Here is a 57,671-nt window from a genome sequence, read left to right on the forward strand (position 1 = left end):
GCCAAACCCATTGGCTCTAGAATTGTCTGCTAAATCTGGTATCGTAGCGGCGAACTGGGGCACATGGTTCCTCGCATTCTTGCCAGTAGGTCTTATCTTGTTCATCATCACTCCATTGTTGACCTATGTATTCTGCAAGCCAGAGGTGAAAGGTTCTCCTGAAATTGCAGCCTGGGCAAAGGATGAGTATAAGAAACTAGGCTCCATGACACGCAGTGAAATCTTCATGGCCTTAATTTCTGTATTGGCTCTTGTGTTGTGGATTGGTGCTTCTACATTCAAAGTAAACCCTACAACAACAGCTTTGATTGTTATTATTTTGATGATTTTCACTAAGATTATGACATGGCAAGACTTCCTTGCTAACAAACCAGCATGGAATGTTTTGACTTGGTTTGCTACACTCGTACCTATGGCTTCTGGCCTTAAAAATGTAGGCTTCTTAGACTGGCTTGCTAAATCTGCTGGTGGTTCTTTGGTTTCTTTAGATCCTACAATGGCAGTTCTTGGTTTGTTATTAGCATTCTGCTTGCTTCGTTACTTCTTTGCTTCTGGCACTGCTTATGTAACAGCTATGGTAGGCTTGTTTGCTACTTTAATTCTTCAAATTCCTGGTGTTGATCCAGCTCAAGTTATGTTGATTCTGTTAGTACCAATGGGTATTATGGGTATCCTTACACCATATGGTACTGGTCATAGCCCAATTTGGTTTGCTAGTGGCTATAACAAAGGTCCTGAATTCTGGAAATTAGGCGCTATCTTTGGGATTATCTACCTCGCAATCTTTATCGTGGTGGGTATTCCATGGATTGAGTTCGTATTGCCACTTTTAGGATAGGCTTTCCGCCGCCATATGTCTCTCTACGCTCCATCCTGACGCAAGTCGCTGGACAGACATATGGCGGCTTTTTCTATCTTAAAATGGCAAAACTCACTTCAGGTGGGCAAGTCGAGCTTACAGAACACTACGAGGGGCTTCCTTTATATCCGAAAATGGCAAAGCTCCACAAAACTCGACAAATCTAAAAAAATAAATATAATAGTAGAGTGATAGTGAATTTCTTGTCTGGTTTCTGATGGAGGTGTTTATTATGTCTGCTTCAGAGCGTGTGGTACAGTCGATTTTGTATGAGGTTGGTTGTATTTTAATCGGTTGTTTGGTGATGTTGTTTGTTCCGCATGATGGACAGCCTTTTGTATTGATGGTTATTTTTTCCTTGCTAGCTATGGTTTGGAATTTTGTGTTTAACTGGATATTTGATAAACTAGTACCAGGTGATCGATTAGAGCGGGGACCTGTAATCCGTACGATTCATGCGGTATTGTTTGAAGGTCTATTTATGTTCGCTACTGTACCGATTATTATGTACATGATGCATATGAGTTTTTGGATGGCTTTTGTGACGGATATAACGATGACATTAGTTATCCTAGGTTATACTTATGTTTATAATTGGGTATATGATCGGGCACGTCTATATTTTGTAGAGGCTTAGTTTTACTATATGAGGTAAGTACCTCTTAAAAATCTATATTGTATAGTAGGAGGTTCTTATGTCTACCAAATCTATTACGGGCACAGGCCTATTGTTGGCCGTAGCCTTATTAGCGCAAAGCTTGCGCCTTATTTTCCCATTTATTCCTAACCAGGTGAGTATGTTCCTTATCGGTTCCATCACGTCTGCTACGTTTGTACTAGCCACATGGCGCTATGGCTGGAAAAATGGTCTCGTTATTGCCTGGATTGCACCAGTAGTGGCACACTTACAAGGCATGTTGCCATTGCCACCGTTTATTTTGATTACGGCCCTTGGCACGACTGCCTATGTATTTGTAGCGCACTGGTTACAACATAAACCTAAGACATTACTTATCGTTGTGGCGGCTTTAGTGAAAGCAGGTGTTCTATTCGGCGGATATTCCTTGTTCTTTTCTCTATTCCAATTTCCACCGAAGATTGTAAATACCATGTTGTTTGTGTCTAGTTGGCCACAGCTGGTAACATCTTCTTTGGGGATTATCTTGGCATTGCTTATTACAAAACGAACAAAAAATTAGGATAACTTAACCTGAGGTTATGGCAAGCCATTCAAAATAGATATGACTTTTTAGGGGCACTCATAGCGTATGAGTGCCCATTTTTGTTGACCTTAGTCATTGTCTACTTTTATAATTAATATATTGTATACAAATATGAGGAGTTGAATGGAATGAAATTTAATACAAAATGCGTTCATGGCAGCGGTAGACCAGATAGCACTGGTGCAATTTCCCCTGCAATTTATATGTCTAGTACATTTTCCCATCCAAAGTTGGGTGATACAACAGGATATCAATATACACGTGAGTCTAATCCAACACGGGATCGTTTGGAACAATTGATTGCAGGTCTTGAAGATGGTAAGGATGCATTGGCATTCTCTTCCGGCATGGCCGCAGTGGACGCTGTATTCCATCTATTCTCCCCTGGGGATCACATCATTTTAGGTGATGATTTGTATGGTGGCTCTATCCGCATGTTCACAAATATTTACGAACAAAACGGCATTGAGTTCACCTATGTTGGTACATCCAATCTTGATGCGGTGAAAGCAGCTTTCAAACCAAATACAAAGGCTGTTTATATTGAGACACCAACAAATCCGATGATGGAGATTACTGATATTCGTGCCTTGTGTACCTTAGCTCATGACCGCAATGCACTAGTCATTATCGACAATACATTCTTGAGCCCTTATTTCCAAAAACCATTGAACTTAGGTGCCGATATTGTCGTTCATAGCGGTACAAAATTCATCGGTGGTCATCATGACGTTATTTCTGGTTTTACCATTGTAAATGATGATGAATTAGCTGCTAAATTGCGCTTAACTTATAAAACGGTAGGTGCTTGCTTATCCGCTATGGATAGCTGGCTCGTTATCCGCGGTGTTAAAACATTGGCACTTCGCATGGAACAACACCAAAAGAATGCCATTGCCCTTGCTGAATGGCTCAAAAAACAACCTAAAGTTACAAAAGTGTTGTTCCCAGGTCTTCCTGAACATCCAGGTTATGAAATCAATAAAGCTCAAACTACAGGCTTTGGTGGTATGTTATCCTTCGAAGTAGATAGCGAAGAAACAGCTAAACAAATCTTAGAAGGTATTAAACTTATTCAATTTGCTGAAAGTCTTGGTGGTACTGAGTCTTTATTGACATATCCTGTAACACAAACTCATCCGGACTTAAAACCGGAAGATGCAGAGCGTAAAGGTATTACACGTCGCTTATTGCGCTTATCTGTAGGTATTGAAGATACAGAAGACTTGATTGCAGACTTGGAACAAGCTTTCAATAAATAAAGGAGTTCCTATGGGACAATATAATTTTGATCAAATTTTAGATAGAACGCACACAAAATCTTTGAAATACGATTTTGCTGTGAAGCGCGGTAAACCAGCGGACGTATTGCCGTTCTGGGTGGCGGACATGGACTTTGAGGTGCCACCTGAGTTGAAGCAAATTTTGCTAGATCGCGTAAACCATGGTGTATTTGGTTATACAGAATCCGATGATGAATACTTTAAAGTATTACAAAACTGGTTTACTACGCGCTTTAACTGGACACCAGAACAAAAATGGCTAGTTAAAACACCTGGTATCGTCTTTGCCTTGGCCATGGCGGTTCGAGCTTTCACCAATGAAGGGGAAGGCGTGCTTATCAATCAACCGGTATACTATCCATTTAGTATGGTTATCGATGATAATGATCGCCGCCTTATCAATGTGCCATTACTCAAAGGCGAAGAGAAGTATACCATTGATTTTGAGGGCATTGAACGGGCCATCGTTGAGGAAAATGTAACATTATTCCTCTTATGTAATCCCCACAATCCAGTAGGCCGCGTGTGGACTGAGGATGAGTTAAAACGACTTGGCGATATTTGTATTAAACATAATGTACTCATCGTAAGTGATGAAATCCACGCTGACTTTGTTTGGAAAGGACATACTCATAAGGTCTTTGCTGACCTAGGTGAAAGCTATGCAGAACATTGCATCGTATGTACTGCACCGAGCAAGACCTTCAATATTGCAGGTTTACAAGTAAGTAATATTTTCATTCCTAATGATTCCTTACGTCGTCGTTTCATTAAAGAAATCGATCGTGCTGGCTATAGCCAGTTAAATACGATGGGCATCGTTGGTTGTGAAGGGGCCTACAAAGTTGGGGCACCTTGGCTTGACGAGTTAAAAGAATATATTCAAGATAATATTCAATTCACCATCGACTATGTAGCAAAGTATATGCCGAAAATTCACGTATATCGTCCGGAAGGGACGTATCTCATGTGGCTAGATTGCTCAAAGCTGCCATTAAGCCCTAAAGAGCGTGATGAATGGATCATTAATGATGCTAAATTATGGCTCGATACAGGCTCTATGTTTGGTGTAGATGGAGAAGACTTTGAACGTATTAATGTCGCTTGCCCTCGCAAGATATTAGAAGAAGGGCTCGAAGCTTGGCGACGTGCTTACGAGGCTAAAGGCTTTTAATTAGATTAGTTAAATTGTTTCGATTAGGTTATCAAATTGTAGAATATATAGAGGTGATAATATGCCTATTAAAGTAATAAAAAATTTACCGGCCATTACGAAATTAGCTCAAGAGAATATTTTCGTTATGGATACTGAACGGGCGGAGAATCAACAAATCCGACCTTTGCAAATATTGCTAGTCAATTTGATGCCTACTAAAGAAGTTACTGAAACTCAAATCTTACGTGCTCTCAGTAATAGTCCATTGCAAGTGAATTTAACATTATTGCATACTGCATCTCGCAAGGCTAAAAATACAGATGAACAATATTTAGAAACGTTTTACCGTACCTTTGATGAAGTGAAAGATGAGTTCTTTGATGGCATGATTATCACTGGAGCTCCTGTAGAATTAATGCCCTTTGAAGAGGTAGACTATTGGTCTGAATTGGTAGAGATTATGGATTGGGGCGAAGAGCATGTATACTCTACGTTCTATATCTGCTGGGGTGCTCAAGCTGGTTTGTATCACCACTTTGGTATAAATAAATCCATTATGGATGAGAAGTTATTCGGCGTGTACGAACATGATATTTACAATGATCGTCCAGTATTATTACGTGGTTTTGATGAGAAATTCTGGATGCCACACTCCCGTCATACAACGGTTTCCTTACAACAAATTAAGGAAAATCGAGATTTGGAATTGTTGGCAGGTTCTGAGGCAACAGGGGCAGCTATTGTTCGCAGCTTAGACAATAAACATATCTTTGTATTTGGTCATGCCGAATACGATTGGGATACACTTAATCGTGAATATGAACGAGATGTTAAAAGAGGGTTGGATATTGCAGTTCCTGAAAATTACTTCCCAGATGATGATCCTAAACAACGTCCTATCGTACGCTGGCGTTCTGTAAGTACATTGTTATTTACAAACTGGTTAAATTACTATGTATACCAAGAGACACCGTACATTATTGAACAAATTCAAAAAATGAAATTTGAACGCGATAAAAACTTAGGTGCCTATATCTAAATTATCGTTACTAGAAAATTCCCCTAATTACTTTTTAAGGTTTCTACAGAGAAATACTCTCGGAAAGTAATTAGGGGCTTTTTTATATATAAGAAAGGGGATAGCTTGATTTGTTGCTCTTTAGAGCTTGATTTAATTCTAGGTTTTGAGGGCGTATAATTGGCTATAGCTTCAAGCTATGGATAACGATATAAATTAATTGTAGACATAAATTTTAAAACATAGTACTATACTAGGTATAAAGAGTGAACTTAATATATAGTTAATATAAAGGAGTTGTCATAATGAGTAAACAATACAGATTTGAAACTTTACAATTACATGCGGGTCATACGGTAGATCCAACAGGTGCGCGTGCAGTACCTATTTACCAAACTACATCTTTCGTATTTAAAGATGCTGAAGAAGCAGCAGGTCGTTTTGCATTGACTAATCCTGGAGGTATTTATTCCCGCCTTAATAATCCTACTACAGATGTATTGGATGCTCGTGTTGCAGAACTTGAAGGTGGTGCTGGTGGTATCGCAGTAGCATCTGGTTCTGCAGCGGTTACATATTCCATTTTGAACGTAGCAAATGCTGGCGATAATATTGTTGCTGCATCTACATTGTATGGTGGTACTTACAACTTATTTACTGCTACATTGCCACGTTTTGGTATTCACACTAAGTTTGTAAACCCTGATAATTTGGAAGAATTTGATGCAGCTATTGATGAAAATACTAAAGCTGTTTATATCGAGTCCATCGGTAACCCTGGTATTAACCTCGTCGATGTACAAGCAGTAGCTGATATTGCACATAAACACAATATCATCTTGATCGTAGATAACACATTTGCATCTCCATACTTGTTCCGTCCATTAGAACATGGTGCTGACGTAGTAGTACACTCTGCTACTAAATACCTTGGTGGTCATGGTACAACATTGGCTGGCGTAGTAGTAGAATCTGGCAAATTCGATTATAAAGGTTCTGGTAAATACCCTGGCTTCTCCGAAGGTGATGAACATTACAATGGTTTAGTGTATGGTGATTTGCCAATTCCATTCACTGTAAAAATTCGTGCTCAATTGCTTCGTGATACTGGCGCGTGCATTACACCACTTGCAGCATGGCAAATCTTGCAAGGCGTTGAAACATTGTCCTTGCGCGTAGAACGTCACGTAGAAAATGCTCGGAAAGTAGTAGATTTCTTGACTAAACATCCTAAAGTAGCATGGGTAAGTTACCCAGAATTAGAAGACAGCAAATACAAAGCTTTAGCTGACAAATACTTCCCTAAAGGTGTTGGTGCTGTATTCACATTCGGCATAAAAGGTGGCAAAGAAGCAGGTATTAAACTTGTTGACTCTTTGGAAATCTTCTCCAACCTTGCTAACGTAGCAGATGCTAAATCCCTTGTTATTCATCCTGCATCTACAACACATGCACAACTTAACGAAGAACAACAAAAATCTGCTGGTGTAACACCAGATATGATCCGTTTGTCCATCGGCCTTGAAAATATCGATGACATCATCGAAGACTTGGCACAAGCTTTAGATAAAGCATAATTTCCCACTCCAAATATGAAAATACTATAGATCAAACTTTCTGAACATAAATTACATTCTTAAGCTCTGACCTCGCTTAAGAAATAGAACACAAACTATCAGACCTATAAAACTTATACAAAAGACCTCCCTTCGTGGGAGGTCTTTTTGTGTTGAAGAATGTATCCTAGTTAATTGTAAATTAGATTGTTGGGTTATGGTAGACATCTATAAATATATAGTAATATCTGGAGGATAGAAGATAGAGGATAGGGAATAGAAAAAAGACCTTGGATTCAACGATCCAAGGTCTTTTTAAGGGAGTATAGTGTGTGTAACGTTCGGTCTGTGGTGTGTGAGCACAGACCTTTTACCTATTGTGTGAGATAGGGTTTTGGGAGAGCCCTTTATGAGTTATAGGGCTCTCTAAGTTTGTGTGTTAGTTTGTGTGTTAGAGAGTGTATCCATTGGGATACTGTGTGTATAGTATGTGTGTTATATGTGTAGTGTGTCATCTTAGTGGGTTAGGATAGGGGTTCACTAGATGAAAAGAGCTTCTTAGTATTTTGTAGTTTTTACTTTAGCACTTAAAACTTTACCGTTCATGCCATCAACTTTTACTTCTGCCTTTTTATCGCCACCAGTTGTCATGTCGAATTTGTATACAGCTCGGCCGTTTTCACGTTCAACAGTCCATTCCATAGTTTGGAAGTCGGAACCAACTTTTTCAAGAGCTTTTGTTTCAGCTACTTCAGGGATGATGATATTTTGAACGTTAATAGTTTTGCTAGCTTTAGCATAGCCTTTAACTTCTTTACCAACGATTTGGCCAGTTGCTTCGTCTACTTTAAGTTCTACTGCACGATTGTTGTAGTAACCTTCTACTTCATAGTAAGGGTTATGTTTAGCATCGTAAGAAATAGATTTTACAGTAGCGCCAGGGAATTGTTGTTGGAATACTGTAACAGCGCCCATGTAATCAACAGAATAGTTAGCTTGAGCGGATGGAGCTACGCTACCAACACCTTTCCAGTTGCTATTGTTGTTGTAAGCATGGTTGCTAGCTGCGCCAACTACGCCTGCTAATAATACTGTACTAACGCCAAATGCACATAATACCTTTGATACTTTCTTAACATTTTTCATGATGAATGCCTCCTAATATAAGGTACTTTTATATACTGTTTTGTGAAAGTAGATTTTACTCAATCTACTTACGTATAATTTAATGTTGTTACATGAATATAAAATGAAATTTAAAGTTTTTTGTATGAAGATGAGTATATCTTTTAGTTATTATGAACGATTGATAATAACTATAATATATGGTCAAAAAAACAAAATACTTGGAATTGCTGTATATATAGTATTAGACTACATAGTTAACTAAAAGTCAACATGCATAGTTGACAATTAAAAATACAAGTGATTTAATTTAGGTAGTTAGTAGTTTGTTGATGTGTTATTAATGGAGGTATACCATGAGTTCAACCGTGTCGAAACAAGGTCGCATCACTACCCGTCAGTTAACGATGACAGCACTTTTTGTCGCATTGATTGCCGTAGGTGCTTTTATACGGGTACCATTACCAAATTGTCCATTTACATTACAAATCTTATTTACTACTCTCGCAGGCATTGTATTAGGCAGTCGATTGGGGGCTGCTAGCGTTGGCATATACATTGTCTTAGGTTTAATTGGGGTACCAATTTTTACATCTGGTGGTGGTCCTGGTTACATTTTACAACCTACCTTTGGCTATTTGATCGGTTTTATGGTAGGTGCTTATGCAGTAGGTCGTATTGCAGAATCTATGGAGAAACTTTCCTTTAAACGATTATTAGTAGGTTCCATATTAAATCTATTTATCGTATATGGCCTTGGTATGATCTATCTATACTTCATTATGAACTTGTATTTAGGTAAACCAATTGGAGTAGAGGCCGTTATTATTACATGCTTCTTGATTCCAGTAGGTCCAGATATCTTCCTTTGTGCCGTTGCGGCATCTCTTGGCAAACGAATTGTTAAAGAATTACATCGATAATATAGTCTCTATATAATACTATTATATGTTTACCAAATATATGTTTATTAAAACCGAGGCATTATGCCTCGGTTTTTGTTTATATATTTATTTAAGCCTGTTTAAGGCTATGGGTTTAAGATTGTTTGTTAAGGATATACATAACCTAAAATAGGTTCTGCTGATTTTATTTTTGTAATTTCTACGTATGGTTGTTGACGACCGTGGAAATCTCGTGTAGATACTTTGCCTTCGATAGAAACCCATTGTTCATTGGCTAAACTATCGCCATCTGGTTTATAGGCGGTCATGCCAATCGGTGCCACGTCAGCAATACAGCAGGACATAGCCATACGAGAGATGGTAAATTCATTAGATTTTAGCGTGTTATCATCGCGGTTTACATAGCCTGTCATATATACTGTGTAGTCTTTGTATTGGTCTACATTAGATCCAACCTTTACGATTGTTTGATAGAAATTATCTGAATTTAACACAATTTCTTTTTTATCTTTAGAAATGCCAGGCTCTTTGCTTTCACTATTAACAGTAATCACCTCGCCGATGGCATCATTTGTAAAGTCGAAGTTGTTTGTATCATCATTGATGCGTGCAGCACCTTGAACACTAGTTGTAGGCACAAGGACAGGGGGAACGATGAGCAATACTACGGGAATAATGATAGGTACGATAGAGCGCCAGTTGTGTTTATAATAGCGCGATGGAGCCCAAATAACCGTAGCCAATCCGCCTAATATGAGAGCTACACTGCTAATGCCTAGCAGTAGTTCATATCGTGGTGCGATATAGTTCAAATAACGACCGGTTACGATTAGGTATACACAGCAGATACCTAAGATGAGGTAAAGTAAGCCTTTCACAATGGAAAAGCGATCTTTAAGTCCTAATTTCATAGAATCATCTCCTTTTATATTCATGAAGAACTGAAATAGTAATGACTAAACATTAGCTTAAAAAGAATTGAAAACCTAATGCGGCTAAATAGGATATAACAACAATTGTTAAGCCTAGACGAAGAATAAATGATGTAGGCATATATTGTTTTAAAATATATACATTTTTAATATCGAGCATAGGTCCTAAGATGAGGAAACCCATGACTGAGCTCATAGGGAACAGAGTGCTCAAGGATTTGCCTATAATAGCATCTGATGTAGAGCAAACAGAGAAGAAGAACGCTAATAATAGCAGAATTGGGATGGCCCACACATCAGGTAATGTGATACCGGCATTGATGAGCCAAGGCTTTCCATACACTTGTACTACGGATAGTACACAAGCTGCAATGGAGAAATAGAATAAGAGCTGGGAGAACTCTTTTTCCATATGAATTAGTAATCTTCTTTTATTGATATGTTTACTTTTCGATGCTTCTAAGACGATTTCTTCATAACTTAGGTTCTGTGCCGTTTTAGCTTTCATCATAGACGTAGATGGTGGTATAAAACGGAATGATAAGGCAACCAATAAAGCTACGCCAAGGCCAAGTACGATACGCCATACAGAAATCATTGGATTATCTGGGAAGGCATACCAGGTAGATAGAATTGTAATAGGATTGATGATTGGGCTGGCGAGCATAAATAGGAGGGCCACAGATAATGGTACACCTCTATCTGTAAGTGCTTTAAATAATGGAATAATAGCACAGTCGCAAACTGGTAAGGCTAAGCCACTAACCATGGCGGCACCATAGCTCTTCCAAGAGTGATCTCCTAATAGTTTTAGCAGTATTCTTTGTGGAACGAAATAGCGAATGACTGTTGAACCAATGGTTCCTAATAATAGGAACGGGATAGCCTCGATAATGAGCCCTGTAATGATGGCAAAGCATTGGTGGATGGAGTAAGGAATATCATGACGGAATGCAGTGACTAATAGTATGTAGGCTGTAATGCCGATAACTAATAGATTTGGTATGAGACCCCACGTAGAATTGCGGCATAATTCTGCTACCTTTTCTGGCGCAGGCGCTGTTACAATCTTGGCGTCACTGTTATAGGTCCGTAATAAGGCGTGATGTGTATCGGTTTCTGTGATGATACAATCGGCACTATATAATTGGCTTGTTACATCATTACCTAAACCAGGCAAAATGGATGCGACGAATTGGTCTGTACAAAGATATAATACCTTTTCGATTTGTAATAGATGGCGCAGCTTATCACTATATAGCAAGGCTTCTAGTTGGTGAAAGCTGATCATACCGTTCCATTCAATCCATATTTCTTTAGGCTTTACCTTGTCGATATAGCTTGCGATTTCATCAGCTATAGAACTGTATGTATCAGGTTTATTAGGCGTAATTGCACTAAGAACATCAGGATTGAGTTGTAATCCTTCTTTGATGAGTGATACAGCACCTTCTTCGGCGCTGATACATGCCGTGCCACCAAGCTTTTTGCGATATTGTAATTGTTTATTTATAAAAGTACTTTTACCAGCACCGATGAATCCGGTAACGATATAAACAGGTATCATGATTGACACACTTCATTATGTACCATTGGCACATTAAAATCAGTACCAATAACGACTAAGCTATAGTCTGTGGACTCACTAGGCGCAAGGGAACAGTAGTGAGTTCCATATTGTAACTCATGAGGCCCTTCAGTGGTTGGTACAATACCTTTAGCACGGAGTACGGTATCTGGCATACCTTCTAAGATAGTCTTCCACTGTACTAAGGTGAGTGTACGCAAGTCTTTGAATGTATGGCTCATAAATAGATGCTCATCATGTAAAGAGTGGTCATCGTGACAGTGATAGAGGCGTTTGATATAGTCTCGTAATGCAATGGTACTCCATGCTTCTTCGTGAATAGGAGTATTTGGTGCTAACTCGTGAATCATCCGTTTTGTTATGCTTGTTTGTTGAATGTCTTCGGTATGGCTCAAGAAGATAGAGTCACTATTTGTGATTTGATCTTTAAAGAAGAGCCCAAAGTTTTTAATAAACATAGGTGCTTGCATGGCATCAACAGTTGTTACTGATGCATGAACATAGGCGGACTTTGCAATCTCTTCATCCTCGCAGGTATGGATGATTTCGCTTAATTTGCTGACACCAGATGGTTCTATATAGATGGTATCTACATCATAATTTTGAAGAATATCAAGGAGTGCTTGTTGGAAGTTTCCTTGTAAGCTACAGCAAATACAGCCAGATGTAACTTCACGAATAGTAGCCCCTGTTTTAGCTAGATTGGCTGCATCGAGGCTGGTTTCACCAAAATCATTTTCTATAATTAAAATTTTATCTGTAGATTTATGTTCTTTTAGTATGTGTTGTAAAAATGTTGTTTTTCCAGACCCTAGAAATCCGGATATGATAACAATAGGGATCATACGTACCTCCTGAGTAATGTAAACACAGTATACACCTATAGGATAACACAGAAAATACACCCTAGGGTATATGCATAGTTATGAAAGTACTATTTTTCTTAAAATTCTCATTAAATATATTGGTTATATACCTTATATGAGTATAGTGACAGATGTATTTAATATTCATAATTGATTGTGAAAAGTATTGTATATATCGATTTACGTATATATGAAGAGATACTCCTCTATGAATAAATATTAATTTCAAATTTTGGGAGAAGAATATAAAAAAATCCCTCCTATAGAAGACTCAGTCGAGGGAGAGTTGACTGAACTCCTTATAGGAGGGTGAGAAGAGAATTCGTTATATAAATCTTTAATTAGATTACCTTTAGTATACCAAATTATACATAAAGTATATAGTCAATATTACTATTTTATGTTTATTGTAACTTAGCTAATAAAGCTTTTAGATATACATATACATTTTCAACAGATGGTAAATGAACGCGTTCCATTGGTGTATGTGGGCTTACGATAGTAGGACCAAAGCTGATCATTTGGGTGTTTGGTAATACACCTTTTAACAAGCCACATTCAAGACCGGCATGAATTGCGTTGACATTAGCTGGTGTATCAAACATTTCGTTATGCAAGGAAATAGCTTGCTCTTCAAGTTTTGAGCCTTTGTCATATTCCCATGCTGGATAGCCACCAGTGCGTTCTGCGGATACGCCAAGCGTTTTCGCAAGAAGAAGCATTTTCTTTGCTAAGAATTCAAGGCTATTACTGTTAGAACTACGAATCGAGATGAGTACTTCAATAGTATGTTCATTTTCGCGTACAATTGCGATGTTGTCAGAAGTTTCTACAAGGTTAGGGATAGACTTGCTTACAGAATGAACACCATCTTGTGCAAGATAGATGTAAGTAATGAGGGCTTCTGTAGTGTCATCTGCATATACTACTTCAGGAGTAGCCACATCATCTACAACGAATTTAAGACCTGGATCTTGGATACCATATTCATGGAGATATTGCTTTTCTTGGTAGGCAATTAATGTTTTAATGGCCGCTACATCTTCAGCGCGTACGGATAATACAGCAACTGCTTTAGAAGGAATGGCATTATGTTTTACGCCACCTTCAAAGGATGCTAAGCATACAGGATATTGTTGTTGAATATCATAGAGTACACGTGATAATACTTGGTTTGCATTCGCACGTTGTTCGCAAATTTCAATGCCGGAGTGACCACCTTTAAGGCCTGTTACGGTAAGGGATAAGCCTGCATCATAGCCAGGTTGGTTGTTTTCACGCAATAAAGGAATGTTTACGTGAACGTGGCAACCGCCAGCACAGCTAACAGTAAAATCGTGTTCTACTTCTGTATCGAGGTTGAGTAAGTAATCACCACTTACTTGGCCTTCTTTAATAGCGAAAGCGCCATCCATACCAGTTTCTTCATTAGTAGTGAACAATAATTGCATAGGGCCGTGTTGTTGGCTATCATCCTCAAGGATAGCAAGCATCATCGCGCCACCCATGCCGTTATCCGCACCTAATGTAGTATGGTCTGCATGCATCCATTCGCCTTCGATGATGTTGGCAATTGGGTCTTTAGTGAAGTCATGGTTAGAGTCGTGATCACGAACACATACCATGTCGATATGACCTTGTAGGATGATAGAAGGTCGATTTTCATAACCTGGGGATGCAGGTTTTTTGATGACTACATTATATTGGTCGTCTTGATGAACCTCTAAACCTAAGTTTTTAGCGAAGTTTACGATATAGTCGCTAATGCCTTTTTCGTTGCCAGATTCACGAGGAATTTGGCTCATTTCTTTAAATATTTCTAATACGCGTTTTGCTTGAACGATTGATTCCATAATGGTTCCTTTCATTCTGATGTAAATAATAGATATATATATTGGTTGATTACACTGAATACGTAGTAATTTTATTAGTATACGAATTAATACTAATAATTGTATTTGTTTCAGTGATAACTTTCATCGACATATATATGGAATATATAAATAATTAGTATATATATAGTTATATCACAAGAATGATTATTAGGATAGTAATGCAAGCATTAGCACATGTAGAGACTAGCTATATAGGAATAATAATGTATAATGAGGTTATACGATTAACGATTTTACAAATCCATTAGATTTTAGAAGGTTGGTGAACCGATGCAACACGACAGTCGCAATATTAGTATGCTTATGGATTTTTATGAGATGACCATGGCACACGGCTATTTTACGCAACATGAAAACACGGATCGCGTCGCGTTTGATGTATTCTTCAGACGCAATCCAGACAAGGGTGGCTTTGCCATTTTTGGTGGTCTTGAACAAATCGTTGAGTACATTTTGAATTTACACTTTGATGAACGTGATATTGATTTTTTACGGGCTCAAGGTATCTTTAGTGAGGAGTTTTTAGCTTATCTAAAAGATTTCTCCTTTACTGGTGATGTATATGCATTCCCAGAGGGTTCTATTATTTATCCCAATGAACCGGTTATTACCATCGTAGCGCCTCTCATAGATGCACAAATCGTAGAAACTGCAGTGCTAACTATGATGAATCATCAGTCCCTTATCGCTACTAAGGCCAATCGTATTGTTCGCGCTGCGGATGGTCGTATTGTAGCTGATTTTGGTGCCCGTAGAGCCCACAATGTAGATGCCGCTGTATACGGTGCAAGAGCAGCCTACATCGGTGGGGTGCAGTCTACGGCAACTGTTTTAGCAGGCCAACAATTTGGCATTTCTGTGAGCGGTACTATGGCTCATAGCTGGGTTATGTATCATGATTCAGAATACGAAGCTTTTAAAGCTTATGCTGAGGTCTATCCAGATGGAGCTGTATTCCTCGTTGATACCTATGACGTTTTGAACTCTGGTGTACCTAATGCGATTAAAGTAGCTAAAGATGTATTAGAACCTATGGGAAAACGTTTAAAAGGGATTCGCCTTGATTCTGGCGATCTTGCGTACTTAGCTAAAAAAGCACGCCGCATGCTTGATAAAGCGGGTTTAGAAGATTGTAAAATTATGGCTTCCAACAGCCTCGATGAATATACGATTACATCTTTGTTAATCCAAGGCGGGCCTATCGATATCTTCGGGGTAGGTGAAAGACTGATTACCTCTAAGAGCGATCCTGTATTTGGTGCAGTTTACAAGATTGCTGGTGTTGAAAAAAATGGCGTATGGGAGCCTCGTATTAAGATTTCCGAATCTGTTGAAAAGATTACGAACCCAGGCTTTAAAAAGGTGTACCGCGTGTACAATGAGAAAGGTCGTGCCATTGCAGACTTATTAACATTGTTAGAAGAGGTACCAGATACAACCGAACCATATCGTTATATTGATCCAGAACAACCGTGGCGTGAATTGTACTTTGAAAACTGTACTTTCAAAGAAATGAAACAACTCATTATTAAGGATGGAAAATTACTAGTAGAATTACCAACTTTAGATGAGCTTCGTCAATATGTTAAAGACCAATTAGAAACTGAAATTTGGCCTGAAGAACAACGTTTTGAAAATCCACATCGTCATTACCTTGATATGAGTCCAGGATACTATCAAATGAAAATGGATTTATTAAATCGTATTTTCCGGAAAAAATAGGAGGGCTTATGTTAGACAATCCACAAGCAACAAAAGAGGCTCTCATTCAATGGATTCGAGATTATTTTAACCAAAATGGACCTAGTTGCAGCGCTGTAGTAGGCATTTCAGGGGGTAAGGACTCCACAATCGTGGCAGCCCTTTGTAAAGAAGCCCTTGGGGCAGAACGCGTAGTGGGAGTGCTCATGCCAAACGGCATTCAATCTGATATCGATGATGCTAAGACCGTTGTCAATCACTTAGGTATTTCTCATATTATTGTTAATATAGGAGCTGCTTACGAAGCTTTAACAAATGCTATTATTCAAGGCGAAGGGTATGAAGTTGTAACGGGTAGAAATGATTTATCTCGAGATGCAGCTATAAATACACCACCGCGCCTTCGCATGGCAACCTTATATGCTGTTGGTCAAAACTTACCAAATGGTGCACGTGTGGCCAATACATGTAACGGCTCTGAAGATTATGTAGGGTACTCTACAAAATATGGCGATAGTGCAGGGGATTTTAGTCCTCTCGCCAATCTTGTTGTAGAAGAGGTGCGTCAAATTGGTCGACTCCTAGATATTCCTAAATATCTTGTAGATAAGACACCTAGTGATGGTCTCAGTGGTCAATCTGATGAAGATAAATTAGGTTTTACCTATGCAGTTCTAGATCGCTATATTAGAACCGGTCAGATTGATGATTTAGAAACAAAAGAACGTATTAATCATTTGAACCGTATTAATAAGCATAAATTAGAATTGATGCCTTCCTTTCAGCCCCAACGTTGATTAACAAATGATTCACTATTTTATGTATTTTATGATGGAGGTAATATGGAGACAAAAATAGCTTTGATTGGTACGGGTGGTACGATTGCTGGACAAGGCGCATCCGATACAGATTTGACTGGCTATACTGCAGGTGTGTTGGGTCTCAATGAAATCCTAGATTCTGTACCTGGCACAGAACCATATGGTCCATATACATATACTCAGTTTAGTAATATTGAAAGTTCCGATATTACTGTCCAGCATTGGTTGGATTTAGCCAAGTTAGTACAAAAATTAGTTGATCAAGAGGATATCGGTGGTGTTGTTATCACTCATGGTACAGATAGTATGGAGGAGACAGCTTATTTCCTTAATCTTACTGTGCATACAGATAAGCCTATCGTTATTACTGGATCTATGCGACCTGCTGGGGCAATCAGTGCAGATGGTCCGATTAATCTATTACAAGCGATTCAAGTGGCGAGAACGCCAGAGTCTGTAGGTAAAGGTGTACTTGTTGTTCTAAATGGCTATATTGATGGCGCACGGGATGTTTCTAAGCGGAATACAACGAATGTAGCAACCTTCGATAGCCCATTAGTAGGTCATCTTGGCATTGTACAAGATGGAGTAGCTCATTATTATAAAGCCTCTACTCGTCGTCATACGAAAGAATCTGTCTTTGATGTACATGATTTAAAAGAATTGCCTCGTGTAGTCATTTTGACTTGCTATGGTGGCATGGATGACATGGTACCAATGAGTGTAGTGGCGACTAACCCTGATGGGCTCATTTTGACAGGGTTAGGGCATGGTACAATTCCTCAAAATGTACGCCAAATAACACAAAATACAGCCTTTCCAACTGTACGCGCCTCTCGTACAGGCAGTGGCATGGTGTCTGCCGTACCACAAGATGCACTAGCAGGCTATCTTGTAAGTGATACATTGAGTCCACAAAAAGCTCGTATTTTATTGATGCTTGGCCTTACTAAAACTAAAAACCTTAAAAAGTTACAACAGTTCTTCTATGAGTATTAATTAGAAAATAAAAAAAGATTTGAGAAAAACTCTCAAATCTTAATTTGATATTCATTTTCAAATATTATACTGTGTGTAACAGTTTTATATGCAATGAACCGCACATCCCGATCGCCTAGGATGTGCGGTTTTTATTTCGCCTAGGATGTGTGTGTTTATTCGGCGCCAATAGCATTTTCTAAGGCTCGTTGTATGCCTATATAAACAGCCTTAGCTAATGTATCCCCGAATAGGGAGAAGGAGCCTGCATCTGTTAACACATCACCATTGGTATCGATAGTGAGAACTACACCATCTGTAGAGGTACCGGTGGCAGAAGTCTTGCGCTCTTTTGTTATTGCATCAGGAATATCTTCGTTAATAAATGGATAGAGTCGTACACTTTCAACACCCCAATCTTGAAGGGCTGCTGTTTTAGCCTCTGTAATTGTCATGATGGCTTTCACCATAGCACTATCTGTTAAGGCCTTGTTAGTAAAGACAAGAATGTTAATGGTACCAGGTACTATGAAACTGCCATCTCGCTCTTCGTAGCAATAACCTGTGCCTGCACGATGGGCTGTTTTTTCATAGCCTGCAGTAACGATAGTTTCCACAATCGTATCATGTTCTTCGACCTTAGCGTATGCGTGAAGATTCATTGTGGCAGATGTGAGTAGTGCTGTACTAAAATGAACGGGCGTATCGATATGCTCAAACTCTTGTGCTAAATAATTTGCTACAGAGCCGCCAGGCAAATCTTTTTCTGTTTCAATTTGATACGTCAGTTGCTGATTTCGTACGGCCAAAGTATGGTGATATCCGCCATTGAGTTGACCACTAGATAAGGAATAGTGGATGTCATCAAAGTGTACTGTAACGGAATTTAATTCTTTCGTTACATGGCCTCCGGTAGCAAGCTCTTGCGGTGCTTCATATGGATTATTAAACATATAAGTCTCCCTAGATTTAGATTGTTATATATGTCATATAACGATATAATAACTTTACTATCATTTTATAAATGCATATGTAAAATTATAGCATATATGTATACTGTTACTATATCTTAATAGTACTTATAGCGTATAGAGCTTTGTTTTATAAAAGTTTACCATGGAGGTTTACTATGGGAAATATTTTAAGTACAATATCTGAGCTGCTCTTTAAAGATGCTAATGTTCTTGTTCAGCTGAGAGATTGGTTTTTTGCACAAGCGGGTAATATATTATTGGCCCTTATCATATTTTGCGTAGGTCGCTATGCCATTAAATGGGTGAAAACCTTTGCGGTTCGTATTATGACAAAAGCATCTTATGATACTGCAGCGATGAGCTTTATTACGCAGATCATCAATTATGCATTGCTAGTAGGTTTAATTTTGATTTGTTTAAATCAAGTTGGTGTTCCTACCACATCATTTGTGGCTGCTTTTGGTGCCTTTGGTTTGGGCATTGGCTTGGCCTTGCAGAACAACCTTTCCAACTTGGCATCTGGCTTACTAATTCTTATATTTAAGCCTTTTAGAGCTGGCCATGTTATTCAAGTTGGAGATGTAGTAGGTAGCGTTAAGTCCATTCAATTTATGTATACTGTTATCACTACAAAAGACCAAAAAAATGTGTACATGCCAAATTCCCTTCTTACATCTCAAGCGGTAACTAATATTGCATATACAACTGAGCGTGTGATTCCATTTATGTTTGATATTGGGTATAACAATGATCATCACGAAGCAATCAAAATCTTGAAAAAGATTTTTGCTAATGATAAGAGGGTTCTCAATCCTAAAGATATGGAAATTGGTATTGCTGAATTTGGCGATAACTCTGTGCGCATTGCTGCCTATGCTCGTGTTAAGTCAAAGGATTTCTTAGATGTGCAATATGGTATTATGTCTGATGTGAAAGATGCATTCGATAAATATGGTATCGACATTCCATATCCTCAACGTGTTGTATATCTTCAAAATGTAGATAATTCTACTGGTGAAATTAAGGGGACTAAGAAAAAGGCAAACGCAACGAATGTTGCAATTGATGATAGCCCTGAAAATTAATGTGTAATGTAGAAAGTGAGATAAATGATATCTTTAACAACTAATGTAAATATGATTTTGAAACGACTTATTTTGATGATAGCCTTTATAGGCGCTGTTATTCTCGGTGCCAGTATTTCTCATGCCGCGTATATTGCACCGCCATCTACAGTTGGTGAGGCCGTAGTCCTCATTGATGCGGATACAAAGGAAATTTTATTTGCAAAAAATCCAGATAAATGGATGCATCCTGCGAGTACAACGAAAATGGTTACCTTGTTAACAGCTCTAGAGCTTAAAGGCACACAACTTGATGAACTAGCAACTATCAGCAGCTATGCAACAAGTATGGAGGAGTCCAATCTTGGTGTACGCGTTGGTGATCAAATCACTTTGGAAGGTGTTCTTGAAGGTATGATGGTTGCCAGTGGTAATGATGCGGCTGTTGTAGTAGCGGAAAATGTAAGTGGTTCTGTAGAGAACTTTGCGAAGGATATGAATCGCGTTGCTGCCAAAGCGGGAGCCAAGAATAGTGTATTCTTAAATCCTCATGGTTTGACGCAAATGGGGCATCACTCCACGGCTCGTGACTTGGCGATGATTGCAGCATACGGTATGAAATACCAAATGTTCCGTGATAAGGTCGCTAATGATTATTATAAAGTGCCTTACCAAAACCGTACGCCAGAAACAATCCGTACTACAAACCATTTCATTCGCAATAAATATCCTGGTGCAAATGGTTTGAAAACAGGCTTTACGAATGCGGCAGGGGAATGCTTGATTGCATCGGCTACACGTAATGGTCATACTATGATTGTAGTTATGCTTAACGATGATAACCGTTGGGATGAAGCCGTGCAGTTCCTTGACTATGGCTTTAAACTTCGCGGTGTAATTTAGTTCAGAGGGATATATGAGTTCATTTTTTGCATTTTTAAAACGCATGCGCTTTATCAATCGATGGAGTCTCATGCGTAATACAGAAACAGAAAATATTCAAGAGCATAGCTTAGAAGTAGCCATGGTAGCGCATAACTTAGCAGCTCTAAAGAATGAATACTTTGGTGGCAATGTAGATATTAATAAGGTAGCTGTCATTGCTATGTACCATGAAGTAAGTGAGATTTTTACGGGCGACATGCCAACACCGATTAAATATTTTGATCCAAAACTCCGTGAACTATATGGCGAAGTTGAAACGTTGGCACAAGAGAAAATGCTATCTACCTTGCCAGAACGATTACAAGCTATCTATAAGCCTTTTATTGTAGATGCAGAAGAGAGCCCTGAATGGCCCATCGTTAAGGCTGCAGATACAATTTCAGCGTATATGAAATGTGTGAACGAACTCAAAGCAGGAAACGATGAGTTTAAAGAAGCACATGATTCTATTCTGGTAAAATTAAAATCATTGAATATGCCAGAAGTTGATATGTTCCTTGAAACCTATATGCCTGCACTTGGTAAGAGCCTGGATGAACTAAACTATTACGAAATAAAATAATGATTAAAAAAGAGACGACCAGAGGTCGTCTCTTTTATTCTATAAAAATAGCCATAACATCTTAGTAGACGTCACAGCCATTTTACATCTCAAATACAAATTATAATATCTATTTACGTTCAATAATATTTTGATTTCTTATTAATATTTTTTTCCCGCGCCACGAGAATGCCCGATTACCATACTTAGCTTTGAATTCTTTATTTGTTAGTGTGTCTAATTCAGTAATATCTATGTACGGTTCTACTTGTTGGAATTCAGGTATGGGCGTTGTAGGGATATTTTGATTATGAGGGCAAACCTCTTGGCATACATCGCAGCCAAATACGAGAGGCGTTTTTCCTATGATGGTTTCTTCCTCGTTTGTAAGATCTCCCTTTTTCTGTGTTAGGTAGCTTTTACAGGTATCATATTTAAATTCGTCATGACCTAAACATTGCCCTAAGCAAGCCGTAATACACCGATTGCATCCTATACAGGACTGAGCGAGCGGTGTATTTGGCTCTAATTCTAAGGTAGTTAAAATTGTTCCAATGACTACATAGGAACCCCACTTAGGACTGATGAAACAATTGTTTTTGCCGTAGAAACCAAGGCCTGCTAAGTATGCCATGTAACGATCTGCGAGGGGCGAGGTGTCACAATGTATAGAAAACTGAGCTGAAGTATCCATTTTTTGTAATTTTTCAGTAAGTTTTTCTAAATATTCATTAATGACCAGGTGATAATCTGTAGCCCATGTATAGCGGGAAAGATTAGATGGACCACTACGCTCTACGTAGTATGGGAAGAGGCATACAATAGCGCTTTTAGGCGTAAACTCTGTTGTTCCTAGCAATCGCTCTTCTACGTCGGCTGCTGTAAATGGACAGGGGTTACTTTCATACAAAATAGTTTTTGCATTTTCAGGTAGGGGCCAAGGGGCAATACCAAATTCATAAATATGTAATTCTTTGCAAAATTCTTGTAAATTTATATCTTTCATCGTAGATTTAGTAGCGAATAATTGGTAAAATAAAAGTATAAGAAACGTGAGGAATTCTATAGATTCCTGCTAGGTTTGTAGTTCGGTGATATCTGTATTTTTATGGTTATCATCCAGTACTGTTAGTATTAGTATACCATTGAGAGGACAGATTATGTTAGCATTTATGAAAGTATTACAACCGAAGACGGTGGAAGAGGCTTATGAATTAGCCACAAAAAACAAAACTGCCCCAATGCTAGCTGGCGGCTGCTGGTTGCGTTTAGGTCGACGCACATGGCCTGCAGTGATTGATATGGCTAGTCTTGACTTGCGTTATGTTCGCGAAGCGGATAACGAATTTGCCATTGGTGCTATGGCAACGCAAGGCGATGTGGAACGTTTTGAGCCATTACAACAATTCTGTGGTGGTGCTGTTGTTAAAGGTGTCAAGGAAATTCTTGGCATTCAATTCCGCAACACAGCTACTATGGGTGGATCTGTAGCAAGTAAATTCGGCTTTTCTGATATAATTCCAGCTCTATTGGCAGTACATGCAGACATCGTTACTTTTAAAGGCGGCCGCATGTCCATACAAGATTATATGAAATACAGAGAACGTGATATCCTCGTGGAAATTCGCATCCCTAAAGTAGAAGTACCTGTAGCTGTTGAAGCTCTTCGTATCTCTCGTGGTGACTTCCCAGTGTTGACAGGTGCTATTCGCCGTGATGATAAAGGCGTTGAATTGTACATTGGTACAAGACCTGGCGTGCCTCAATTAGCAGAAAAAGCAAGTGCTTTGCTTTCAGAAAAAGGATTGGCTGCAGCAAAAGAAGCAGGCCAATTAGCATCTGAAGAATTGGTTTATCAATCTAACTCTCATGCGTCCAAAGAATACCGCATGGAAATGGTAAAAGCAATGGTTCAACGCTTGGCTAAGGAGGTGGCACAATAATGGAATTAGTACTTAATATTAATAATAAAAATGTAACTGTTAATGTGCCAACTGATGAAATGTTGTTGGATACATTGCGTAATCTTGGTTACTACAGCGTACGTTGTGGCTGTGACACAACAAACTGTGGGCTTTGCACTGTATGGGTAGATGATGAAATTATCTTGTCTTGTGCGTACCCTACATTCCGTGCACCAGGTCACAAAATTACTACATTAGAAGGCTTACAAGAAGAGGCTGAATTATTGGCGGATTGTATTGCTAGTGAAGGTGCTGACCAATGTGGTTTCTGCACAACTGGCATGATGATGAGTGCTATCAACTTGAAACGTAAAAATCCAAAGGCTAGTGATGATGAAATTCGCGAGTACCTCATCGGTAACTTGTGCCGTTGTACTGGCTATGAATCACAACTTCGAGGGGTTCGTAAATTCTTAGAAGGAGGCCTGAAATAATGAATAAGCACATCGGTAAGTCCTATGACAAAGTCGACTATAAAGGTATCTTGTCTGGTAAACCATCTTATACAGGTGATTTTGTTCCAAAAGATGCGCTCGTTATTAAGGTACTTCGTAGCCCTCATGCACAGGCGCGTATTAAATCTATTGATACATCTAAAGCTAAATTGATTCCAGGCGTTGAAGCAATCTTCACACATGAAGATGTGCCGAATACTCGCTTTACATTGGCAGGTCAAACATATCCAGAACCATCTGCTTATGATGCTCTCATCTTAGATCCTGTAGTTCGCTATGTAGGCGATGAAGTGGCTCTTGTTGTGGCAAAAGATGAAGCTACAGCACTTAAAGCGATGCCTCTCATCAAGGTTGAATACGAAGTACAAAAACCTGTACTCGATATGCATACGGCTATCGACCATGAAACTGTAGTTCACCCTGAAGATGATATTCACAACAATATCCCTGTAGGTCAAGATTACAAACGCAATATTTGCGTATCTTATCATAAACGAGTTGGCGATATTGAAGCTGAACTTGCAAAATGTGATTATGTAGTAGAAGGTACTTACTTTGACCAAGCGACACGCCAAACAGCGATGGAACCGTTCCAAAGCTTTGGTTATATAGATGCATTGGGCCGCGTAGTTATCGTATCTTCCACGCAAATCGTATTCCATGTACGCCGACATATTGCGCGTGCACTTGGTATTCCTGCCACAAAGGTTCGCGTAATCAAACCTCGTATCGGCGGTGGCTTCGGTTCTAAACAAACGGCTTGTACAGAAATCATGACAGCGTTTGTAGCATGGACATTGAAGAAACCTTGCTATCTCTTATACGATCGTACGGAAGCACAAACTTGCTCTACTACACGTCATGCTCGTGAGTGGAAAATCCGCGTAGGTGCTACAAAAGATGGTATTATCAAGGTCATTGATATGGATTCCATTACTGACGCTGGTGCTCATGCAACTCACTGTTTCACTACAACTACAGCTGGTGAGCATAAGTCCATTCCTTTATACAATAAAGCGACAGCAATTCACTATGGTACAGAAGGCGTATACATGAACCATACACCAGGCGGTGCATTCCGTGGTTATGGTGCTACTGAAGCGTTGTGGCCTTTAGAGTGTGCAGTTAATAACTTGGCGGACAAAATGGGTGTAGACCCTGCCGAATTGCGTCAAAAGAACTTGATAGCTCAAGGTGAACAAAGCTTGGTATACGCTCCAGATGAATATCTTGATTCTGGTTTGTTCCAAGACACTGTAAATCGGGTAAAAGAAATGGCTCGTTGGGATGAACGTCCTCATTCTTGGGATATTGATGAACGCTATCGTGGTGGCCTCGGTATGGCGTTGGCATTGCAAGGGTCTGGCGTTGCTAATATTGACGTCGCATCTGTAGAAATTCGCCTTGGTGATGATGGTAACTATACATTGTACACTGGCTCTTCCGATATGGGCATGGGCTCTAATACAGTGTTGACTCAAATGGCTTGCGAAGTAATTGGTTGTCCAATGGAATACATGACTGTTGTCGAATCTGATACAGACATCGTTCCATTTGATCCAGGCTCTTATGCATCTAGTACAACATATGTAACTGGTACGGCTGCTAAGATGGCTGCTGAAGAATTGCGTACTAAGATTATCGCTAAGTTTGCTCAATTCTTTAATACAGATGTAGAGAACATCGACTTTGATGGCGTTGTAGCTACTACAAAAGATGGTTCTCAAACAATGGATATCCATCAATTGGCTCCAAAATTATTGGTAGGCGTTAATGCTGAACAATTGTCTGGTTTTGTTACATGGGGCAGTCATACATCTCCACCTCCATTCATGGCAACTATTGCAGAGGTGAAAGTAGACAAACAAACTGGTAAGGTTATTCCTCTTCATACATATTCCTGTATCGATTGCGGTACTGTTATTAACCCTAAATTGGCTCGCGTTCAAGTTGAAGGTGGCGTGGTACAAGCTATCGGTATGGCACTATATGAAGATGTGCGTTATTCCAATAATGGTCGCTTAGAGACTAATAACCTTATGACTTATAAAATTCCAACCCGTCAAGATATCGGTGAGTTACATGTAGACTTTGTAGAGTCTTATGAACCGACAGGTGGATTTGGTGCTAAATCTATTGGTGAAGTTGTTATTAATACGGCTAGTCCAGCTATTCAACATGCTATTAAAAATGCAGTTGGTGCGGACGTTCGTACATTACCTATGACACCTGAGAAGGTATTTATGGCTATGGACGAGAAATATAAAGTATAGAGGTTTCTATTTACTTTTCCTTTCTAAGGAGGCCTGGTTTTATGACATCACAAACATCCTATTGGAATCGATTGATTCAGCCGGGAGTCGTGGCCCTCGTTGGGGCTGGCGGTAAAACGACTGTGCTTTCAAAATTAGTAGAATATGGACGGCTGAAAGGTCAGCCCATCGTAGTTACGACTACGACTCGACTCTATGAATCGCAAGTGGCTCATTATGAACCGATTTATACTCGAAATATTAATGAAGCCGATGAATATTGTACTGATCGTGTGTTGCGTGGATATTGTGGTGCGTGGTTCTCTGGAATTACGGGAACAAAAGTGGACTCCTTAGATTGTGATCTTATCGATGGTTTAGCAAAGTTACATCCGAATTGGCAAATTGTAGTAGAAGCCGATGGGGCAAAGGAAAAATGGCTTAAGGCGCCTAAGACGACCGAGCCAGTTATCCCATCTCTTACAAAGACCACCATTGGTCTAGTGAATTTGCAAATGTTAGGGGCCCCACTAGATGATGAACATGTGCATAATATCGAGCTCGTTCAAGATATCGTGAAACGCGATATGGGTGCCATTGTAACACCGCGCATGTTGGCCGACCTTGTGCTCCATAAACAAGGCTTATTCCAATATAGTAAGGGTAAAAAAATACTGTTCTGTACTGGTTATGAAACGGTGCAACATCGCATTATTGATGATTTTATTGATCATATTGTAGATAGTGACATTTCCGCTATCATCTTAGCTGATGGATATAAAGCAAGTTGCGAAATCCGTCGCATTATTCAATGTCGGTAGGTACTCATGACTTATGTGAAAGCAAAATCTAATAGCGCTTTCAGTCCCATGAGAGACCCCATAGACCGTCACCCTTTGCATATTGGTATTGTCCTCCTCGTAGGGGGACAATCCAAGCGCATGGGGTGTAATAAGCAGCTTTTACCCTGGCGTGGTAAAACTGTTTTAGATGCGGTCTGTGGGGCTCTTCATTGTGGATGGGAAGATTATGTAAAACCTGCTGAATTCTGTAAACTACCTTTTGTAGCGGTTACTGGTGACGATCATGAAAAATTGGAACCTATTGTTACAAGCTATGGGTTCGAAGTAGTTCGGAATGAACATCCTGAGCGTGGACAGGGTCTGTCCATAGCGATAGGAGTACGTTATTTGGTAGAAAAATCACCGATACCGCTAGATGGTATTCTTTTTTCTGTAGGGGATCAACCACTACTGACTGGGAATGTTGTACATCAGGTTATTAGTGCATTTAGTGATAACTTTCATTCGAAAACTATCGTCGTCCCACATTATGGGGCGAATTATCAGTCGGGAAATCCTGTTCTCTTTGGTTCGCATTGGTTTGAACCTTTACAATATATCCAAGGGGATCAAGGTGGCAAGACCATCATTCGTGGTGATGGTAAAGATCATGTTATCAAACTATGGATTCGTGACGATATTGGATATGATATCGATACACCCGATGATTTTGAGCGTTTAAAAGAACGTGAAAGTGAGGCATAATGAAACCATTAGTGCTTATGCGTGGAGGCGGAGATATCGCTTCCGGCGCTGTATATAGATTAAAACGTGCAGGCTATCCTGTGGTAATTAACGAAATCGCCATTCCTACCATGATTCGCCGTGAAGTATGTTACGGCAATGCTGTGCATCGTGGGGAAATGATTTTGGAACGCTTTGTAGCTCGTCATGTAACCTTTAGCGAAGTAAAGGATACATTGGCACAAGGTGTTATTCCTGTAGTAACTAGCTCCTATGAAGAATTATTAGATACATTGAAGCCAGCCATTGTGGTGGATGCTATCTTAAGCAAAAAAAATCTTGGTACCAAACGTGATGATGCAGATCTCGTCATTGGTGTGGGGCCTGGATTTACTGCAGGGCATGATGTGGATGTTGTTATTGAAACCATGCGTGGTCATTATTTAGGTCGTTGTATCTACGATGGCCCGGCGCAACCTAATACGGGTATTCCTGGTAATGTAGGTGGTTATACTCATGAGCGTGTTATTCACTCTCCAAAGGCTGGTCTATTTACGGCCAAGCGTCATATTGGAGATTCTGTACAAGCCAATGAAGTTATTGGTTATGTAGATGAAGAGCCCGTACGGGCAAAAATTACAGGTATTCTTAGAGGTATTCTTAAGAGCGGGCTTATCGTATCGGACCATTTTAAATTGGCCGATGTAGATGCTCGTTGTGAAGAATCTCATTGTTATAGTATTTCAGATAAATCTCTCGCTGTTGGTGGCGGCGTTTTAGAAGCTGTTACTGCATGGGATTATGAAAGGAATCAAGATGGAAACGATCTATGATGTGATGAAAGACCGTCTTCAGCTTACAGAAACTACATTGATGGTTACTGTATTATCTGGTCCTCGTCAAGGGGATAAAGCAATTTATGCTGAAGATGGTAGTGTTTTGTATGGCACACCAATCGAAGGCTTTATGGTAGATAAAGCAAAGCTCAATTCTTTGTGCATGGTAGGCGAAGTAGAATGTTTCGTACAACCTGTAGAAAATGATCCGTCTGTTCTCGTATTAGGCGCTGGTCATGTGAGCCGTGCTATTACAGATTTATTACTATTCATTGGGTGTCGTGTTACTGTTGTAGATGACCGCCCAGAATATGTAGTTCCTGAATTCTTTGACGAGCGCGTAACTCGTAAATGCTTGCCCTTAGAAAACTTTAAAAATGATTTACCTCTTGATGAATATAATGGTTTTATCATTGTTACACGTGCTCATGAGTATGATAATGTATGCTTAGAACAATTGCGCGATTACTTGCCAACCTATATGGGTGTTATGGGCAGTCAAAAGCGCATTCATTATGCATTTGAAGTGTTGCGTGAACAAGGTTGGACACAAGAAGAATTAGATATGGTATATGCACCAATTGGTCTAGACTTAGGTGCACAAACTCCTGAGGAGATTGCATTATCTATCGTTAGCGAATATTTGGCAGTGGTGCGTGGTAAAAAAGGCGGCTCATTGCGGAAAGGTAGAGTGAGCCATGAATCGTGAGTTTATTGAATATTTAAGTGCTCGTAAAAAGGAAACACTAGCTGTAGCCACAATTTTATTTACCCGTGGTTCTACACCGCGTAAGGCTGGTACTTCAATGGTTGTATTCCCAGATGGATCTATTTTTGGTACCATCGGTGGTGGTCGTGCTGAAAATGAAATTCGCCTAAGTGCTGTTGATGCTTTAAATAAAAAAGAATCCAATCGTCGTATCGAAGTTCTTTTAGATGATGATGCAGCTGTCAAAGAGGGCATGGTATGTGGTGGACAGATGGATGTGTGGATTGAAACACAAAATATCTAATCTTATACACGTTTATAAATTTACAGTGTTTCTAAAATGAGTTAAAATATAAGGTACAGCCAAGTAGTTGGTTGTACCTTATTATTTTGTATAAGGAGCTATTTTTATGCATATTGACGCACTTATACATACCTTTAGGCTTCTTGATATTGCTGATATCCTAATTGTTGCCGTAGGTATTTATTACTTATATAAATTGCTTAAAGATACACGAGCCGTTTCTCTTTTGAAAGGTCTCGTTATGTTAGCAATTCTAAATTTATTGAGTCATTTGCTAAATCTATATGTTATCAATTGGATTTTGCAACAAAGTATGACGGTTCTTCTCTTCGCATTACCTGTAGTATTCCAACCGGAATTGCGCCGTGCTTTAGAACAATTGGGCCGTAGTCGAATTTTCAGTAAGGCACAAAATATTAACGAAGAGGAAATGGATATGGCCATCAATGAAGTGATGGCGGCGGCACGCGTTATGTCCCGTGAACATACGGGGGCACTTATCGTCTTTGAACGCGAAGTAGGTCTTAATGACTTCGTAGATACAGGTATCTTAATGGATGCTGTATTGAGCCGTGAATTAATTAAAAATATCTTCGTACCGAGCACACCGCTTCATGATGGGGCTCTTATTATTCGCGATGGTCGCATTCGTGCAGCTGGATGCTTATTACCGCTTACTGAAGACCGTACGTTGAGTACTGAACTAGGCACGCGTCACCGTGCAGCCATCGGTTTATCTGAGCAAACAGATGCGGTCGTTGTTGTTGTCAGTGAGGAAACGGGGACAATTTCCTATACCTATGGCGGTCATATTTATCGTCATTTACCGGAAGATCAAATTAAAGAAGCGTTACGTACATTTATGGAACGCCCTCGTCAAACCATTACTGGTATGTGGAAATGGGGGGCAAAAAAATGATGATACATTTGAAACGCAATTGGCCTGCTAAATTGGTATCTTTGCTTGCGGCTATCGTCATGTGGTTCTTTATCATGCGAGGTCAGAATCCTGTGATGGAGGTAACCTATACAGTACCTGTTCAAGTCCAAAATCTTGATTCGCATTATATTATAGAAGATGCACCTGATGTAGCCCGTATTGTCCTTTCGGGACCTCGCGATACGATTATGTCTATAAAGGCAGATACCCTTCGGGCATACATTGATGCATCTGGTGTGAAACCAGGTCAAAATAATGTGACCATTGGATTTACACCGCCAGCGGGGATGAGCCTCGTTGAGGTTGAGCCTTATACTATAACGATTAATGTAGACGAATATGCAGAACGAAAGATACCAGTTGAAATTTTTCCAATTGGTAAGTTCTCAGATGATGTTGCGCTCAAGTCATATGCTATTGTACCGAAAGAGGTAACTGTATCTGGGCGTAAACAACTTGTTAACGCTGTAAATAAGGTTGTTATGAAGGTTAACATTGATGGTCAAACCAAGAACTTTAGTGCTGTTAGTACATTAGAAGCTTGGGATGTATCGGGTAATGTATTAGATGTACAGATCAATCCGTATCTAGGTCAGGCACAATATGAATTAAATTTATTGCGTAAAGATAAAGCGGTTCCTATTACAGTACCAACTGTGGGAACGGTAGCTGATGGGTATGAGGTTAAGTCCATATCCGTTACACCGACCCAATTGACTGTAACTGGCCGTGAAGAAATGATTGACTCTGTTTCAGAAATTCAAACAGAGCCAATTGATCTTACTGGTGCGACTAAGGGAATCCAAGGTAATTACAACTTAGTATTACCGAGTGGTGTCAATAGTAATGTTACTACAGTACATGTTAAGGTAGATATACAAAAGAAAACTACCTAGTTTATGAAATTAAAGATGTAATGGCGATTTCCAAAATTGTTATTACTATAAACCTAAATTAAAAATAAGACCCTAATAGAGGATACGATAAAACTCTATTAGGGTCTATTTTAATGCTTTATTGGGATACTCTGTTTATTATGTATTAGCTTTTACAGTAATATTGTATAATAATATTGTATGACCAATTTCTAGTAGGTTAAATTTGAAGGATTTAGGTCAAATAATAAAGAAATTTGCTGATCTAAAAGGGCAGCTTAAATAAGGAAAGATATGATTAGAATAATAAATTTCCGTGTGGCCGTTACGGTCAAGTCGGACATTAAAGAGATTGTAGAAAAGAAGTATCCCCAGCTACGTGGTGCCATTGAAACAATTCACGTTGTGCGACGCGCTGTAGATGCTCGTAAAAAACCTAATATCGTATTTGTGTATACCTTGTTTGTTGAGGTTCATAAGGAAGCTCAAATCATGAAAAAACTGGGTAAACAAAAGGATGTATCTGTATTTACTCCAGAGGATCCAGAACCTATTGTTCATGGTAATGCGCCTTTAGCACATCGTCCTGTAGTGATGGGTTTTGGTCCGGCAGGTATGTTAGCCGCATTCTACCTTGCCCGTGAAGGCTACCGTCCTATCGTCTTTGAGCGTGGTCAAGATGTAGATACGCGTAGCGAAGATGTAGAAACATTCTGGAAAGAGGGTGTCTTTAAACCTGAGTCCAACGTTCAATTCGGTGAAGGTGGTGCAGGTACCTTCTCTGATGGTAAATTAACGACTCGCGTTACCCATCCTAGATTGCACGAAATCTCTAAATACTTTGTTGAATTTGGTGCTCCTGAAGAAATTTTATATAAACATAAACCTCACGTAGGTACCGATAAACTGCGTACCATGGTAAAAGCCATGCGTGAGCGCATCATTGAATGGGGCGGTGAAGTTCGATTCGGTGCAAAGATTACAGATTTATTTATCGAAAATGACCGCATCGTAGGTGTTGAAGTTAATGGTAGTGAGCGTATTGATACTACAGTTGTTTTATCTGGCGTAGGACATAGTGCACGTGATACGTATGAAATGCTACATAAACGAAATGTAGAAATGACGGCAAAACCATTTGCTATCGGTGTTCGTATCGAACATGATCAAGCTTTGATCGATGAGTCCCAATATGGTGTAGAGCCATCTAGCTTGGGACTTGGTGCCGCAGAATACTCCCTTGTGTATCACGATAAAGAAACAGGCCGTACTGCGTATAGCTTCTGTATGTGCCCAGGTGGTCAAGTTGTGGCCTCTGCATCCGAAAATGGCGGCGTTGTTGTGAATGGCATGAGCCTATATGCTCGTGATAGCGGTGTTGCGAACAGTGCTATCGTAGTTAACGTAGGCCCAGAAGATTTCGGTAATCATCCACTGGATGGTGTAGCATTCCAACGTGAATGGGAGCGCAAAGCTTATGAATTAGGTGGCTCTAACTTCCATGCACCAGCACAAACAGTAGGTCAATTTTTAGGGCTTTCACAAGCACCAAGCGTACAAGATAGCACCTATAGCTATGAACCAGGCGTAGTAAATTGCGATTTACATGATTGCTTGCCACCATTCGTAACGTCTGTATTGGAACGGGCTTTGCCATATTGGGGACGACGCATTCATGGATTTGATGATCCTGCAGTATGCATGACGGGCGTTGAAACGCGTACCTCAGCACCACTTCGCATGGGACGCAATGAAGACCGCGTTTCTCCGACTGTAGGTGGATTCTACCCTATGGGTGAAGGCGCTGGCTATGCTGGTGGCATTATGAGTGCAGCTCTTGATGGAGCCGAAACGGCTATCTTATGTATGGCAAAATATGCAAAACCTAACTAGTTAGTAGCAGAATATATTGTAAAAGAAACTACAGTATAGGTTCATATTGATATTGTAAAATAATATATCTGTATAGTATCTATATGTGTAGTGTATATATTGTGATATAATACACAACAGTGAATATATGAGGACTTGTGACTTTCACAATCCCTAGAGGAGGATAATTATGGCTCGTTTATTTGGTACAGATGGTGTACGTGGTGTTGTTAATGAATTTTTAACACCTGAATTAGCCTATCATTTAGGTCGCGCAGCGGCCACGCATTTTGGTAAGGAAAAGGAACATCCTACGTTCTTAATCGGTCGCGATACGCGTATTTCTGGTTCCATGCTTGAAAGTGCATTAGCAGCAGGCATCTGTTCTGTAGGTGGTAATGTAGTTATTGCAGGTGTTGTACCAACTCCAGCAGTAGCATACCTAGTGCGTCAACAAGGTTTTGATGCGGGCGCAGTTATTTCTGCATCTCACAATCCATATCCAGATAATGGCATTAAATTCTTTGATGGCAATGGCTATAAATTGCCAGATGAAGTAGAAGATCAATTGGAAGCGTATGTTCGTCAAAGTGCAGAAAATGAATTGCCACGTCCTACAGGTGATGGCATTGGTACCATTGAGTACAATAGCAACTTGGCTCATTTCTATGCTCACTTTGTACGACACACAATCGATACATCCTTGGAAGGCATGACAATCGTTTATGATGGTGCCAATGGTGCCGCTTCTAGCGTAGGCCCTGAAATTTTAGCTGGCCTTGGCGCTAAAGTTATCAACATTAACGTAAATCCAGATGGTTTGAATATCAATCATCATTGTGGTTCTACCCATATTGAAGGCTTGCAAGTAGCTGTTCAACAACACCATGCTGATTTAGGCATTGCTAATGATGGTGATGCAGATCGTTGCTTGTTAGTAGACGAAAAAGGTCAAGTCCTCGATGGGGACCAAATTATGTTGTTATGTGCTCTTAAATTGAAAGAAGAGGGCAAACTTAAAGACAATACTGTAGTTGGTACTGTTATGAGTAATATCGGCTTCCATAAAGCAGCTAAAGAATTAGGCATGAAAACCTTTGCTACTGCTGTTGGTGACCGTTATGTATTGGAATATATGCGTGAACACAATCTCTCCGTTGGGGGTGAACAATCTGGTCATGTAATCTTCTTGGATCATAATACAACTGGTGACGGTATGTTGACAGCTGTACAAGTAGCGGCGCTTATGAAAGAGAAAAACCAACCACTTTCTGAGTTGGCTGGCATTATGACAAAATATCCTCAAGTTCTTATCAACGTTCGTGTTGCTACAAAAACAGGTTGGGAAGATAATGATCTCATTAAAGCGGCCATCGTAACAGCAGAAGGTGAACTTGGTGTAGAAGGTCGCGTACTTGTACGTGCATCTGGTACAGAACCACTCATCCGCGTTATGGCTGAAGGCCCTAATCAAGAAGAATTACAATCCTTATGCCAAGAAATTGCTGATATTATTGGTAGAGAACAAGGGTTGGCTGAATAAAAGTAGGGTGTGAGGCGGCAGAGGAGCTTGCGACGATGAAGCCCACACATCACTTTGTTCCGAGCGTAAGATTTTGCAAAGTAAAATCCACAGCGAGGAACCATTTTTACTAAGATTAAACCTACTGTTCTTGTGAGAACTAATTCTATTTAACAATTTTTATATTAAAGGTATACCCTCCTATATATGTCCCTTTGCTCCGTCCTACGTAAAGTCGCTGCAGGAACATATATAGGAGGGTATTTATTTTATATTTATTTAGGATGGTTACCGAATGGAACCGTCACTATGGCGCAAATATTTCTGCATTATACCATTTCTACTCATTAAGAGTTATTTCGTATATGGGGAGGAGGATAGCAGAGATGATGTAATTTATCTCTTACATAGTTAAGAGATGGAATGGTGTTTTTGCAAATACGTACATAGGGTATGACTTATGTTATTATAGCTATATAGTTTAAATCGTATTGGTTTAATAGTTAAGGTGTAATATGAAAAATATAAATCAAGGGGAGGCTGAGACTCTCCTTAATGAGTGCCCGAATAGTATTGATTCTGCCTGTGAGCTTGCATATGCTGAATCACAAGCGAGGAGAGAGAAAAATTCACAGCTTATCTTGGAGAAGTTCTTAGAAAAATATAGTGATGAATTGAATGATGTTGAAAAAGCTAAAGTTTATACTAATTTGGCTTTTTATTATAATGATGAGGGCAATATAAAAGAATATGAGTATCTATCTGCAGCTGTAAAGTTAAATTCTCCATATATAGAGACCTACCGAGGGCTGGCTTTGTATCATTTCTCATCTTATGCAGATAAGGGCTCAGTAGAGGAATTGGAGAGAAGCTTACTGACTTATGAAAAGGGACGAAGCATATCATATAATTATGAAATGAACTTTGGCCGTGCCGTATGTTTATTTGAACTCAAAGAATATGAAAAAGCAAAGACCATATTTTTGCAGTTACTTGAAAACTATCCAAATAGAATGCGATTATTTCTTTGTATAGCTTATTGTGATGTGTATTTAGGAAATAAAATCCAATCCCTTGATTATTTGAAGAAAATTAAGATTGGTGGAGATCCTACATATCAGCGAGATGATGAAATTTGGGAGTTTGATATCTTTAACGCCTATTATGTATTAGATGAGTACAAGTTATTCTTAGAAGAATGTGAAAAGGCTAAAAGCACTTGTGACTTAAATTACGGCCCTTATTATTTTGGCCTTTGGACTATGAACCAACATGACCAATTCTATCTAGAAGTGATCAAACAACGAACAGAAATACTAGCATGTATTGAAGATGTAAAAATAGATGATGACTTTGCGAGTGAAGAAGAGAGGCAAGAGTATCTCCAATGTTGGGAAGATGATTTAGAAAGCCTAAATATATTAGAGCATAAGATTAAATATGAAAACTATAAGCCTGTGGTTGAACTAAAACTATGGCCCATATATGACTGCTATTTGATAGACTAACTCTTAGAATAAATTTTGGTATAACCTTAGGCAGCTTTGTATGGTTCTAAATCGGCATAGAAATAAAAGAGGCAACGTCGACGACGTTGCCTCTTTTATTTCTTGGTTTTATTTATCAGCCACAACGAGTTTATATCCATTCAAGTGAATGTTACTGCCTGTTGTGTCTTCGTTAGTTAAGGATTTTACATAGCTGTTGCCTGTGAGTGTCCAGGTAGAGTCTTTGCTGAGTTTCATTGTAATTTCTTTAGCTGTGTTGTCTGTGTTTACAGCGCCTACGAGGCTGGATCCATTAGTCATGTCTAGTGCGACAGTGCTGATGGAGTCGGCTACGATGTTACCGTTAAGTTCTTGGTTGGATGCGCGAAGTGTGAGGTGACCACCGTTTTCACCATCTTTACCCCAGCGGGAGTCTGCTGCGGCTTTCACGAGTGTGGTAGTATTTGGCATTACAATTGCGTTGCCTGTAAGGTCTACTTCGGCTGTGGTGTTGTTTACATAGATGAAAGCGCCTGTACCATGAGTTGTAAGTGTGTTATTTTCTGCTTTTAAACGAGCAATACCGCTTTCAGCATCACCGGAGAAACTTTGGTATAGCATGAAGCCATTATCGTGGTAGCCTGTAACATTAGAGTTCGTAAGGGTAATGGAGTTTTTACCTTCTACGACGCCTATTTCACTCTTGTTAGCTACGCCGTTGATACTGTTTGCTGTAATATTGCCGGTGGAGTAGATAACAGGGCTACCCGCACCAGAGGTTGTAAGCTTAGCTGCCTCCGCAGTAATAGTGCCTTCGCCACGGTCTGTAGCGAGTGTAGCAGAGTGAGCCCCTTCAGTAGTAATGGTTAAATTTTTGCCGTTTACAGTGCCTTTATAGGTTGCATCTAAGCCGCGAGAGGAATCACCTTTTGTGTGAATATTAGTATTCTCTACGTTGATAACAGATCCTTCGCCGGTGGCAAATACTGCATTAGAGCCAATGCTATTAGATGTGATATTACTATTTTTAATGCTAGTTTGACTGCCTTCGATGCCGAGCACTACTGCATTTTGTCCGCGGAAATTACTGTTGTCATCATTTGTGGTGTTACCCTGTTTATCAAATACGCTGCTATCGATGGTGATAGTGGCTTTGTTTTTTCCGATGAAAGCATTTTGATCGCTTGTAGTATTGTCGAACCGTTGGTGTTCTAATGTTTTATTTTCACTAATAACAGATGTGCCTGTGAAAGTACTAGAATCAGTTTCCTTATGAGGCGTTGGTTCGTTAATTTCTCCTGTCTTTACATCATCTGGTCTAGGTACATCATTTTTAGGCATATTAGCGTTAGGTGCATCAGCCTTAGGGGCAGCTATGCTTTGTGGTGGAACATTAGACTGTACTGGTTCTGCACCAAAGGTAGGGGCGAATGCGAGTGCTGCGAGGGCGCCGCCCGCTAAAGCTGGAACGATGAAACGTCTTAAAGTTTTATAATTACGTGAATGTGTCATATATAATAACCTCCAAATATTTATTGCGCGATAAAATCGAATTGTGTAAAATTAAGATTGTAAGAAGTATAGTAATTATCTGTGAAAATAGTATGAATGATACATGGGATTTATAAACAAATATTAACCGTGATGTTTAGATATGTCGATGAGGATATCTTGCTTTCACCATTACTTATCACGTATAATATAGATTGGTATATGATGTATACTATTAAGATCTGCCGTATCTTATAGAAAGGAGTTCCCTAATTCGTAAAGGCGAATAGCGCAAGTACCCACGAAGGCAGTCGTTAGGGTAGACGAGGTGAAGAGTAATCGAATCATCAGCGGATGCTCTTCCGGCATATTCATGTCGTAACAGATACTAAAAAGCCCATCGGTAACGATGGGGACAAAGTGTATCTGAATGAATTGTATTCAAATACTATTTGATACATAATTTGAACATTAACTTAGATTGTTAAGTTAGAATAGTAATTTGTTAGCCTTAGTTGTTGGCTGGGGCTAGAAATACCCCCAGTTATAGGAGGATATACTTATGTGCGGTATCGTAGGATACATTGGCTTTAATCAAGCATCTGATTTCTTGTTGGACGGTATGGCGAAATTAGAATACCGTGGTTATGACTCTGCAGGTATTGCTGTTATCGGCCCTGAAAATGTGATTAAAATTCAAAAGAAGGTTGGCCGCCTTGCTAATCTTGAGGCGATTGTAAAAGCAGATCCTAATGAAGGGACTATAGGTATTGGTCATACTCGTTGGGCTACTCATGGTCGCCCATCTGATATGAACGCCCATCCTCATGCATCTGAAGATGGTAAATTTGCTGTTGTACACAACGGTATTATTGAAAATTACATGCCTTTAAAAGAAGAGCTCATTGAAAAAGGGTACCATTTCAAATCTGAAACTGATACAGAAGTAGTAGCTCATTTATTAGAAGATATGTATGATGGCGATTTCGTAGGCACAGTACGTCGCATGCTAGCTCGTGTTGATGGTGCGTATGCTCTTGAAATCATCTGCGCTGATGAGCCAGACAAAATCATTTGTACTAAAAAAGAAAACCCATTGGTTATCGGTCTTGGCAAAGGCGAAAACTTTGTAGCATCCGATATTCCAGCTATCATTAACTACACACGCGATACATACATTTTGAGCGATGGTGAATTAGCTATTGTAACTCGTGATAATGTATCTGTATTTGACCGTGAAGGCAACCCTGTTGATAAAGAAGTATTCCATGTTAACTGGAATGCGGAAGCAGCAGAAAAAGGCGGTTATGAACACTTTATGTTGAAAGAAATTCATGACCAACCTAAAGCTGTACGCGATACTTTCGGTACACATATCTCTGAAGATGGTAAAACAGCTATCTTTGATGAGTTGAATTGGACTGCTGAAGATGTAGCAGCTTTCAACAAAATCCTCATCGTTGCATGTGGTACAGCATACCATGCTGGTCTTGTAACAAAACAATATATTGAAAACTTGGCGCGCATTCCTGTAAGTGTGGAAATCGCATCCGAGTACCGTTACAGCAATCCATTGACTGATGACAAAACATTATGTATCGTTATCAGCCAATCTGGTGAAACATCTGATACATTGGCTGCTTTGAAAGAGGCTAAACGCCTTGGTGCTAAATCCTTAGCAATTACAAACGTAGTAGGTTCCAGTATCTCTCGTGAAGCAGATAACACTGTGTACACATGGGCAGGTCCTGAAATCTCTGTAGCATCTACAAAAGCTTACACTACTCAATTAGTAGCAGGCTTGTTGTTTGCTGTATACCTTGGTCAATTAAATGGCAAAATGAATCCAGCTTTAGGTGAAGAAATCCTTAGCGGCGTTAAAAACTTGCCTACATTGATTCATGAAATCTTTGAAGTAGACGAAGATATGAAAGCCTTTGCAAAACATTATGGCTTCAAATCTGATGCGTTCTTCTTGGGCCGTGCTATCGACTATGCAGTAGCGATGGAAGGTGCTTTGAAATTGAAAGAAATTTCTTACATTCATGCTGAAGCATATGCTGGTGGCGAATTGAAACATGGTACATTAGCTCTTATTGAAGAAGGCGTACCTGTTATCGCATTGGCTACACAAGAGGATGTATACGATAAGATGATCAGCAACATCCGCGAAGTAAAAGCTCGTGAAGCGGTTGTAATCGGTATCGGCATGAAAGGTGACGAAGAATTATCTAAACACGTAGACCATACGATCTATGTTCCACGTGCGAATAAATTCATCGCTCCAATCCTTGCAGTTGTACCATTACAATTATTAGCGTACTACGCAGCGATTACACGCGGCGCAGATGTAGATAAACCACGTAACTTAGCTAAATCTGTAACCGTAGAATAATATATATAACCAACAGTGCTTCGGCACTGTTGGTTTATTTCAATATAGGGAGACTATTATGGCAGTTATATTTTCCGGCATCCAACCAAGTGGTGAGTTAACACTTGGTAACTATTTGGGGGCTTTACGTAATTTCTTAGACTATCAAGATACTGACGAATGTTATTATTGTATCGTTAACCAACATGCGATTACTGTACCGCAAGATCCAAAAGAGTTATTCCAAAATACTCGTAATTTGGCTGCGTTGTACCTAGCGGTTGGCCTCGATCCTAAAAAGGTAACATTGTTCGTACAATCCGAAGTACCTGAGCATGTTAAACTCGGTTGGGTTATGCAATCTATTAGCTATGTTGGCGAATTAGAGCGCATGACGCAGTACAAAGATAAGTCTCAAAAGCAAGGTGACTCTATTCCTACCGCATTGCTTACGTACCCACCATTGATGGCGGCAGATATCTTGTTATATGGTACAAACTATGTTCCTGTAGGTGAGGACCAAAAGCAACATCTTGAGTTGACTCGTAATTTGGCAGAGCGTTTTAACCGTAGATTCGGTGAAACTTTCGTAGTACCTGATATCAAGGTAGGCGAAGGTGGTGCTCGCGTTATGAGCTTACAAGAGCCAACTAAGAAAATGAGTAAATCTGATGATAACCAAAATGCTACCATTCGCCTTTTGGATGCACCAGATTTGATTGTGAAAAAATTGAAACGCGCTCAAACTGACTCTGATAATGCAGTGCGTTACGATAAAGAAAACAAACCGGGCATTTCTAACTTGATGGGCATTTACCGTGCTATCACAAAAGACAGCTATGAAGCTATCGAAGAAATGTATGCAGGTAAAGGTTATGGCGTATTTAAATCCGATATTGCCGACCTTTTAGTGGCAACTCTTGAGCCAATCCAACAACGTTACAATGAATTGATTACAAGCCCTGAACTTGATGTCATTCTCGATGAAGGTGCTGCTAAGGCTCATGCTAAAGCGAGTCAAATGTACCGTAAAGTTGAGCAAGCTATGGGCTTGTGCCGTAAATAAAATCATATAGTAGACTTTCAATTTGTGAGGTAAGCCATGACGAAACAAGAGGCGATGGAACGCTTTTCATCAGGTGCCGTACAACAGAGCTTAGAAATACATCGTGGAATCCAGTGGACTGGACGCATCGTCGGTCTATTGGTGTGCGTGTTAATTGTGAAATATTTGCCGTCCGATTGGGCTGAGCGTATATTGTATTATCTGTTGTTACTCCTTATATTGTGGACCCTTCATAGATTAGGTGAAAGTCAAGCTTTTATCTGTGAAAAGGGCCTCGTGTTAAAACGTAGGCCTTTTTCTTTTATAGAATACTTTCACAGTCTCTTTCATGGGGATGAATATTTTGTTTTTGTCGATTACGAGCATATTATTGGATTTACTGAAGGTTGGCGTGAATTGCAGGCCATGAATGGTCATGGTGGCATTTATGTAATCCCCTTAGATCTTGCACAGGTAGGGTATAAAGATAAAATGGCCATGATTGAGGCTATTCATAAGCATTCAGAGCTTTAAAGGATAAGTATATACAAAGGCTTTTGAGCTATAAAACATAGTATGTAGCATGGATAATTAAGAAAATCCAAAAATTCATCAAATTAGCTATTTACAACTTTAACGAACTAAAGTATAATACAATCATCGGGTGCAGAGGTGAGTTCTGTACAGCATATAATAGCAAGTAGTTAAAGGTGTAACACACCGTGGAGGATAGTTATGAATTGGAAAAAAATGATGGCCGTTGGCCTTGCAGCAGTATCTATGATGGTATTTGTAACGGGTTGTGGTAGCGATACTAAAACCGCTAATACAGAATTACCTAAAAAAATCGTTATCGGCTTAGATGATAGCTTCCCTCCAATGGGCTTTAAAGATGATAAAGGCGAAATCGTAGGTTTAGATATCGATATGGCTAAAGAAGCAGCTAAACGCGCTGGTATGGAGGTAGAGTTCAAAGCTATCGACTGGTCCAGTAAAGAAGCCGAGTTGAAATCTAAAAAAATCGACGCTTTATGGAATGGCTTAACAGTATCTCCTGAACGTGAGAAAAATATTTTGTTCTCCAATCCATACATGAAGGATAAACAATACATCGTTGTTCGTAATGATGATGACTCCATCAAATCCAAAGCTGATTTAGCAGGTAAAGTAGTAGGTGTTCAACAAGCTAGTACTGGTGAATCTGCATTACAAAATGATCCAAGCGGTAAAACTGTGAAAGAAACAAAATCTTATGCTGACTTCGTAAGTGCTTTCATGGATCTTGGTATTGGTCGTGTTGATGCAGTTATCGCCGATGGTGTTATCGCTCGTTACCTCATGACAAAAGAACCTGGTAAATACAAAATCGTAGACGGTACTGATTACGGTGTTGACAACTTCGCTGTTGGTTTCCGTAAAGATGACACTGCATTACGTGATAATATCAATGGTATCTTAGCGGACATGAAAAAAGATGGTACTGCTGATAAAATCGTTGAAAAATGGTTGGGCTCTAGCGCAGACCTAGATAAGAGCGATGCTAAATAGTACAATTCGTGATATACTAATAGTACTATGGTCAGTATGTACAACAGATAATTAAAGAACGAAATGTACACTAGAGAAGAGGCCAGATGCCTCTTCTCTAGTCGTGTTTTGAAGGAGTATTCCATGTTAGATTATTTATTGCAGATTATCCCAACCATCGCTGATGGTTTAAAGGTAACCGTATCGCTCTTCTGTATTGTATGGATTTTATCCATTCCTGGCGGTATCTTACTTGCTTTGGTACGTCTATCTAAATTTACAGTGCTCGACAAAATTGTTGAAGCTTTCGTATATTTGATGCGCGGCACACCATTAATGCTACAAATTTTATTCGTTTACTATGCATTGCCTATCATTACAGATGGTGCGGTACAAATGGATGATGCTACAGCCGCTGTTCTTACATTCGTATTAAACTACGCCGCTTATTTATGTGAAATTTTCCGCGGTGGTATTCAATCCATTTCTCGTGGTCAGTACGAAGGGGCAAAGGTTCTTGGTTTTACCTATGCTCAAACAATGCGTAAAATCATCTTGCCACAAATGTTTAAACGCGTATTGCCTCCGCTTGCGAACGAAACAATTAACTTGTTGAAAGATACGTCTCTTGTATACGTATTGGCTATGAATGATATCTTGCGTATTACAAAATCTATCGTACAACGTGACTTTGATATCTCTGCTTTCTTGGTGGCAGCTTTGTTCTACTTGATCTTTACCTTTATTTTGACAAATATCTTCAACTACTTAGAAAGAAGATTTGCTGTATATGAAGATTAATCTATTCTGTAGTAGTGTGTCGTAGATATGGACTTAGTTGTTTTAAAGGGCTATAGCCCGTTTGAAATTACAGCTATTTATTTATACGACGATGTAAGAGGTACTTATGACATTTGTAAATATGGAGCGTATTGAAAAACGCTTTAACAATCAAACTGTATTGCGCGATGTATCGCTCAAAATGGATAGAGGGGAAATCGTTTCTATTATCGGCCCATCTGGCTCTGGTAAATCTACATTCTTGCGCTGCTTAGGGCAATTGGAAACCATTGATGGTGGCTCTATTACTGTAGATGGTACAGTTCTAGCTAGTACAGATGCTAATGGCACTGTAAACTATGCTAGCCAAGAAACACAACATGACTTGCTATTACGCATGGGTATGGTGTTCCAATCTTTCAATTTATTCCCTCATATGACGGTGCTTGATAACATTATGATTGCACCGCGTATGGTAAAAGGTATGAAAGATGATGAAATTTTACCGATTGCAGAGCGATTACTTAATAAAGTTGGCTTATGGGAAAAGCGCGATATGTATCCATCCCGTTTGTCTGGCGGGCAACAACAACGTGTGGCCATTGCTCGTGCATTGGCGATGAATCCAGAAATCATGCTCTTTGATGAACCAACATCCGCTCTTGACCCAGAATTAACTGGTGAGGTTCTTAAGACTATTAAACAGCTGGCTGATGATCATATGACGATGATTATCGTAACCCATGAAATGAATTTTGCTCGTGAAGTATCTGATCGTGTCATCTTCATGGCAGATGGTGTTATCCAAGAGGAAGGTACACCAGAACAAATTTTCAACAACCCACAGAACGATAGAACGAAAGCATTCTTGGAGAACATGTTATAGGAGGTCTTATGAAGTTACGTTTTATTGCTGCTACGTTAGCTGTCATGGCTATGAGCACGACCTCTATTATGGCAGAAGGTTTGCAAGGAACACCTGGAACTCCGATGGCAATCGTAGATTCCCAAAAAGACTCTGCCTCTATTTTGCCAGATCAGTATAAATCGTATGCGACTACGATGAATACAGTAGTTAAGGATTATAAAAATGGCTATACCTTTACCATACCATGGCGTGTAGCCGATGGTGTTAAGCTAGATATGGATGTGCGTAGTGAAAGTGAGCATATTCAAGGCTATTCTTTCAACCTAGCAGGTCCAACACAAGATGATTCCTATACTGTGTCTTTCACAAAACGCAATAATACACCGCAAGACGGGGTATCTCAAAAGGAATGGAATACGACTTGGTATGGTGTGCCAATCAAGGGCATGTCTGATGAAGAATACTTGAGCATCTGGCGTCAGCATAGTAATGTCTTTGAAAATAACGATATCGTTGGGGGCTTCTTTAACAAGAAAGGGGCTATATCAGCACGTTGGGATAAGACGACACCAAAGTCTTATGCTGAAATGACATCTACAGAGCCTGTTCAATCCGTATTTGAAGCAGAATTCATCATGGATAAGGATCCAACGCATCGCTATAACTTGGCGAGCACCTATGCTCCTATTCAAGGGGAATTTATGGAACAAGGTTTGATGGAGCATACGATTCCATCCTTTGAATTACTAAATAAGTCTGGTTCTAGTACAATTAAAGGTGTTAAGCAGTTTATCTCTGGCACAAGTGATATCAGTGTAGCTGAAGGCATTAAATTTGCCTATCCAAAAGGTTTTACCCGTCTAAATGAAAAGGGTAAAATTGCTTTTGCTAAGCATAATGTACGCCTCGATATTGAATCCTTTACAATTCCTGTACAAGCGGTTAGCACAGGCATGCCTACAATGATGGGCAAACAAATGCTAGGTGATTATTACCTTAAACAATTGGTTGAGGTGAATAAGGCAACGATCACGCGTTATGAAACGCATATTATCGATGGTAATGTGATGTTCTACTTGGCAGGTCATATGAAGAATCCTAATACAGCTGATACATCTGCAGCTGCACCAGTATCCTTTGCCGCTACTATTATCTTAGGTAATGAAGGCAATGTGGCGGTAGCTCGTATGATTGGTCCAGCAGGCACTAGCCTTAGCACACCAGAGCTTATTGATGTGCTTGATGGATTCAGATTGACTACCACATTGAATACTAACCAATCATCACAAGTTTTATAATATACACATAATATTCTTTTATTTGTATAAATCTGTATGATTTGTGCTATAATAAAAGAAATCCTCTAGAAAAAGAGGAGTTTTCCTTGATGGTCTAGAATATAATAATATAGGCTAAACGATCTTTGATCATATCCCCTTTGAGGGATTAGAAATAGGAGGGGTTATTATGGTTACCTACAAAACTATTGTCGTACCTACTGATGGTTCTGAAAATGCTAAACGTGCGTTGGAACATGCTCTCGCTGTAGCGGACCGCAACCATGCTGAATTGATTGTTGTTCACGTTGCAAACATCGTGTCTGCTATTTCCAATTTCGATCAAACACCAATTTCCGGTGGTTACGTATCTGAACAAATTGCAGAAGATATGGAAGAAACTGGTAAAGAAATTCTTAACGATGTAGTGAAAGAAATTCCTACAGGCGTAAAAGTTAAAAGCGTATTCGAAGTTGGTTCCCCTGGTCCTGCATTGTTAGCAGTAGCTAAAAAATACAATGCTGATCTTATCGTAATGGGTAGCCGTGGCCTTGGCCCATTGAAAGGCTTATTCATGGGTAGCGTAAGTAGCTATGTAACTAGTCACTCCACTTGCCCTGTATTGATCATTAAATAATTCATATCCTGTACAGATATGATACAAAAAGAGACTTTGTTGTAACAAAGTCTCTTTTTTACATCGTAAAAATGATATAATACTTATATGTATGCCTTTCAGGTTTACAAATAAATAAGAATGAACTTAAGTTTTATGAGAACCATATTATAAAATAGCATTAGATAATTATTGGGGGACTATATGAGCGACAAACAAGAAGCATTGCTAAAGCTGGCAGAACTGTTTAAAATCTTGGGTGACCCTACACGCCTAAAAATAGTAGAATTATTATTAGAAAATGAAATGTGTGTAAATCACATTGCTGAAACAATGGGAATGGGTCAATCTGCTATTTCTCATCAATTGCGTGTACTCCGTCAAGCGCGTCTCGTAACTTATCGCAAGGAAGGGAAAACTGCATACTACTCTCTGAACGATGATCATGTAGAAGGTCTCGTAAGAATGGGTATGGAACACGTATCTCATCAATAGTTATATAGCCATATAGCCATATTGCATACTATTTGTCTAACTTGATTAGGGATATACAAAAGTAGTCATGATATACATATCCTTTAAAGAGATATAAAGTTAAAACATAAGAAAAGGAGCCGTTTATACGGCTCCTTTTTGTATAGGTATACTAGTATTAATATAATGGGAAAAGGTAATAGGCTATCGTAATAAATAGTGGCATAGTTACTGCTGATAGTATGGTTGTACCCATTACAATTTGCGTAGCGTATTCTGGATTGTTTTTCATCTCGATAGCAATAAGGGCCATATTGATGGCTGTTGGTACGCTATAGGTGATGACAATCGTTTGCGCTGCAATCGGGTGCATAGGACCATAGAACATTATAAATAATATAGTAATAACTGCAGCAATGAGAGGACTTACGACGAGACGTAAGGATGTAGCGAGCATAACATCCGCCTTAAAGAAGTTTAATGGCGTTCTGTTAATCTGCACCCCTAAAGCGATCATAGCAACGCCTACAAAGGCATTAGCAAAGATTTTAAGAGGGGCAAAGAAGAATAGGCCGTGTAAATCAAATGGTAAGAGCTGGCAAAGTAATGCAAGCGGTATAGCATATACCATAGGCATATGGAAGACTACACTTAACGCATCCTTTGTGCTCAAACGCCCAGCACCAGCTTGGTAGAAACCATAGGTATTACTTGTAATGGTCTGTATAATCATAATGGATACGACGCTGACAAGACCTAAATCAGCATAGGGGGTTGCGCCATCGATGACGTAAGGCACATTGGTAAATACAAAGATGGCAAGGGCGATGCCCATATTGCCGACATTGTTAAACATAACGCAGTTCTTTAATGTGGCGATTTTTGCTACATCATAACCTTGTATTTTGCCGACTACACCTGAAAGGATAGAGTTCAGTATGAGTACAACTAGTGCACAAAATACGATTTCTAACGTACCTGATGTAAATTTAGCTTCATACATAGCCCTAAATACAAAGGTAGGCAATAATATGTAGAAGTTTAGTTTACTCAGCGTATATAAATCTAGTTTAAATTTTCTATCCAATATAAACCCTACGCCTATCAGTATAAAAATAGGAATCATAGAGTTCATAAATATATGTCCTATTAGCTCGAATATATTCATTATCTCACCTAGAGTTTCTTATTAATTTAGTATGGATTTAATGTATAGTATTATCATACCATAGTATGTATTGTTCGGGGCTTAAAAGTTTTATCCATTATGATTTCTTATGATATTCATCAGAAATATATATGCAAAATGTGAGTTTTTACATACATATTAATTAACAAATATATAGTATAATGTGAATATATCGTATATTTAGTTTGTTCTTTGAACGTGTCTCTACGGTGAGTAACCATAGCTTTCACAGTGTGGAGTCCAAAAGGGATGCACAGGAGGAATTATGAAACGAATTCTATTAGTATTAATGAGCGTTTTCATGCTAGCCTTGTTAGTGGGGTGTGGTAGTGACACAAACAAAGCAGCAGATTCTGCTAAACCAAGCACATCTGAAAAGATTACTGTACAGGCGGCAGCGAGCTTGAAAGGGGCCCTTACTGAATTGGCAGAGTCCTACAAAAAGAGTCATAACTTAGCAGACGACCAAATTGCTATTAACTTTGCTGGTTCTGGCACATTGCGCCAACAAATTGAACAAGGTGCACCAGCAAGCTTATTTATCTCTGCCGACGAAAAGAATATGAAAATGTTGCAAGATAAAGACCTTGTAACAGATGTTAAACCATTTGTAACTAATGAATTAGTTCTCGTAGTTCCAAAAGGGCAACCTAAAGTTGAATTAAATCAAATTGCTTCTGTTAAACGTATCGTTTTAGGTAATCCTGAAACTGTACCAGCTGGTAATTATGGTAAACAAGTATTAACAAAATTAGGTGTTTGGGAACAAGTTGAACCAAATGTAGTATATGCTAAAGACGTAAAAGCTGTAACAGCATCCATTAGCCAAGGTGCTGGTGATGCGGGCTTTATCTATAAAACAGATGCTATTGCTGCAGGTGATGCAGTTCAAATTTCTGCTGTAACACCGGCAGATTCCCATGATCCAGTTATTTATCCAATCGGTATCATTAAAAAATATGACAACGCATTGGCAAAAGACTTTTACCAATATGTAATGAGCCCAGAAGGCCAAAAAGTATTAGAAAAATACGGTTTCTCTCCTTCTAAATAAGAGTTAAACGCTAGCTTTCAGGGCTAGCGTTTTCTTATGATACAATATAGATATTATTATGAATATGTTAGACATACATTTTTACATGCTATATGATGCAAATAAGTAAATCATTTTAAAACTAGATGTATTTTTATTATTACTGATTTTAGTCTTATTGATAGAAAGGGGGCGTACCATGAGTCCGTTTTGGCTATCCTTATGGGTGGCGAGCGTTGCGCTTATCATCGTTATTGTTACAGGCTTAGGCGCTTGTTATTGGATGAATCGCTGTAAGTGGGGCGGTATGGCTATTTTAGATGCCCTAATTACATTGCCTCTTGTATTGCCACCAGTAGTTGTTGGTTTTGCTCTTCTCATGGTATTTACTCCAGGATATGCGTTCGGTGCGTGGCTCGAAGCTCATGGTATGAGTGTGGTCTTTGCCGCTTCTGGTGCAGTTGTTGCATCCTCTGTCATTGCATTCCCCCTATTTTATCAAACAGTGCGCTCTGCGTTGCAGTCCGTTGATCATAATATGGAGGATGTAGCGCGTACATTGGGCGCTTCAGAATTGCGTATATTCTTTACCATATCTGTGCCTCTTGCATGGAAAGGTATTTTAACAGGTAGCATCTTGGCGTTCTGCCGCGCCATGGGTGAGTTTGGAGCGACTATCTTGATTGCGGGCAATATTCCAAAGGTAACGCGCACTATGCCACTAGCTATTTACTCTTACGTAGAGGCTGGGCAATATATGGATGCCTTTGAGCTTGTTGTTTATATTTGTGTTCTTACATTGGCATTGTTGAGCGGTATTCACCTCATTACGAAGGGGTCTTTGTTCCGCCATACAGAGAATAACTAGGAGGTTCTATGATTACATTTTCCTTTACTGTAGCTAGACCTTCTGTGACTGTGAAAGCTGATGGGGCACTGACTTCTGGCATTACTGTGCTGACTGGTCAATCTGGCAGTGGTAAAAGTACCTTTATCAAATGCATTGCAGGGCTCGTAAAACCCACCACTGGCAGTATTCAATACGATGAAACGACGTGGGTTGATCGAGATAAAAAGATATGGGTGCCTGCTCAAAAACGTCAAGTAGGCTATATGCCGCAAGGCAATATTGTATTTCCTCACTTGTCGGTAGAACATAATATTACCTATAGTAAACGAGGCACACCTGACATGTGTGATACATTGTTACAACGTTTGGGTTTAGAGAAATATCGTAATACCAAGGCTGGTAGCTTATCTGGTGGTGAGCAACAGCGGGTTGCACTAGGCCGTGCGCTCTACTCAAAACCTACTATTTTACTCCTTGATGAGCCTTTATCTGCACTCGATTGGAACTTACGAAAACAAGTGCGTGAAGACCTCGTTTCCATCATTCGCGAATGGGATGTACCTTGCGTATGGGTAACACATGATGAAAGCGAAGTAGAAGCTGTAGGGGATAGACATTGGATCTGTGAAAACGGACTCATTACAATTTCTGAATAATGGGAACTATTTTAAAATCTTATAGTTTTGATGCAGTGAAAAAAACTATGAAAATTAAATAAGAGATACATAAAAACACCTTCATAATCCTTGATATGTACCCCCTTTACTGGATAACCAGTAAAGGGGGTATTTTCATGAGATATAGTTATCAATTTAAAAGGAAAGCAATTGAATTATTCTATCGAGGTGAATGGCCTAAGACACCTAACGGTGTAACAACAGATACATTTCATAGACTAATAAGAGACTGGGTTAAACTAGAGCAGCATCATGGCCCGGACATTAATAAAAATCGAGGGACTAATAAGTATTGGACTCCAGAAGAGAAATATAGTTTGGTATGCCAAGTCCTCTCTGGACAAGGATTGAGAACAGTAGCTATTGTAGCTGGTATTAATTCTGGGCAGCTGTATCAATGGGTTCATAAATACAAAACTTTGGGATACAATGGTCTTATCAATAAATCTAAAGGGCGACCATTAAAGGATTCCAAAATGAAACTACCAAAGAATACTTCACCTCGAACACTGAATGAGAGTGAATATGAAGAACTCATTCGCTTACGTGCTGAAATTGCGTATATTAAAGCTGAAAATGAAGTCATAAAAAAAGAGATTGCCTTGAGAGAAGAAAAAGAGGCTGCGCGACTCAAGGCGAAAAAGCAGCGATTATCAAAACGCTCCGCCAGCAAGGCTATCAACTAAAACATCTTTTGAAAGCTATGCCAATGTCCAAATCTACCTATTATTTTGAACTTACTAAAGTAGATCTTGTAGATAAAAGAAATACAGAGCTAAAAGATGAAATTCAAAAGATTTTTACAGAACATAAAGGGCGGTATGGTGTACGCCGTGTATATCGGGAGCTTCTTAATCGAGGTTTTGTAGTTAATCATAAACGAGTACAAAGACTTATGCATTGTATGGGACTCGCAGGAAAGCGACCGAAAGAAAAGTATCACTCTTACAAAGGGAAAGTCGGTAAGGTAGCAGAAAATATCGTCAATAGAGATTTTAGTACAACTGCACCATTACAAAAATGGACTACTGATGTGTCTCAATTTAATTTCTCGTGGGGAAAATGCTATTTGTCACCTATTTTAGATATGAATACGAATGAGATTATTGCTTATGACTTAGCATTAAGGCCCAACTTAGAACAAATTTCTCGTATGTTAGAGAAGGCATTTAAGAAGTTTACGAATCTTTCGGGATTAATCTTCCACTCTGATCAAGGCTGGCAATACCAACATAACTATTTTAGACAAGCACTTAAAGAACATGGCATTATTCAGTCTATGTCTAGAAAAGGAAATTGTTATGATAACTCTGTGATGGAAACCTTTTTTGGTAGATTGAAAACAGAAATATATTATGGTTTTGAAACAGAATATTCATCATTTAATGCTTTTGCAGTAGCAATAGAAGAATACATTAACTATTACAACAACAAAAGGATCCAGAAAAAAACAAAATGGATGCTTCCTGTAAAATACAGGGAAGCATCCATGTGTTTAGGCTAGTAAATAATATGTGTCCAGGAAAATGGGTACATATCACCTACTGGTGGATTGTGAAGGTGTTTTCTTTTTAGATAGTTGATAGCAGTGTATTTACCATTATCTTTAATCTTTAGTATTGAATTAGTACGTTTATAATAGATGTTACCTGCTAATGCTACTTAATTTCTGTTGATGCGTGCGCTGTTTTACTTATATATCCAACGATAGCGGTTACTATGAAGGCCATAGCAAAAGATGGTAATGTAGCACCTATTGTGCTTTCACTATGTAACATATAGTGGTATAAACCAACAGATACGGCCCAAATAAGACCTCGTACGAGATAAGCCGATAATGTTTGTACTTGTTGGCGATTGATAAAGTAGTCTGCCAATAAGATGGCAATCATCGGCGTAAATACTGAGCCGATGAGGTATAGGAAGTCTGTAATATCATCCATTGGATATAGAATCGCTGCAATAGTGCCCACGATAGTAACGATGACGGCTACCCCTTTACTAGATGCACCGTTATAGATCGTCGTACTAGATACGCCTGCAGAGTAAGCGTCCATAAAGGTTGTCGTAACGGTAGAGAAGATGATAACAATGAGTCCCGCAAGGCCAAGTCCTGCATTCATCATGATAGTAATGATGGAATCACCACCGCCAAAGATAGCGGCACTAAGACCTAAGGTGTACATAACGATACTTGTTATAGTGTAGACTGTAGCACTTGTAAGGGAGGCGGAGAAAGGTTTTTTGCTTTCACGCGTATAATCACTGATGAGAGGTAGCCAAGATAGTGGCATGGCAATAGATAATTCAAGAGCAGCGATGAAACTCATGTTTCCACTAGATAGAAGGCTAGCGTCACTAGGCCACTGCAATATCATGTGAGCGCCCATGTAAAGGGTGAGTCCTAGCAATAGAACAGATACGATGGCTTGAATATAGCCCGTATTGTGGAGGCCGATGAAAAGCCACAGGATGACAAGCGCTCCGATAGCTATGGTCCAAACCATAGGGGATAGGGGCGCTAGCTCTTGTAGGGCTAGCATAGCGTCGTAGATCATGATGCTAGTCCAGCCGATAAGTTGAAGCATATTTAAAAAGGCAAAGCCTTTAGCCCCTAGTGGGCCAAAGCTAAAGGCAGTAGTATTCATACTGCCTTGCCGTAAACGGCCACCGATAAGGCCAGCTCCAAAGAGTAATATACCACCGATGATATGCCCCAGTATGATGGCATATAGACCTTGGGTGAGCCCTAAGGGGGCCAGATAGGTTCCTGTCATGATTTCCGCTATAGATAGAGCGGCACCAAACCATATCATGGCGAACTGTGATTGTGTAATGTGTGTATCTTTCATACGTCCTCCTTGCCAGAAAGTCATAGAAAAAGCCGAGTTCAATAGGAACTCGGCTATTAATCCTCTATGTTCCCTACGTTGGCATTATCCAAATCAGGTTATGGGTTAAAGCGATAGCTTACTCTCAGCCCACTCTTGTGAGCACCCCGTTATGGCTTCATTATATGCGGATAATAGGAAACCGTCAATTCTTTTGTTGCATAGATTGTATAATAATGTTATAACTAGAGTATAAAAATATATTGCCACTAGGGGTGCTTTTGCTGAGATTGACCATTCAAAACCCTAGACCTGATCTAGATAATACTTGCGTAGGGAAGTGGAGTGAAACATAATACTAAACTATTACGAGACCATTCCATTTGGAGTGGTCTTGTTTTTATATGTTTGGAGGTATTATGAAAAAACTGATTATTGCTAGCATATGTGTGGCCTTAGGTGTAGTATTATCTACTACATCAATTCCTGTTGGGCCGGCTCGTATTTTTCCGTTTCAACATATGATTAATGTTATCTTAGCCGTTGTGGTGGGGGCAAGATTTTCCGTAGGAGCTGCCTTTAGTACATCTTGTTTACGCAATGTATTGGCACTAGGTTCTCCTTTAGCCTTTCCTGGCAGCATGATTGGCGCTTGGTTATCGGCTTATTTATATAAGAAATATAACGCTCTATGGGCGGCGGCTCTAGGCGAAATCATTGGTACCGGCCTTATCGGTGCTCTCGTAAGTTATCCAATAGCCCATTTCCTATTAGGTAAACCTTTGGCATTGTTGACTTTGATTACATCCTTCGCCATGAGCTCTGTGGCAGGTGCTTGCATAGGTTTCATAGTATTACAAATCTTATCTCGTCGTCATCTATTACATAAGGAGGCATAATGAAACTACATACTGCATTGACAATTGCTGGTACTGATCCTAGTGGTGGTGCCGGTATTATGGCCGATTTGAAATCCTTCCAAAGTCGTCACGTATACGGCATGGCTGTTGTTACCTCTGTGGTAGCCCAAAATACGACAGGCGTACATCATGTAGAACATCTGTCGCTAGAGAGTATTGACCGACAATTACACGATGTGTATTCTGACATTGAACCACAAGCTGTTAAGACGGGCATGATTGCCTTGCCGGAGATGATGGATCTTATCTATCCTTATATGAGTAAACCAATTCCTTATGTAATGGATCCCGTTATGATTGCCACTAGCGGTGACCGACTCGTATCAGATGAAGCAGTGAATTTCTTAAAATCCAAACTTATTCCGACGGCTACAGTGATTACACCTAACCGCAGCGAGGCTGAGGTCTTAGCGGACATGTCTATTAATTGTGAAAGCGATATAACAACAGCAGCGAATCGTATCTTACAGGACTTAGGACCTCAAGTAGTTATCATTAAAGGTGGTCACATCGGTGAAGATGCAACGGATTATGCTTTCACTAAAGATGGTAGCGTCCGTACTTGGACAAGCCCTAAATATGATACGGTGCATACTCATGGTACAGGCTGTACCTTCTCCGCCGTGATTACGGCGGAGCTTGCAAAGGGCCGTGATGTAATGGATGCCATTGGTATTGCCAAGGACTATATTGCCCTTGCTATTAAACATAATCCTGGACTGGGAAATGGCTGTGGTCCCGTTAATCATATGGCTTATGGCCTCTTATCTAATGGACCTGAAACGATGGATGAGCTCTTGAAAAATGACGAGAGGAGATAGTGATATGACCCATGAAAATCCATATATGAATGGTCAAATTTGGCCTGAACTCAATATATTAGAAATCTTGCGCCAGAGAAACCCTCTCGTTATTTGTATTACTAATGATGTGGTGAGGACCTTTACAGCTAATGGTTTACTCGCTATTGGCGCATCACCGGTGATGAGTGAGTGTAGTGAAGATTTAAAAGACCTCATCGTCCATGCATCGGCGCTACTCATCAATATTGGAACCCTTACGCCAGACAAAGTTAGTTACTACAAAGATGCTATAGCACTGGCGAAGAAACATGAGGTTCCTATCGTTTTAGATCCAGTAGGTTGTCATGCGGGGGCTTATCGTTTATCTGTGGTGTTAGACTTGATTAAGACTGGTGAGATCTCATTAGTGCGAGGCAATCAAAGTGAAATTAAAGCTATCTACGATGCTTTAAGTCCTAATAATCAGGCAGATACATCCACTACCGGTAAAGGTGTAGATGGAGGACAGATCGAGGATAGTGCTGTTATCGCCTATCGTCTAGCCCGCCTTATTAACTGCCCTGTTGTAGCTACTGGCGAAGAGGATTATGTTTCTGATGGAACTCGGGTATTTGCTGTTCCACACGGACACCCTATTATGACGGCTGTAACGGGTACGGGCTGTCTATTAGGTGCTGTATTGGCGGCTTTCTTTAGTGCTTACTACCCATGTAAAAATAGACTGTCTATCGGTGAGTTTCTCGCTTACGCATTGGCTTACTATGGTTTAGCCGGTGAAAGTGCAGTGCAAGTAAGTGGCGTACAACCTGGTAGTTTTAGTGTAGCCTTTATGGATAGTTTATATACACTCGATGATGCGGTGCTTATATCTGAAAATCGTATACGCCCTGTAGTTGTGCCAGATCAATTACAAGTATATTTCATCAGTGGTACGCAAGATGTGGAACTGAATGAAAATCGTTTACTCTCTATCGTAGAGGATGCTTGTCGAGGCGGTGTGACTTGTTTCCAATTTAGAGAAAAGGGCGTAGGTACTTTAATTGGGCAACAGAAACTAGAGTTAGCCCAACAATTACAACAAATCTGTGCTAAGTACAATGTGCTGTATATTATCAACGATGATGTAGACTTAGCGATGGCTGTAAATGCTGATGGTATACATGTAGGTCAAGAAGATATGCGTCTAGAAGAGGTGCGTAATCTTGTGGGCCATAAGGTGGTTGGTATTTCAATTCACTCTGTGGAGGAACTACATAAGACCGATGTAATTTACGCTGATTGTGTAGGTGTAGGTCCTATGTATGCTACAAGTAGTAAACCTGATGCACAAGCGCCATGTGGACCAAATCGAATTACAGAACTTCAAGCAGAAGGCTTAACATTACCATGTGTAGGAATAGGTGGCATCACTTTAGATAATGCAAAACTTGTACTACAAGCGGGGGCCTATGGTGTAGCTGTAATTTCTGCTATTGCTCATGCAGATAACCCTTATGAGGCGGTACAACAGTTTAAGCATTTAGTGGATAGTACTAAATAGCGAATAGAACACAAAAAAAGACGATGACCTAAGTCATCGTCTTTTTGTTAAGGAAGTTGTTAGTACTTACTGTAAGATTATATTGTACTTACAGGTGTGTTTAATTTAAATCTGTACTTACAGGTTGTTAGTTTAGTTAGTGTCGTACTTACAGATTAGATGGATTCCACGAAACGGTGGAAGAAAGCTTGTGGGTGAGCACATACTGGGCAAACTTTAGGAGCTTCTTCACCAACGTGTACGTAACCACAGTTAGCGCAGATCCAAGCAACTGGTTCATCGTTAGTGAATACTTTGTTACCAGATACTTGAGCTGCTAATGCAAGGTAACGAGCTTCATGACGAGCTTCGATTTTACCAACTTCGCGCATTTGGTAAGCGATTTTTGCAAAGCCTTCTTTTTCAGCTTCGTCAGCGAAATCTTTGTACATTGTAGTGTGTTCGTAGTTTTCACCAGCTGCTGCATCACGAAGGTTAGCTTCGATATCGGAAGATACGTCGCCACCATGAAGAGCTTTGAACCACAATTTAGCATGTGCGGATTCGTTGTGAGCTGTTTCTTCGAAATAATCAGCGATTTCGTTCATGCCAGCTTTACGAGCTGCTGCTGCGTAGAAAGTATATTTTTGAAATGCTTGGGATTCGCCAGCGAATGCTGCTTGAAGATTTTTTTCAGTGTTAGAACCTTTTAATTCTGCCATTTTAATACTCCTTTGTACTTACGATAATTTTCAAATTTGTTACTTAACTTATATATTCATAACCACTTGGTTGTGAAGTCAAACAATAGAATACTTATTCTACAATTTTCGTGGGCGACTTCGCCTTAGTAAGAAAACTTATTCTTGGATTAAATAGACACTTGCCTAACTCTTAAAATAGTACTTACTGATTTTTGTTTTTTCGGCACTTGCCGTCTTAACAGTTTTATATACAATGGTGTATCCGTATACTTAACGAATAATCATTGTTGACTATATTGTAACATACTAAATGAGAAATGCAAGTGTTTTTGTAAAATTTATTTCGAAAATTTTCTAAATGATAAATATTATCAATGTAGTAAAAATGCGGTTTCTTAAAGACTGAATAGTATAGGATTTGTAAAAATAGCCAATTTTGATATTGAGAATGATAACTAAATGAAAAATCATTATTGATTAGATATTGATAACCTTTTCGTTAAATGTACTAATAACTACCC

55 protein-coding genes and 2 riboswitches (1 of these 57 only partly in view) are annotated in these 57,671 nt (G+C 39.5%); of the genes, 44 read left to right on the forward strand and 11 right to left on the reverse strand.

All coding sequences use genetic code 11. From position 1 onward, the window contains the following. The 7 genes from EL171_RS01225 to EL171_RS01255 form a co-directional block, all read left to right on the forward strand. Window positions 1–838, forward strand: partial view of a DASS family sodium-coupled anion symporter gene (locus tag EL171_RS01225; RefSeq protein ID WP_005387710.1) — the 3' portion only. It extends 629 nt beyond the left edge of the window; 838 of the gene's 1,467 nt are visible here — the last part of the coding sequence; the start codon falls outside the window, past its left edge; its stop codon occupies window positions 836–838. 253 nt (window positions 839–1,091) lie between these two features. Next, window positions 1,092–1,496, forward strand: a complete 405-nt coding sequence (locus EL171_RS01230) for a PACE efflux transporter (RefSeq protein ID WP_039969553.1) — start codon at window positions 1,092–1,094, stop codon at window positions 1,494–1,496. A 58-nt stretch (window positions 1,497–1,554) separates the two neighbouring features. Then, the gene (locus EL171_RS01235) at window positions 1,555–2,058 is read left to right on the forward strand and encodes an ECF transporter S component (protein WP_005387712.1); all 504 of its coding nucleotides are present in this window, start codon (window positions 1,555–1,557) and stop codon (window positions 2,056–2,058) included. A gap of 152 nt (window positions 2,059–2,210) precedes the next feature. Beyond that, window positions 2,211–3,344 carry a trans-sulfuration enzyme family protein gene (locus EL171_RS01240; protein WP_005387713.1) on the forward strand — a complete coding sequence of 378 codons (1,134 nt, stop codon included), beginning with the start codon at window positions 2,211–2,213 and terminating at the stop codon, window positions 3,342–3,344. A 10-nt stretch (window positions 3,345–3,354) separates the two neighbouring features. Continuing rightward, window positions 3,355–4,539, forward strand: a complete 1,185-nt coding sequence (locus EL171_RS01245) for a MalY/PatB family protein (protein WP_039969554.1) — start codon at window positions 3,355–3,357, stop codon at window positions 4,537–4,539. A gap of 61 nt (window positions 4,540–4,600) precedes the next feature. Then, complete coding sequence (gene metA, locus EL171_RS01250) at window positions 4,601–5,560, forward strand: homoserine O-acetyltransferase MetA (RefSeq protein WP_005387716.1); 960 nt, start codon at window positions 4,601–4,603, stop codon at window positions 5,558–5,560. Between the two features lie 284 nt (window positions 5,561–5,844). Then, complete coding sequence (locus EL171_RS01255; protein WP_005387719.1) at window positions 5,845–7,116, forward strand: O-acetylhomoserine aminocarboxypropyltransferase/cysteine synthase family protein; 1,272 nt, start codon at window positions 5,845–5,847, stop codon at window positions 7,114–7,116. 537 nt (window positions 7,117–7,653) lie between these two features. Here EL171_RS01255 and EL171_RS01260 read toward each other — a convergent pair. Beyond that, complete coding sequence (locus tag EL171_RS01260; protein ID WP_005387720.1) at window positions 7,654–8,241, reverse strand: PepSY domain-containing protein; 588 nt, start codon at window positions 8,239–8,241, stop codon at window positions 7,654–7,656. Window positions 8,242–8,576: 335 nt separating this feature from the next. Between EL171_RS01260 and EL171_RS01265 the strand changes: the two genes are divergently transcribed. Further along, the gene (locus EL171_RS01265) at window positions 8,577–9,143 is read left to right on the forward strand and encodes a biotin transporter BioY (protein WP_039969556.1); all 567 of its coding nucleotides are present in this window, start codon (window positions 8,577–8,579) and stop codon (window positions 9,141–9,143) included. A 128-nt stretch (window positions 9,144–9,271) separates the two neighbouring features. Here the strand turns inward: EL171_RS01265 and EL171_RS01270 are convergent, their stop codons facing one another. From EL171_RS01270 to EL171_RS01285, 4 genes are all read right to left on the reverse strand, one after another. Then, a complete protein-coding gene (locus EL171_RS01270) occupies window positions 9,272–10,036 on the reverse strand; it encodes a TIGR03943 family putative permease subunit (protein ID WP_039969558.1) in 765 nt (254 codons plus the stop codon). A gap of 52 nt (window positions 10,037–10,088) precedes the next feature. Then, window positions 10,089–11,624 carry a permease gene (locus EL171_RS01275; RefSeq protein ID WP_005387725.1) on the reverse strand — a complete coding sequence of 512 codons (1,536 nt, stop codon included), beginning with the start codon at window positions 11,622–11,624 and terminating at the stop codon, window positions 10,089–10,091. Further along, window positions 11,621–12,490 carry a CobW family GTP-binding protein gene (locus EL171_RS01280; protein WP_005387726.1) on the reverse strand — a complete coding sequence of 290 codons (870 nt, stop codon included), beginning with the start codon at window positions 12,488–12,490 and terminating at the stop codon, window positions 11,621–11,623. Before EL171_RS01280 ends, EL171_RS01275 begins: the two co-directional genes overlap by 4 nt. A gap of 425 nt (window positions 12,491–12,915) precedes the next feature. Further along, entirely contained in the window at window positions 12,916–14,364 is a 1,449-nt protein-coding gene (locus EL171_RS01285; RefSeq protein ID WP_039969560.1) for an aminoacyl-histidine dipeptidase, read from the reverse strand. A 312-nt stretch (window positions 14,365–14,676) separates the two neighbouring features. On the opposite strand from EL171_RS01285, the gene EL171_RS01290 reads away from it, so the two are divergent. Genes EL171_RS01290 through EL171_RS01300 form a run of 3 tightly spaced genes read left to right on the forward strand, consistent with a single transcriptional unit; the run spans window position 14,677 to window position 17,927 of the window. Beyond that, window positions 14,677–16,128 (forward strand): nicotinate phosphoribosyltransferase, encoded by a 1,452-nt coding sequence (locus EL171_RS01290; RefSeq protein WP_039969561.1) that lies wholly within the window; start codon window positions 14,677–14,679, stop codon window positions 16,126–16,128. An 8-nt stretch (window positions 16,129–16,136) separates the two neighbouring features. Beyond that, complete coding sequence (gene nadE, locus EL171_RS01295) at window positions 16,137–16,904, forward strand: NAD(+) synthase (RefSeq protein ID WP_005387729.1); 768 nt, start codon at window positions 16,137–16,139, stop codon at window positions 16,902–16,904. Window positions 16,905–16,949: 45 nt separating this feature from the next. Further along, a complete protein-coding gene (locus EL171_RS01300; RefSeq protein WP_005387730.1) occupies window positions 16,950–17,927 on the forward strand; it encodes an asparaginase in 978 nt (325 codons plus the stop codon). A 155-nt stretch (window positions 17,928–18,082) separates the two neighbouring features. Here the strand turns inward: EL171_RS01300 and EL171_RS01305 are convergent, their stop codons facing one another. Next, window positions 18,083–18,859 carry an adenosylcobinamide amidohydrolase gene (locus EL171_RS01305; RefSeq protein ID WP_005387731.1) on the reverse strand — a complete coding sequence of 259 codons (777 nt, stop codon included), beginning with the start codon at window positions 18,857–18,859 and terminating at the stop codon, window positions 18,083–18,085. A 176-nt stretch (window positions 18,860–19,035) separates the two neighbouring features. On the opposite strand from EL171_RS01305, the gene EL171_RS01310 reads away from it, so the two are divergent. The 3 genes from EL171_RS01310 to yfbR are packed head-to-tail and all read left to right on the forward strand — an operon-like array spanning window position 19,036 to window position 21,451. Further along, window positions 19,036–19,965 carry a mechanosensitive ion channel family protein gene (locus tag EL171_RS01310; protein WP_005387732.1) on the forward strand — a complete coding sequence of 310 codons (930 nt, stop codon included), beginning with the start codon at window positions 19,036–19,038 and terminating at the stop codon, window positions 19,963–19,965. 24 nt (window positions 19,966–19,989) lie between these two features. Then, window positions 19,990–20,847: a D-alanyl-D-alanine carboxypeptidase family protein gene (locus EL171_RS01315; protein ID WP_005387733.1), complete on the forward strand. Its 858-nt coding sequence runs from the start codon at window positions 19,990–19,992 to the stop codon at window positions 20,845–20,847. 13 nt (window positions 20,848–20,860) lie between these two features. Then, entirely contained in the window at window positions 20,861–21,451 is a 591-nt protein-coding gene (gene yfbR, locus EL171_RS01320) for a 5'-deoxynucleotidase (RefSeq protein ID WP_005387734.1), read from the forward strand. A 109-nt stretch (window positions 21,452–21,560) separates the two neighbouring features. On the opposite strand, the gene EL171_RS01325 is transcribed toward yfbR, so the two are convergent. Further along, complete coding sequence (locus tag EL171_RS01325; protein ID WP_005387735.1) at window positions 21,561–22,436, reverse strand: epoxyqueuosine reductase; 876 nt, start codon at window positions 22,434–22,436, stop codon at window positions 21,561–21,563. Between the two features lie 154 nt (window positions 22,437–22,590). Here EL171_RS01325 and EL171_RS01330 point away from each other — a divergent pair, with 154 nt between their 5' ends. From EL171_RS01330 to EL171_RS01390, 13 genes are all read left to right on the forward strand, one after another. Continuing rightward, on the forward strand, window positions 22,591–23,373 hold the full coding sequence (locus EL171_RS01330; protein WP_005387738.1) for an FAD binding domain-containing protein: 783 nt from the start codon (window positions 22,591–22,593) through the stop codon (window positions 23,371–23,373). After that, window positions 23,373–23,828, forward strand: a complete 456-nt coding sequence (locus tag EL171_RS01335; protein WP_005387739.1) for a (2Fe-2S)-binding protein — start codon at window positions 23,373–23,375, stop codon at window positions 23,826–23,828. The genes EL171_RS01330 and EL171_RS01335 overlap by 1 nt, the downstream gene beginning before the upstream one ends. Beyond that, window positions 23,828–26,122 (forward strand): xanthine dehydrogenase family protein molybdopterin-binding subunit, encoded by a 2,295-nt coding sequence (locus tag EL171_RS01340; protein ID WP_005387741.1) that lies wholly within the window; start codon window positions 23,828–23,830, stop codon window positions 26,120–26,122. The genes EL171_RS01335 and EL171_RS01340 overlap by 1 nt, the downstream gene beginning before the upstream one ends. A 41-nt stretch (window positions 26,123–26,163) precedes the next feature. Next, window positions 26,164–26,922 carry a selenium cofactor biosynthesis protein YqeC gene (yqeC, locus tag EL171_RS01345; protein ID WP_005387742.1) on the forward strand — a complete coding sequence of 253 codons (759 nt, stop codon included), beginning with the start codon at window positions 26,164–26,166 and terminating at the stop codon, window positions 26,920–26,922. Window positions 26,923–26,928: 6 nt separating this feature from the next. Beyond that, window positions 26,929–27,648 (forward strand): nucleotidyltransferase family protein, encoded by a 720-nt coding sequence (locus tag EL171_RS01350; RefSeq protein ID WP_005387744.1) that lies wholly within the window; start codon window positions 26,929–26,931, stop codon window positions 27,646–27,648. Next, complete coding sequence (yqeB, locus tag EL171_RS01355) at window positions 27,648–28,460, forward strand: selenium-dependent molybdenum cofactor biosynthesis protein YqeB (RefSeq protein ID WP_005387746.1); 813 nt, start codon at window positions 27,648–27,650, stop codon at window positions 28,458–28,460. The genes EL171_RS01350 and yqeB overlap by 1 nt, the downstream gene beginning before the upstream one ends. Further along, a complete protein-coding gene (locus tag EL171_RS01360; protein ID WP_039969565.1) occupies window positions 28,444–29,172 on the forward strand; it encodes an XdhC family protein in 729 nt (242 codons plus the stop codon). The genes yqeB and EL171_RS01360 overlap by 17 nt, the downstream gene beginning before the upstream one ends. After that, the gene (locus EL171_RS01365) at window positions 29,162–29,476 is read left to right on the forward strand and encodes an XdhC family protein (RefSeq protein WP_005387748.1); all 315 of its coding nucleotides are present in this window, start codon (window positions 29,162–29,164) and stop codon (window positions 29,474–29,476) included. Before EL171_RS01360 ends, EL171_RS01365 begins: the two co-directional genes overlap by 11 nt. A gap of 106 nt (window positions 29,477–29,582) precedes the next feature. Continuing rightward, window positions 29,583–30,395 (forward strand): diadenylate cyclase CdaA, encoded by an 813-nt coding sequence (cdaA, locus tag EL171_RS01370; protein ID WP_005387749.1) that lies wholly within the window; start codon window positions 29,583–29,585, stop codon window positions 30,393–30,395. Then, window positions 30,392–31,312 carry a CdaR family protein gene (locus EL171_RS01375; RefSeq protein WP_039969567.1) on the forward strand — a complete coding sequence of 307 codons (921 nt, stop codon included), beginning with the start codon at window positions 30,392–30,394 and terminating at the stop codon, window positions 31,310–31,312. The genes cdaA and EL171_RS01375 overlap by 4 nt, the downstream gene beginning before the upstream one ends. 273 nt (window positions 31,313–31,585) lie before the next feature. Next, complete coding sequence (locus EL171_RS01380) at window positions 31,586–33,184, forward strand: NAD(P)/FAD-dependent oxidoreductase (protein WP_005387751.1); 1,599 nt, start codon at window positions 31,586–31,588, stop codon at window positions 33,182–33,184. A gap of 169 nt (window positions 33,185–33,353) precedes the next feature. Next, window positions 33,354–34,706, forward strand: a complete 1,353-nt coding sequence (gene glmM, locus EL171_RS01385) for a phosphoglucosamine mutase (protein ID WP_005387752.1) — start codon at window positions 33,354–33,356, stop codon at window positions 34,704–34,706. Between the two features lie 494 nt (window positions 34,707–35,200). Next, on the forward strand, window positions 35,201–36,193 hold the full coding sequence (locus EL171_RS01390; protein WP_005387754.1) for a tetratricopeptide repeat protein: 993 nt from the start codon (window positions 35,201–35,203) through the stop codon (window positions 36,191–36,193). Between the two features lie 108 nt (window positions 36,194–36,301). On the opposite strand, the gene EL171_RS01395 is transcribed toward EL171_RS01390, so the two are convergent. Continuing rightward, window positions 36,302–37,684, reverse strand: coding sequence for a hypothetical protein (locus tag EL171_RS01395; RefSeq protein ID WP_005387755.1), 1,383 nt, complete (start codon window positions 37,682–37,684; stop codon window positions 36,302–36,304). A gap of 541 nt (window positions 37,685–38,225) precedes the next feature. Between EL171_RS01395 and glmS the strand changes: the two genes are divergently transcribed. The 9 genes from glmS to EL171_RS01440 all read left to right on the forward strand — a co-directional run bounded on the left by glmS (window position 38,226) and on the right by EL171_RS01440 (window position 46,645). After that, window positions 38,226–40,058 (forward strand): glutamine--fructose-6-phosphate transaminase (isomerizing), encoded by a 1,833-nt coding sequence (gene glmS, locus EL171_RS01400; protein WP_005387756.1) that lies wholly within the window; start codon window positions 38,226–38,228, stop codon window positions 40,056–40,058. A 58-nt stretch (window positions 40,059–40,116) separates the two neighbouring features. Further along, window positions 40,117–41,103, forward strand: a complete 987-nt coding sequence (trpS, locus tag EL171_RS01405) for a tryptophan--tRNA ligase (protein ID WP_005387758.1) — start codon at window positions 40,117–40,119, stop codon at window positions 41,101–41,103. A gap of 36 nt (window positions 41,104–41,139) precedes the next feature. Beyond that, window positions 41,140–41,616 (forward strand): hypothetical protein, encoded by a 477-nt coding sequence (locus EL171_RS01410; protein ID WP_005387759.1) that lies wholly within the window; start codon window positions 41,140–41,142, stop codon window positions 41,614–41,616. A gap of 201 nt (window positions 41,617–41,817) precedes the next feature. Beyond that, window positions 41,818–42,630, forward strand: a complete 813-nt coding sequence (locus EL171_RS01415; RefSeq protein WP_005387760.1) for an amino acid ABC transporter substrate-binding protein — start codon at window positions 41,818–41,820, stop codon at window positions 42,628–42,630. Window positions 42,631–42,753: 123 nt separating this feature from the next. Beyond that, window positions 42,754–43,410, forward strand: coding sequence for an amino acid ABC transporter permease (locus EL171_RS01420; protein WP_005387763.1), 657 nt, complete (start codon window positions 42,754–42,756; stop codon window positions 43,408–43,410). Between the two features lie 106 nt (window positions 43,411–43,516). Continuing rightward, a complete protein-coding gene (locus EL171_RS01425; protein WP_005387765.1) occupies window positions 43,517–44,275 on the forward strand; it encodes an amino acid ABC transporter ATP-binding protein in 759 nt (252 codons plus the stop codon). 8 nt (window positions 44,276–44,283) lie between these two features. Next, the gene (locus EL171_RS01430) at window positions 44,284–45,555 is read left to right on the forward strand and encodes a hypothetical protein (RefSeq protein ID WP_005387767.1); all 1,272 of its coding nucleotides are present in this window, start codon (window positions 44,284–44,286) and stop codon (window positions 45,553–45,555) included. Between the two features lie 169 nt (window positions 45,556–45,724). Beyond that, on the forward strand, window positions 45,725–46,171 hold the full coding sequence (locus EL171_RS01435) for a universal stress protein (protein ID WP_005387768.1): 447 nt from the start codon (window positions 45,725–45,727) through the stop codon (window positions 46,169–46,171). Window positions 46,172–46,354: 183 nt separating this feature from the next. Then, window positions 46,355–46,645, forward strand: coding sequence for an ArsR/SmtB family transcription factor (locus tag EL171_RS01440; RefSeq protein ID WP_005387769.1), 291 nt, complete (start codon window positions 46,355–46,357; stop codon window positions 46,643–46,645). Between the two features lie 157 nt (window positions 46,646–46,802). On the opposite strand, the gene EL171_RS01445 is transcribed toward EL171_RS01440, so the two are convergent. Continuing rightward, complete coding sequence (locus tag EL171_RS01445) at window positions 46,803–47,792, reverse strand: AEC family transporter (protein WP_005387771.1); 990 nt, start codon at window positions 47,790–47,792, stop codon at window positions 46,803–46,805. 286 nt (window positions 47,793–48,078) lie between these two features. On the opposite strand from EL171_RS01445, the gene modA reads away from it, so the two are divergent. The 5 genes from modA (at window position 48,079) to EL171_RS01470 (ending at window position 51,877) form a co-directional block, all read left to right on the forward strand. Further along, window positions 48,079–48,867: a molybdate ABC transporter substrate-binding protein gene (gene modA, locus EL171_RS01450; RefSeq protein WP_005387772.1), complete on the forward strand. Its 789-nt coding sequence runs from the start codon at window positions 48,079–48,081 to the stop codon at window positions 48,865–48,867. A 178-nt stretch (window positions 48,868–49,045) separates the two neighbouring features. Next, on the forward strand, window positions 49,046–49,714 hold the full coding sequence (modB, locus tag EL171_RS01455) for a molybdate ABC transporter permease subunit (RefSeq protein WP_005387773.1): 669 nt from the start codon (window positions 49,046–49,048) through the stop codon (window positions 49,712–49,714). Window positions 49,715–49,722: 8 nt separating this feature from the next. Beyond that, entirely contained in the window at window positions 49,723–50,352 is a 630-nt protein-coding gene (locus tag EL171_RS01460) for an ATP-binding cassette domain-containing protein (protein ID WP_005387774.1), read from the forward strand. Between the two features lie 137 nt (window positions 50,353–50,489). Continuing rightward, complete coding sequence (locus tag EL171_RS01465) at window positions 50,490–51,059, forward strand: helix-turn-helix domain-containing protein (protein ID WP_039969575.1); 570 nt, start codon at window positions 50,490–50,492, stop codon at window positions 51,057–51,059. Next, the gene (locus EL171_RS01470) at window positions 51,023–51,877 is read left to right on the forward strand and encodes an IS3 family transposase (protein WP_232013657.1); all 855 of its coding nucleotides are present in this window, start codon (window positions 51,023–51,025) and stop codon (window positions 51,875–51,877) included. The genes EL171_RS01465 and EL171_RS01470 overlap by 37 nt, the downstream gene beginning before the upstream one ends. A gap of 154 nt (window positions 51,878–52,031) precedes the next feature. Here the strand turns inward: EL171_RS01470 and cytX are convergent, their stop codons facing one another. Next, window positions 52,032–53,225 carry a putative hydroxymethylpyrimidine transporter CytX gene (cytX, locus tag EL171_RS01475; protein ID WP_039969579.1) on the reverse strand — a complete coding sequence of 398 codons (1,194 nt, stop codon included), beginning with the start codon at window positions 53,223–53,225 and terminating at the stop codon, window positions 52,032–52,034. A gap of 53 nt (window positions 53,226–53,278) precedes the next feature. Further along, window positions 53,279–53,384: riboswitch (TPP riboswitch) on the reverse strand. Between the two features lie 81 nt (window positions 53,385–53,465). Continuing rightward, a riboswitch (TPP riboswitch) is annotated at window positions 53,466–53,560 on the forward strand. A 63-nt stretch (window positions 53,561–53,623) separates the two neighbouring features. On the opposite strand from cytX, the gene thiW reads away from it, so the two are divergent. Genes thiW through thiM form a run of 3 tightly spaced genes read left to right on the forward strand, consistent with a single transcriptional unit; the run spans window position 53,624 to window position 56,467 of the window. Continuing rightward, complete coding sequence (gene thiW, locus EL171_RS01480) at window positions 53,624–54,103, forward strand: energy coupling factor transporter S component ThiW (RefSeq protein ID WP_039969581.1); 480 nt, start codon at window positions 53,624–53,626, stop codon at window positions 54,101–54,103. After that, the gene (gene thiD, locus EL171_RS01485; RefSeq protein ID WP_005387786.1) at window positions 54,103–54,945 is read left to right on the forward strand and encodes a bifunctional hydroxymethylpyrimidine kinase/phosphomethylpyrimidine kinase; all 843 of its coding nucleotides are present in this window, start codon (window positions 54,103–54,105) and stop codon (window positions 54,943–54,945) included. The genes thiW and thiD overlap by 1 nt, the downstream gene beginning before the upstream one ends. Before the next feature lie 4 nt (window positions 54,946–54,949). Then, window positions 54,950–56,467, forward strand: a complete 1,518-nt coding sequence (thiM, locus tag EL171_RS01490) for a hydroxyethylthiazole kinase (protein ID WP_039969584.1) — start codon at window positions 54,950–54,952, stop codon at window positions 56,465–56,467. 155 nt (window positions 56,468–56,622) lie between these two features. Here thiM and rbr read toward each other — a convergent pair whose 3' ends face one another. Beyond that, complete coding sequence (rbr, locus tag EL171_RS01495; RefSeq protein ID WP_005387792.1) at window positions 56,623–57,168, reverse strand: rubrerythrin; 546 nt, start codon at window positions 57,166–57,168, stop codon at window positions 56,623–56,625. Window positions 57,169–57,671 lie beyond the last annotated feature (503 nt).

It is taken from the genome of Veillonella dispar (genome assembly GCF_900637515.1).
Classification (GTDB): domain Bacteria; phylum Bacillota; class Negativicutes; order Veillonellales; family Veillonellaceae; genus Veillonella; species Veillonella dispar.

Bases quoted from the DNA above. Each gene is read 5' to 3' on its own strand.
- EL171_RS01260 (WP_005387720.1), bottom strand. From the start codon at position 8,241: ATGAAAAATGTTAAGAAAGTATCAAAGGTATTATGTGCATTTGGCGTT.
- EL171_RS01310 (WP_005387732.1), top strand. From the start codon at position 19,036: ATGGGAAATATTTTAAGTACAATATCTGAGCTGCTCTTTAAAGATGCT.
- EL171_RS01265 (WP_039969556.1), top strand. From the start codon at position 8,577: ATGAGTTCAACCGTGTCGAAACAAGGTCGCATCACTACCCGTCAGTTA.
- EL171_RS01305 (WP_005387731.1), bottom strand. From the start codon at position 18,859: ATGTTTAATAATCCATATGAAGCACCGCAAGAGCTTGCTACCGGAGGC.
- EL171_RS01280 (WP_005387726.1), bottom strand. From the start codon at position 12,490: ATGATCCCTATTGTTATCATATCCGGATTTCTAGGGTCTGGAAAAACA.
- EL171_RS01230 (WP_039969553.1), top strand. From the start codon at position 1,092: ATGTCTGCTTCAGAGCGTGTGGTACAGTCGATTTTGTATGAGGTTGGT.
- EL171_RS01460 (WP_005387774.1), top strand. From the start codon at position 49,723: ATGATTACATTTTCCTTTACTGTAGCTAGACCTTCTGTGACTGTGAAA.
- EL171_RS01435 (WP_005387768.1), top strand. From the start codon at position 45,725: ATGGTTACCTACAAAACTATTGTCGTACCTACTGATGGTTCTGAAAAT.
- EL171_RS01360 (WP_039969565.1), top strand. From the start codon at position 28,444: ATGGAAACGATCTATGATGTGATGAAAGACCGTCTTCAGCTTACAGAA.
- EL171_RS01315 (WP_005387733.1), top strand. From the start codon at position 19,990: ATGATATCTTTAACAACTAATGTAAATATGATTTTGAAACGACTTATT.
- yqeC (WP_005387742.1), top strand. From the start codon at position 26,164: ATGACATCACAAACATCCTATTGGAATCGATTGATTCAGCCGGGAGTC.
- nadE (WP_005387729.1), top strand. From the start codon at position 16,137: ATGTTAGACAATCCACAAGCAACAAAAGAGGCTCTCATTCAATGGATT.
- EL171_RS01240 (WP_005387713.1), top strand. From the start codon at position 2,211: ATGAAATTTAATACAAAATGCGTTCATGGCAGCGGTAGACCAGATAGC.
- thiW (WP_039969581.1), top strand. From the start codon at position 53,624: ATGAAAAAACTGATTATTGCTAGCATATGTGTGGCCTTAGGTGTAGTA.
- EL171_RS01445 (WP_005387771.1), bottom strand. From the start codon at position 47,792: ATGAATATATTCGAGCTAATAGGACATATATTTATGAACTCTATGATT.
- cdaA (WP_005387749.1), top strand. From the start codon at position 29,583: ATGCATATTGACGCACTTATACATACCTTTAGGCTTCTTGATATTGCT.
- EL171_RS01290 (WP_039969561.1), top strand. From the start codon at position 14,677: ATGCAACACGACAGTCGCAATATTAGTATGCTTATGGATTTTTATGAG.
- EL171_RS01430 (WP_005387767.1), top strand. From the start codon at position 44,284: ATGAAGTTACGTTTTATTGCTGCTACGTTAGCTGTCATGGCTATGAGC.
- modA (WP_005387772.1), top strand. From the start codon at position 48,079: ATGAAACGAATTCTATTAGTATTAATGAGCGTTTTCATGCTAGCCTTG.
- EL171_RS01245 (WP_039969554.1), top strand. From the start codon at position 3,355: ATGGGACAATATAATTTTGATCAAATTTTAGATAGAACGCACACAAAA.
- EL171_RS01440 (WP_005387769.1), top strand. From the start codon at position 46,355: ATGAGCGACAAACAAGAAGCATTGCTAAAGCTGGCAGAACTGTTTAAA.
- EL171_RS01350 (WP_005387744.1), top strand. From the start codon at position 26,929: ATGACTTATGTGAAAGCAAAATCTAATAGCGCTTTCAGTCCCATGAGA.
- modB (WP_005387773.1), top strand. From the start codon at position 49,046: ATGAGTCCGTTTTGGCTATCCTTATGGGTGGCGAGCGTTGCGCTTATC.
- rbr (WP_005387792.1), bottom strand. From the start codon at position 57,168: ATGGCAGAATTAAAAGGTTCTAACACTGAAAAAAATCTTCAAGCAGCA.
- EL171_RS01415 (WP_005387760.1), top strand. From the start codon at position 41,818: ATGAATTGGAAAAAAATGATGGCCGTTGGCCTTGCAGCAGTATCTATG.
- EL171_RS01465 (WP_039969575.1), top strand. From the start codon at position 50,490: ATGAGATATAGTTATCAATTTAAAAGGAAAGCAATTGAATTATTCTAT.
- thiD (WP_005387786.1), top strand. From the start codon at position 54,103: ATGAAACTACATACTGCATTGACAATTGCTGGTACTGATCCTAGTGGT.
- glmM (WP_005387752.1), top strand. From the start codon at position 33,354: ATGGCTCGTTTATTTGGTACAGATGGTGTACGTGGTGTTGTTAATGAA.
- metA (WP_005387716.1), top strand. From the start codon at position 4,601: ATGCCTATTAAAGTAATAAAAAATTTACCGGCCATTACGAAATTAGCT.
- EL171_RS01380 (WP_005387751.1), top strand. From the start codon at position 31,586: ATGATTAGAATAATAAATTTCCGTGTGGCCGTTACGGTCAAGTCGGAC.
- EL171_RS01420 (WP_005387763.1), top strand. From the start codon at position 42,754: ATGTTAGATTATTTATTGCAGATTATCCCAACCATCGCTGATGGTTTA.
- yfbR (WP_005387734.1), top strand. From the start codon at position 20,861: ATGAGTTCATTTTTTGCATTTTTAAAACGCATGCGCTTTATCAATCGA.
- EL171_RS01235 (WP_005387712.1), top strand. From the start codon at position 1,555: ATGTCTACCAAATCTATTACGGGCACAGGCCTATTGTTGGCCGTAGCC.
- EL171_RS01255 (WP_005387719.1), top strand. From the start codon at position 5,845: ATGAGTAAACAATACAGATTTGAAACTTTACAATTACATGCGGGTCAT.
- trpS (WP_005387758.1), top strand. From the start codon at position 40,117: ATGGCAGTTATATTTTCCGGCATCCAACCAAGTGGTGAGTTAACACTT.
- glmS (WP_005387756.1), top strand. From the start codon at position 38,226: ATGTGCGGTATCGTAGGATACATTGGCTTTAATCAAGCATCTGATTTC.
- EL171_RS01375 (WP_039969567.1), top strand. From the start codon at position 30,392: ATGATGATACATTTGAAACGCAATTGGCCTGCTAAATTGGTATCTTTG.
- EL171_RS01325 (WP_005387735.1), bottom strand. From the start codon at position 22,436: ATGAAAGATATAAATTTACAAGAATTTTGCAAAGAATTACATATTTAT.
- EL171_RS01340 (WP_005387741.1), top strand. From the start codon at position 23,828: ATGAATAAGCACATCGGTAAGTCCTATGACAAAGTCGACTATAAAGGT.
- EL171_RS01285 (WP_039969560.1), bottom strand. From the start codon at position 14,364: ATGGAATCAATCGTTCAAGCAAAACGCGTATTAGAAATATTTAAAGAA.
- EL171_RS01335 (WP_005387739.1), top strand. From the start codon at position 23,373: ATGGAATTAGTACTTAATATTAATAATAAAAATGTAACTGTTAATGTG.
- thiM (WP_039969584.1), top strand. From the start codon at position 54,950: ATGACCCATGAAAATCCATATATGAATGGTCAAATTTGGCCTGAACTC.
- EL171_RS01365 (WP_005387748.1), top strand. From the start codon at position 29,162: ATGAATCGTGAGTTTATTGAATATTTAAGTGCTCGTAAAAAGGAAACA.
- EL171_RS01390 (WP_005387754.1), top strand. From the start codon at position 35,201: ATGAAAAATATAAATCAAGGGGAGGCTGAGACTCTCCTTAATGAGTGC.
- EL171_RS01300 (WP_005387730.1), top strand. From the start codon at position 16,950: ATGGAGACAAAAATAGCTTTGATTGGTACGGGTGGTACGATTGCTGGA.
- EL171_RS01330 (WP_005387738.1), top strand. From the start codon at position 22,591: ATGTTAGCATTTATGAAAGTATTACAACCGAAGACGGTGGAAGAGGCT.
- yqeB (WP_005387746.1), top strand. From the start codon at position 27,648: ATGAAACCATTAGTGCTTATGCGTGGAGGCGGAGATATCGCTTCCGGC.
- EL171_RS01275 (WP_005387725.1), bottom strand. From the start codon at position 11,624: ATGATACCTGTTTATATCGTTACCGGATTCATCGGTGCTGGTAAAAGT.
- cytX (WP_039969579.1), bottom strand. From the start codon at position 53,225: ATGAAAGATACACACATTACACAATCACAGTTCGCCATGATATGGTTT.
- EL171_RS01425 (WP_005387765.1), top strand. From the start codon at position 43,517: ATGACATTTGTAAATATGGAGCGTATTGAAAAACGCTTTAACAATCAA.
- EL171_RS01395 (WP_005387755.1), bottom strand. From the start codon at position 37,684: ATGACACATTCACGTAATTATAAAACTTTAAGACGTTTCATCGTTCCA.
- EL171_RS01270 (WP_039969558.1), bottom strand. From the start codon at position 10,036: ATGAAATTAGGACTTAAAGATCGCTTTTCCATTGTGAAAGGCTTACTT.
- EL171_RS01410 (WP_005387759.1), top strand. From the start codon at position 41,140: ATGACGAAACAAGAGGCGATGGAACGCTTTTCATCAGGTGCCGTACAA.